Raw genomic sequence first — 57671 nt, 5'->3', positions numbered from 1 at the left:
TTAAGCGCTTGTTTTAACTCATATCCATATAGCAGCTCATAAATGCTTGCTTGCCTTACTTGCCTCATTGATTTACATAAAGTTGAGCACTTTCCTCTGCAAAACGGACACTTCAATTCGACAAGTCGCTGTGCAGCTACAGCCAATAAAGACTGTTCAATCTCTTGCCTCGTTATACCATAATCCATGAAACGAATGATTGCTCCTTTCGCATCATTCGTATGCAGCGTTGTCATGACTAAATGTCCTGTCAAACTTGCTCTTATAGCTATTTTTGCTGTTTCTTCATCACGGATTTCACCGACTAAAATAATATCTGGATCATGACGTAAAATAGCCTTTAATCCTGTTTCATATGTGAGACCCGCTTTTTCATTTATTTGAATTTGTAATACATCGTCACTTCTTTTTTCAACCGGATCTTCAAGTGTAATGATGCGACGTGTTTTCTTTTTTCTAATTACCTCTAATAATGCATACATTGTCGTTGTCTTCCCAGAACCAGTCGGTCCAGTAAACACGAGTAGCCCCTGTGAATAGCGTAAAAACGAGAGTAGTTTTGCTGCCGTACTTGGAAATAACGAAAGATGTGATAAGGGCTGAACAGATGCTTGTAAATGAAGGCGAATAACGAGACTTTCTTGATATACTGTTGGAAGTGTTGAAAGGCGTAAATACACTTCTTGTCCATCAATTTGCAAATACAACGAACCATTCTGTGGCTTCCGTTTCTCTCCTATGTCCATAGATGCTAAAAATTTAAAATGTGAGACAAGTTTTTCTCCAAACTCCTTTTCAATACAATGTCTCGTCATTAAATCTTTTCCTACACGTAGTTGCACCGCTACATCCTTCTGCCGGGGCACAATATGTAAATCTGACGCTTGTACCCTACACGCTTCTTTTAAAATTGTATTCGCAAAAATTTCAATCCCATTCATCACTTTTCCCTCCTCACTATGTATATAGCATGAAAACATGCACAATAAAAATTTGGAATTTTGTATTTTCACTAGAACGAAAAGGAAAAATATGTTTGTGAAATTATGAACAATTTCTGAATTATTGTCTGAAATTACCTATACTCATGTTTATCTGTATTATAATGTTATTATCTTGGATAAAGTGATAAAGGTGGAGATCCTCATGGAACAAGCTTTAAAAATTACAGGTGTTTTAGCTGACCCAACTCGTTATTACATTTATAAATATATTTCGCAAAAACATAGTTACGTAACTGTACAAGAAATTGCAGATGAATTCGATATTCATCCAAACGTAGCGCGTTTACATTTATCTAAATTAGAAGATGTTCATATGCTTAAATCGGAAACGAAGAAAACTGGAAAAGGCGGAAGACCAAGCAGATTATATGTCTTATCTGAAGATGTTATTCAATTGCAATTTCCATTCCGTGATTATCAATTGTTAGCAAGAATAGCATTTAATTCTTTACTTAGCCTTGGCGCTGCTGGTGAAAAAGCGCTATACGAAACAGGAAAACAATTCGGGGCCGAATTAATGCAACAACATATGCAACGTTTAAATGTGAGTGAAGATGCTTTAACAGTAGAGCAAAAAGTTCAAATTGCAAAAGAAGCTTTCTCAACAGCCGGCTTATCACCTGCATTTGAATTAAGTGCAGATGGAACAAAAATTTTCTATGATGTACACAATTGTCCATTTAAAGAAGTTGCTGTTCATCATCCAACTGAAATTTGTAACATGCACGGAGATATGATGAAAGGCATTTTTGAAATCCTATTCCCTAACATGGAATTAACTCGACATGATAGTCTATTAGATGGATGTAAATCTTGTAATTATAAACTAACAATTTAATTTATCATATAAAAAGAAGCCAATAATAATTGGCTTCTTTTTATATGAACGAATATTTACAATAGTAAGAAAAATAAACTATAATGAAAAGAGGTTTTACTTTTTCTAGAAAAGGAGGGAAATAGCATGGATCGCATGTTTCGCGTTCTCGGCTTTTGGACTGGAATTTTCTCGGTTATGTTTTACGTAGGAGATATGCAACAGGCTGCACTACTATTTTTAGGACAAACAGGTTTCTTCGTACTTTTAAGCTATTTAAAATTAACAGAGCGTATGTATATATACGTATTTGGGGCATATTTAACTGTTTTCTTCATAGGATTTACATACTACACGACATTTTTACTTGTCCCTGGGGCTGGACATTAAAAGATGGCATTTTGCCATCTTTTTTTTAATCCCGCAATTTCCTAGTTGACTTATAGGTTTTATTACCTTATATTCTATATAACAGATTGGAATTAGGGGGAATCAACATGAATACACTGCTTGTCGGAATTAACGTTGCAGTCATGCTCATCTTAGTTGGCGTATTATATTATATGCAACGTAAGCATGTATCTTTTAATAAACGTGTATTTACCGCTTTAGGAGTCGGAATTTTATTCGGTCTTATATTACAATTCATTTATGAGCCAACTTCTAAAGTAATTATTGAATCAAATACTTGGTTTGGCTTAATTGGTAACGGTTATGTGAAATTACTTCAAATGATCGTTATGCCACTTATTTTAGTATCTATTATTTCAGCATTTACAAAATTACAGTTAACGAAAAACCTTGGTAAAATTAGTGGTCTTATTATCGGAATTTTAATTCTTACTACAGGAATCGCTGCAGCTGTCGGTATCGCTGCAAGTGCAGGATTTGATGTATCTGCAACAGGCTTGCAACAAGGTGATGCAGAATCTGCTCGTCTGAAACTAGTTGAAGAAAGATTTACTTCTATTGAAAAGACAACAATTCCAGATAAATTATTAGAGCTATTGCCTACAAATCCGTTTCTTGATTTAACAGGCGCTCGTCCAACATCAACAATTTCTGTCGTAATATTTGCAGCCTTTATCGGCATTGCCTTTATAGGTGTAAAACGAAAATATCCAGAACAAGCAGAGCTATTTAAGAAAATGCTTGATGCTGTATATGCAATCGTAATGCGTATGGTAACATTAATTTTACGCCTTACTCCATACGGCGTATTAGCTCTTATGGCAAAAACAGTTGCTGGTAGCGATATAAATGCTATTTTAAAGCTTGGTAACTTCGTATTAGCCTCTTATGTAGCACTTATCGTAATGTTTATCATTCACTTATTATTAATTGCATTGTCTGGTTTAAATCCAATTCAATATTTGAAAAAAGTGTTCCCTGTACTAACTTTTGCATTCACATCTCGCTCTAGTGCTGGTGCGATGCCATTAAATATTGAAGCTCAAAAAGAAAAGCTTGGTATCTCCGAAGGAATTGCAAACTTCGCAGCTTCATTTGGGGTATCTATCGGACAAAACGGTTGCGCAGGTATTTATCCAGCAATGCTTGCAATGATGGTCGCTCCAACTGTAGGAATTGATCCATTACAACCACAATTTATTTTAACTTTAATCGCTGTTGTTGCTATTAGCTCATTCGGTGTTGCCGGAGTTGGTGGCGGTGCAACATTCGCAGCTTTAATCGTACTATCTACAATGAACTTACCAATCGGTATTGTTGCTCTAGTTATCTCGGTTGAGCCATTAATCGATATGGGTCGTACAGCTCTTAACGTAAGTGGTTCTATGACAGCAGGTCTTATTTCAAGTAAATGGCTTGGTGAATTAGATCAAGATACGTACAATCAAGATGATACAAAAACTGGTGAAATTGCTTCATAATGAAAAAAAGACGCTAACATACAATTGTTAGCGTCTTTTTTATTCCGTTCCCTCTTTATAGATCTTATCTTGAGAATTATCACTCCAAGTATTCTTCTAATTGCTCTTTTAACTCTTCCTCAATCTCATAACAAGATTCATCAGCGAGTTCTCCTACTTTCTTACTACCCAAAATGTTTGATTGAATTGGCATTCCTAAAAAGATTCTTTAACATCCTTAAATCGGAATATTGTGAAATTTAATCATCTCTTTTTCTTCATCTAATATAGCTATAGCAACTGTTGAATAATAACCCACCTCAAAGGGATTCTCTTTTTCTCTTGCAAATCCCATATCTAATTCCATGTTTTTTTCTATGTATAAATGCGAATACTCTTTATACAATTTAAGTGCCATTCGCTCTATTTCCTTCTCCATACATTGAATGTTCTCTTTTAACTCCAACGTAAACTCCTGTTCTTTATATTTCATTTTCGCCTCCTTAAACATAGAAAAAGAGAATACAATAATATATTCTCTTTCCTCAAATATATTTCATTATCTCACAGCCCGTCCTTTTCACAAATAACCATTTTGTTCGCACCATTTATGAAATTGTCCTACGTCTACTCCAACTAACACGATATCCTTTAGCTCTACATCAATAATTTGTTCTCCAATTACAATAGCAAACTGCGATGCTAATTTTGTCTCGTTTTTCTTTACAATTCCAATTCGGTTCCGATGCGGTCCATCTTTTATATATGCTTTTTGTCCTACAATATCAAAGTTCAAGATTCTCACCTCTTTTACTGCGCTCAAATTGGAAATACGATCTCCACCTCGGAAAATTTCCTTTCATTGCACTATTTCTCTATATATATGACGAAACAATAAAAGAGTCCTTCCTTCTTTACAATTATTTTTTCTTTGTTTCATTTTTGTGATTGAAACGTAAAGTTTATAATAAAATACACTTGGAAGCGCTTTCTATGTAATTTTTTATGTTATAATATAAAAGTAGAACTTCGTAAAGAGGGTTAAAAAAATGAATACAAAAATGATTAAAAAAGTAATTGAAGCATTAAAAGTATATGGCTTTCAGGATGTATCATTCTGTGACAAAACGAGGCAATTTTTATTTCATAACGAAACCGATATTATGAGCGGCTATGCAGAAATAACATATAGTAGTCAATTTGAAAAATTCAACGTACAAATTCATCCAATTGAAACACATCACCAAGCAGAGTTACAAGAGGTTGAAAGACATATACAAGCTTGTATAAGAAAAGTGGAATATTTAAACGCACTTCTTACCGGGCAGACAAAACTAGATGATAAAATTATTATTATGTAAAAAAAGAACGTGATTGAATCACGTTCTTTTTTCATTATATGTTCATCTTTTCCTTTAGTTGTAATCCTGTAACAGATTCTAATACATCCATCGATTCTCCAAATGTCATATCAAAAATTGTATTGTTCTCTATGTACGGAAACTGTCTGAAACGCTTTTCTAACACCTTTACAGCATCTGATGTAAAGTTTGCACTATCAATGCCAAATTCTGTTTCAAGAAGAACGATCCAATCTAACACATGAAAACCTAATCCATTGACGAATGCAATAAGTTTTTCTTCTGGGTTTGAAGATAAGAATACTTGGCGTTCCATCTCACTAAAAAGTTCTTCTCCTAAGATTTCAGCTAACTCATCATCATGTTCACGTTCAACAAGTTCTTCGTAGCCGTAATCATCCACAAGCTCTTCTACTTCTTCACTATCCTGACAAAGCAATTGACTAAGAAGTGCCTCTTTCTTAAATTCACTATTTTGTACGACTTCTAAAAAGCTCGTTTCCCATCCATTTTCTAATTTCATATTATGTACTCCTTTATATACGTTTCTTATCATCACTGTACCCAAAAGATCACTTTTATAACCTTTTAGGTAGTTACTATTATTTCACATGATTCATAACATAAGATGCAAACTCAGCTACATCTCCTTCAAAAATATTTATTTCTGGCAAGTGATAGAACGTTGTTTGGAGCGGGTTTCCTGCATGATATACATATATCGTTTTCTCTAGTGCAATCGCCATTCCAAACTCTGTATGGCTCCCGTTTCCGCCATCTAATATAAGTAAAAACACATCCGCTTCTTTTACAGCATTTTTTTCTGCCTGACCAATTTCTCTTAATTGTTCTTGATTCACTGCTCTTTCGTTTTTGGTCCAATCATATGTATGGTGCCATCCTGCATGTTTCAGTTCATTTGCTACGGAACATACAAGATGTTTATTTTGGAAACCTGAGGCGATATAAAAATTCATTTATATACACTCCTTCATTATGTATGGGGAAACTCCTTTTTAGCGTTAATTGTTATAGCTATAATAAAGAACAACTTCAAAAAAAATCCCCATCTTTAAAACTTATTTGCGTTTAAATGATGGGATGCTTCATGGTCTTCTTTTATTTTTTGTTTTTTATAACTTTCATCAGCTAACATTTCTAGTTCAGCTGTTATCTCTGATTTTTCAAGCTCTCTTTCTTGCGAAAATTTCCTTGAAATATAAACAATAACACTACCAACGTACAACACAAAGCATATAATAAGTGCAGTATTTTCATAGAGACTTAGCTCCAACACAGTCACTCCTAATCCATTCGTATTTTCACGCTTCATTAATTGGAATTTCCCTATTAACCCATTTGTTATCCCACTATTTGAGGGCAGTAAAACCCCCTCCTCAAATTCCAGTGAAAGCAAAGAAGTTAGATGGAGGATGCCCCCAACTGATTAAAGTTTCACTTTATTGTAACATAAAAATATCAATTCTTGGAATCTTTCACCCTACTAAAAGAGGCATGATTGTTTCATCATGCCTCTGAAATATTTTGAATGATTGTTTTAATTGCTTCTTTTCCATTATATTTTTTTAGTGCTGTTTTATACTTCTCATTATTTTGATTCAATTCTTCGACATACTTTATAAGAGATTTTACAGTTACATCTTCTTCATATAATACGGAGGCATACCCTTGCCTTTCAAAGGACTCTGCATTTAATATTTGATCTCCACGGCTTGCAAATTTCGATAATGGAATTAAAACCATCGGCTTTTGTAATGTTAAAAATTCAAAAATTGCGTTGGAGCCCGCGCGTGAAATAACAAAATCTGTTACCGCTAATATATCTGGCAGTTCTCCATGTACATATTCAAATTGTCTATATCCTTCTTTATTTTGTAAACTTTCATCAAGGTTACCTTTTCCGCAAAGGTGAACAATTTGATACTTTTTAAGAAGTTCTGGTAATGCTTCTCGAGCCGTATCATTAATTTTTTTCGCGCCCAAGCTACCTCCCATAATCGTAATAACTGGCTTTTTACGTGAAAAACCTAAAAATGCTAAACCTGTTTCACGATTTCCCTTCAGCACTTCTTCACGTACAGGAGATCCCGTATATATTACTTTTTCTCTCGGTAAATGTTTCGCCGCTTCTTCAAATGTAACAAATATTTTCGAAGCAAAACGAAGCGCAATTTTATTTGCTAGTCCTGGCGTCATATCAGATTCATGTAATAAAACTGGTACTCTATTTAGCCATCCTCCAATTACGACTGGTACGGATACGAAACCGCCTTTTGAAAAAATCACATCTGGTTTTAGTTTTCGAATTCTTACATACGCATCCATAACCCCCTTCATTACAAGAAAAGGATCTTTTATATTTTTTAAATCAAAATAACGACGTAGCTTTCCACTCGAAATACTATAGTAGGGAATGCCTTCCTTTTCTATAATCGTTTTCTCAATACCTTGGTGAGAACCAATATAAGAGATATCCCAGTTGTCTTCCTGTAAATATGGGATAATGGCTAAATTAGGTGTTACATGTCCTGCCGAACCGCCACCTGTAAAGACTATTTTCTTCATACGTCTCCCCCTTCTAGACTATAATACACTAAAATATCTTGCCTCAGGGTGAGAAAATACCATAGCCGTTACGGACGCTTCTGGCTCCATCATGAATCCTTCTGTTAATGAAATACCTATTTCCTCTGGATGAATTAAGCGAAATAGCTTTTCTTGATCTGAAAGTTCTGGACACGCCGGATAACCAAATGACACGCGTATTCCTCTATATTTCGTACGGAAACGTTCTTCCATCGTCAGTTCAGGTGAGTCTGGAATGCCCCAGCGGTCACGAATGAGCATATGTGTTTTTTCAGCAAGTCCTTCTGCTAATTCAAGCGCTAACGATTGAATGGCATGACTACGTAAGTAATCACCTTTCGCCTTCCACTCTTCAGCAATGTCCCGAACTCCTTCCCCAACCGTAACAGATAAGAAAGCAACATAGTCCATCTCATCTCCAATTGGGCGCAAATAATCGCCTAAAGTACGATAGGGAGCCTTTCCTTGTCTAGGGAATGTGAAACGCTCTATAACACGCGTATGATCTTCTGGATCATATATTACAATGTTTTGTCCGTCGCTTTGCGCTGGGAAAAATTGATACACTGCTTTCGGCTTTAACCAAGATTGTCCTTCCTGCAATAATTCATCTATTAAATCATTTAATTCATGTGCTCTCTTATCTCCCTCTTTCAAAAGCTTCTTCACATTTCCTTTTAATCCAAGGTGATGCCCAAGTAGCATTTGTCTATTTAAAAATGGAGCGAGATGAAGAGCCGGAATATCACGTAATACAATTCGTTTTGTTGAATCAGGCACCATAACCTCAGCCTTCGGTAATGGCTCAATTACTGCTGGAATTTCTACTTTCTTCTCCTCTTTTTTTACGATATGAAGATGACGTTCTTTTTTATCCTGTTTCATCTTCTCACGCTCTTCTTCTTTTTGAAGCTTATTAATAATATCGAGCCCCGTCATCGCATCACTCGCATAACAAACGAGCCCTTTATATGATGGTGAAATCCGATTATCTGTAAACTTTCTCGTTAACGCTGCACCACCTACAACAATGGGAACATCAATATTTGCTGCTTTTAAATCTTCAGCAGTCGTTACCATTTGTTGCGCTGATTTTACTAATAAACCTGAAAGGCCTATAATGTCCGGCTTCTTTTCTTGTACTTCTTGAACAATTCGATCCGAACGTACATTAATTCCTAAATTAATAATCTCATATCCGTTATTCGCTAAAATAATTTCAACGAGATTTTTCCCAATATCATGCACATCACCTTTTACAGTTGCTAATAATACTTTCCCTTTTTTTGCACTATCGCTAGATTCCATATGTGGCTCTAAATAACTTACAGCAGCTTTCATACTTTCGGCACTTTGCAATACTTCAGCAACAATAAGTTCATTATTATTAAATAGTCGTCCTACCTCATCCATCCCTGTCATAAGCGGACCGTTAATAATATCAAGAGGTTTTCTTCCTTCTTCAAGTGCAAGACTTAAATCCTCGTGTAATCCTTGTTTCGTACCTTCTACAATATAATTTGCTAGTCGTTCATCTAGCGTTAACGTTTCTTGCACAACGACATCTTTCTTTTTAGCGACTCGGTAAAAGTTTGTAAATTCTTCTAACGTCTCTTTCGTCGTTTCAAACAGTAATGCATCTGCAAGGTGTTTTTCTTCCTCTGGAATCGACGCATAGCGTTCTAATTTTTCCGTATTAACAATCGCGTAATCTAATCCAGCCTTCGTAGCATGATATAAAAAGACGGAATTCAATACTTCACGTCCAGCCGGTGGTAAACCAAATGATATGTTACTTACACCTAAAATCGTTAAACACTCTGGTAACGCTTCTTTAATAAGGCGAATGCCCTCTATAGTCGCTGCCGCTGAACCAATATATTCTTCATCACCTGTCCCTACTGGAAACACAAGTGCATCAAAAATAATATCTGACGGGCGTATCCCATATTTCGTCGTTAATAATTCGTAACTTCTTTTTGCAATTTCTAATTTTCTTTCAGCACTTACTGCCATACCATCTTCATCGATTGTACCAACTACAATTGCAGCACCATACTTACGAAGAAGCGGTGTTACCTTTTCAAAACGCTCTTCTCCATCTTCTAAATTAATAGAGTTGATAACAGCTTTTCCTTGAATATAAGTAAGTGCTCTTGCCATAACATTTTCATCCGTTGAATCAATCATAATCGGTACTTTTAACACTTTCGTAACTTCTGTCAAAAATTTCTCCATATCTTCTATTTCATCACGATCAGGATCTGCCATACAAATATCAATAATATGAGCATTTTTCTTCACTTGCGCTCTTGCCACTTCAGCAGCCTCTTCAAATTTCCCTTCTGCTACTAATCGTTTAAATTTACGTGATCCAATAACATTCGTTCTTTCACCTACAAATAACGGTCTCATAGACTCATCATATTGCAGTGCCTCTAATCCACTAATTCCATGTCCTTCTCTCTCATGATGGTCACGAGGCTTAAGAGATGCTAGTGCTTCTTTCATTGCTTTTATATGTTCTGGTGTCGTGCCACAACAACCACCGATAATATTAACCCATCCTTCTTCAGCAAATCGCTTCACCTTTTCAGCGAGAGAAGATGGAGACTCATGGTAATGTCCATCTTCATCAGGAAGACCTGCATTTGGATAACAAGAAATGTAACACTCCGATAAATCAGATAGTGAACGAATATGGTCCCTCATAAACTCCGGACCAGTCGCACAATTTAACCCAACAGATAATGGTTTCATATGTTCTACTGATAAATAAAAAGCTTCAATTGTTTGCCCAGCCAGAGTCGTTCCCATTGGCTCAATCGTTCCTGAAATCATAATAGGAACCGTTTTTTTCAGTTCTTCAAAAGCAGCTTGAATTCCAATATAAGCTGCTTTCACGTTACGCATATCTTGACTCGTCTCAACGAGTAATACATCAACTTCTCCTTTTAATAATCCTCGTGCCTGCCTTGTATAAGCCTCAATCAATTCTTCAAAAGTCACACCACCAGTAACACTAATTGCTTTCGTTGTTGGTCCCATCGCTCCCGCAACATATACTTCCTTACCGCTTTCTTTAACAGCTTGCTTCGCCAAAAGTGCTGCCTTTTCATTTAGTTCTTCATCTAAATGAGACAGCTCATAATCACTTAGTACAATATTCGTTGCCCCAAATGTATTTGTTTCAATAATATCCGCTCCAGCTTCAATATAAGCTTTATGAATCTTTAAAATAACGTCTGGTCTTGTTTCTACTAAATATTCATTACAGCCCTCGTACTCTTCTCCTCCGAAATCTTCAGCAGTTAAATCCTCTTGCTGAATCATTGTTCCCATTGCACCATCTAATATTAAAATGCTATTTTGTAATTTTTCTTCTATACACTTCATCAATTAATACCTTCTTTCACTTCTTGCTTTTCTCTTACATATTTAACAAGATGTTCTGTAATTTCATATTTTAAAAATGGTGTAATAAGATAAATACCATTAAAATATTTCATCGCTGCGTCGATCAATTCTTGCGAAATGCGAATCCCTTCCTCAATTGCCGCCTCTTTCGTTTCGTGTCCATCCATTCTCTCTCTTATTTCTTCTGGAAGAGTAATACCCGGTACCTCAAAATGAAGAAAATCTGCATTCCGCTTACTTACTAACGGCATAATTCCAATAAAAATAGGTTGTTCCAAATGCTTTGTCGCTTCATACACTTCTTCAATTAACGCGATATCGTAAATTGGCTGAGTTAAAAAATATTCCGCTCCAGCATCTATTTTTCGTTCCATTCGCTTAACCGCTGCTTTTAAGTGCCTCACGTGAGGATTAAATGCGCCGCCTACAGAAAACCTTGTCGCCGGTCCAATTGATTTCCCTAAAATTGAACGTCCATCGTTCATTTCTTTAATCATTTTAATGAGCTCAATAGAGGACAAATCGTATACAGAAGTTGCACCAGGAAAATCACCAACGCGCGCTGGATCACCAGTTAAAGCTAACACTTCTTCCATCCCTAACGCCGATAAACCTAACAAATGAGATTGTAGTCCAATGACGTTATGATCCCTACACGTTAAATGTGTCAATACCGGGATATCATGCTTCGTTAATAACGCACCCATTGCCATATTAGAAATACGAGGCGATGCTAATGAATTATCTGCTAGAGTAATAGCATCTGCTCCCGCTCTTTTTAAAGCTCTTGCTCCTTCAAAAAACCGCTGTGTATCTAACGTTTTCGGTGGATCTAATTCCACTACAACTGTCGTTTGTTTTTTCGCTTTCTCTGCTAGAGTGACGTGAGCCTTCGAACGTTTCTCATGCGTATGAACAACTTTCGGCCTTTGAATGGTGTCTTTTTCTATTACAGGTGTAACATTCGCAACAGCGTGCTTCATACTTTGAATATGTTCTGGAGTCGTACCACAACAACCACCTAATAACCGAATACCTTGCTCAATAAATCTCGGCGTCATCGCCTCAAAATAAGCTGGGCTTCCCTCATATACGTAACGTCCCTCCACATAATTCGGGAGACCTGCATTTGGGTATGCTGATAAATAGCCATTTTGCGGAATCGATATCATTTTGAAAGCCTCCGTCATATGAAGCGGCCCTAGTTGACAATTTAATCCAACAACATTTGCACCGTAATCTATAAGTTGCTTTAATATTTCATTGACATCATTTCCATTTTGAGTCGTACCTGCTTCATGTAACGCTAATTGAGCAACAATTGGAATGTTCGTTTGCTTACGCAATACTTTAACAGCATGAAGTAATTCAAATTCATCGTAAAAAGTTTCTAATAGTAATCCATCAACCTGTTCTTCTAGTAAAGCCCCTGCCTGTTCAAGTAGCATAAACTCCCTTTCCATATCAGTCGTTGTAACGGCTCCGATATGTTTCATACCACCAATTGTTCCTAAAATTGCATTTTTATCTGTCACAGATGCTTTCGCCAGTTTTACTGCCGCTCTATTAATTTCTGTAACTTGATTTTCTAAGCCGTACATACGTAATTTCGCCTCATTTGCTCCATACGTATTCGTTTGAATTACATCTGCTCCAGCAGCTACATATTGTTTATGAATCGATATAATTAAGTCTGGATCAGATACATTCAATTCTTCAAAGCTACTTTGCAAGCCATGTGAATGCAATAACGTCCCAACCGCACCATCACCTATTACAATTCCTTTTGATAATAAATCTAGTAATTTCACGAATCTCCCTCATTTCTATCAATATAAAAACCCCCTCTTCACTTTGAAGAGGGGGACATAATCGTTCCTCCTCTTATTATGCAAAACATTCGTTTTGCAGGTATTAGCACCGTTTCAAACATTTCGTTTGAAGGTTGCCGGGTTTCACAGGGCCTTTCCCTCCACCGCTCTCAATAAGAGTTGTCTTTATTATTTTATTTATGTAGCTAAAAGGAAATGCGTTCCCCTTTTAACAATGTTTGTTAATTTTTTAATAAATTTAGCATGCACAAAAGTAAAAGTCAATGACACTTGCGGAAAAATAAAAATTTTTCAAAATAAAGTTGCAATTCAATTATCTTTTGTTGTAAAGTTAAAAACATAATAAAAATTTCATACGAACATTCTTATCTAGAGAGGTAGAGGGACTGGCCCTGTGACGCCTCAGCAACCATTAACATTTTGTTAATAAGGTGCTAATTCCAGCAAATTGTGAAAGATTTGACAGATGAGAAGAAGACTCTATTCAAACCGAAAGCCTTCTTCTTAGAAGGCTTTTTTTTATTTTATATTCACTTAATGTTTCAATTTAAAAAGGAGGAATTTTCACATGTCAACAATCGAAACAAAACTAGCACAAATCGGCAATCGCAGTGAAACTACAACTGGAACGGTTAATCCACCAGTTTATTTCTCAACCGCTTATCGTCATGAAGGAATTGGTAAATCTACTGGCTTTGACTATTCACGAACTGGCAATCCAACTCGAGGTCTTTTAGAACAGGCAATCGCAGACTTAGAATATGGCGAACAAGGTTATGCCTGTAGTTCAGGGATGGCGGCTGTTCTCCTCGTCCTTTCTCTATTCCGCTCTGGAGACGAACTTATTGTATCTGAAGATTTATACGGTGGAACGTATCGATTATTTTCTGAACATGAAAAAAAGTGGAATGTTCGATGTAGATACGTAAATACACAGTCTATTAAACAAATTGAGCAAGCTATCACAACTGAAACGAAGGCTATTTTCATAGAAACTCCAACTAATCCATTAATGCAAGTTACTGATATTGCTGCTGTCGCAACTGTAGCGAAAAGGCACGGACTACTTCTTATTGTAGACAACACATTCTACACACCTTATATACAGCAACCATTAACAGAAGGTGCTGACATTGTACTTCACAGCGCAACGAAATATTTAGGGGGACATAACGATGTACTAAGCGGACTTGTCGTTGCAAAAGGAAAGGAACTTTGTGAAGAAATCGCTCATTATCATAATGCATCAGGTGCAGTTTTAAGCCCATTTGACTCATGGTTATTAATTCGCGGTATGAAAACGTTAGCGCTTCGCATGAGACAGCATGAAGAAAATGCGAAAGCAGTTGTTGCATATTTAAATGATGAAGACGGGGTGACAGATGTATTTTATCCTGGAAGAGGCGGCATGATTTCATTTCGCCTTAAAGATGAAGCTTGGATTAATCCATTCTTACAATCTTTATCCTTAATTACATTTGCCGAAAGTCTTGGTGGTGTAGAAAGTTTAATGACTTATCCAGCAACGCAAACACATGCTGATATTCCTGAAGAAATTAGAACAGCAAACGGTGTATGTAATCGTCTTCTTCGATTCTCCGTTGGCATTGAAAATAGTAACGATTTAATTCAAGACTTAAAGCAAGCCATTAAACTTGTAAAAGAAGGTGTAAGAATATGAGTTATTCTATAGATACACTCTTACTACACAACCAATATAAACATGACTCGCAAACAGGAGCTGTGAACGTTCCTATCTATAACACATCAACTTTTCACCAGTTTGATGTAGATACGTTCGGAAAATATGACTATAGCAGGTCAGGAAATCCAACTCGTGAAGCTCTTGAAGATATCATTGCTTTATTAGAAGGTGGAACAAAGGGATTCGCCTTTGCATCAGGCATTGCAGCGATTTCCACTGCATTCCTCCTTCTTTCACAAGGTGATCACGTACTCATTTCAGAAGATGTATACGGAGGAACTTACCGAGTGATAACTGAGGTACTCTCCCGTTACGGTGTTTCACATACATTTGTTGATATGACCAATTTAGAAGAAATAAAACAAAGCATTAAACCAAATACAAAGCTCTTTTATGTAGAAACACCTTCTAATCCACTTTTAAAGGTAACAGATATTCGCGAGGTTTCTAAACTTGCAAAATCTATTGGGGCTCTTACTTTTGTTGATAATACATTTTTGACACCACTATTCCAAAAACCACTTGAACTTGGAGCTGATGTTGTTCTTCATAGTGCCACAAAATTTATTGCTGGGCATAGTGATGTTACTGCCGGATTAGCAGTAGTAAAAGATGCAGAACTCGCTCAAAAGCTTGGATTTTTACAAAATGCATTCGGTGCTATTTTAGGACCTCAAGATTGTTCTCTCGTACTTCGCGGTCTAAAAACATTACATGTACGCCTCGAGCATTCAGCTAAAAATGCCAATAAAATTGCACATTATTTACAAGAGCACACTAAAGTACAAAATGTCTATTATCCGGGATTACAAACACATCTCGGATTTGATATTCAACAATCTCAAGCAACATCAGCTGGAGCAGTCTTATCATTTACTTTGCAGTCAGAAGATGCACTCCGCCAATTTTTATCAAAAGTAAAATTACCTGTTTTTGCAGTTAGTTTAGGAGCTGTAGAGTCAATTCTTTCTTATCCAGCAAAAATGTCACATGCAGCACTGTCGCAAGAAGCTCGTGATGAAAGAGGAATCTCTAATTCATTACTTCGGTTATCAGTCGGTCTTGAAAATGTTAACGATTTAATATCCGATTTTGAAAATGCCCTTTCTTATGTAGAAGAACCTGTAAATGCATAGAGAAAAAAGAAGATATGAGAATAGGTTTTCATATCTTCTTTTTATGCGATTTAGTTATAGTCATTTGAAATTTTTCTTATAGTCCATAAAAAATAAAAGTATATCATCTATTTCTAAATAATTGATTAATTGATATATTAAAAAATAAAAAAGGGGTAAAAATAATGGATACTTGTGCAGATATTTTAATCGTTATCGATTTACAAAATGGCGTATGTTATGGCGGAGAGCATTTATTTGATTTACAGAACTTACTAACAAAAGTAAATAAAAGAATTTCTTCATACAGAAAATTAAATAAACCAATCCTTTTTGTTCAACATTGTGATGATGATTTAGTACCCGAGAAAGAACTTTGGGCTATTCATACCGATCTTGATGTTCAAGAACAAGATTTTTTTGTAAGAAAAACACATGCTAATTCATTTTATAAAACAAACTTAAAAGAAATTTTAGATCAATTATCTGTAAATCGCATTGAATTTTGCGGTGCCCAAACAGAGTACTGTATGGATGCTACGATTAAGTTTGCCCACGGACTGGGATACGAAAACTTTATGATACAGAAAACAACCTCTACGTTGAATAATCCTTTTATGTCCGCAAAAGAGACAATTGATTTTTACGAGAACATATGGAATCACAGATTTTTAACGTTGCTAAAAGATGAATTTTAGAATAAATGACTAATGACTTGATTATCCTAAGATTTATCAGCCGTAATCAAATATTTCATTATCACCATAAAGAAGCGAATTACATTCAGCTTCTTTTCTTTTAACCTGTTTTATATTCTATATATATCATTATAATTCCTTTGTCATATTATTTTAAAAATTTCGTATATTCATTTGAAAGAATAAGAAAATCATGATAAAATTGTGTTACAAATATATCTATATCTTTCAATTTTTAAAACGCATCGAAATTTTCACCCAAAAATGTCATTTTACAAAAACGTGCTAATTTACCTATTTTATTTACATCATGGTCTCTTTTCTTACAATTTCTTTACTTTAGGACTTTTTTTCTGCAACAACTATTTTCTTTTCTTTAAATTTTTGGTATGTATAGTATGGTATAATAGCTCACACGGAGGTGGAAAAGAACATGTTAGAAACCTTTCAAAAAGAATTAGAACTATATGAAAGTAATGCAGAATTATTAAAAGTGCTGGCTCATCCTGTTCGTTTATGTATCGTAAAAGGATTAATTGAGCGCGGTCCAAGCAACGTTTCTACAATGTACACTGGCTTAAACATGCCACAATCTACAATTTCACAGCATTTAGCAAAATTAAAAAGCGCTAAAATCGTTTCTAGTGAAAGAAAAGGATTGGAAATTTATTACAAAGTAGAGAACGAAACAATAATTCAACTCGTTCGCGTATTATTAGGTTAGGGACTAATAATCGAAGAAAAAGAACGTATTCTATATTTTTTATCTCATATCTTTAATATAAATATATATCATGAGAGGAAATATATAATACTACATAAGTCGTATTAAAAAACAAGACACAGTATATACTGTGTCTTGTTTTTTATATTGTTACATACCGCTCCAAATGTAAATGTTGCATATCTTTTGTATGTATAACAACATCAAACGCACTCCCTACTCCTCCATTCAAAATCATAGAACGAACTGCTCGATTTTGTTTTTGTGTTTCAGAAAAAGGATTCATATCTTGATGGCTCGTAAGCTGTTCTAATATCCCTGCAGCTAACAAGAACTCAGATTGTTTCTTATGCCATACTGCACTCATTCCTTGCATACTAAACATCTCCTTTAGCTCGTCCCAATGAATATGAGTAGTAAGATCCATTTCACCTGGATGCGCTAGTGGGTTACGTATTAGCTTATGCTGATAATAACCTCGCAAACTTCCTTCACGGTGTGCTGGATGCATCCATTCTTCTTTTGTGTATCCGTAATCAACTGTAATACATATACCTTTTTGAAACCATTTCGCGATTTCTTTTATATACTCCTCCATCACAATTGGTACTTCAAAACGTTGCCCTTCAGCAATATGAATATTATATTTCAATAAATATCGACCAATTCTTTTATCTAACGGCCTACATACTTCTGAAAGGTTTCCTTCCTCTGTATATGTAATACGCACTTCATACAACATACCATTTCTTTTCTCAATTATTTCAACAGGAAATGCATCAAACAACTCATTCGAAAAGAGAATTCCCTCGAAAGAATCTCCCATTTCACTATAGGAGGTATAGTACGATACATTAGAAAATGAGCCAAGCTGCTCCTGCTGTAATTTCCTATGAAAAGGGCTCACTTCAATCATTGAATAGTTTAAATCAATAAAGGTTTTTGGAGATAATTGCTTCCATTCTTGTAAAACATCATAGGCAAACTTTCCAGTTCCCCCACCAACCTCACAAATATTCGAAGCAACTTCACCATTTTCAACAAGACGAATAAAAAGTTTAGCAAAAGTTTTTGCAAAAACAGAGGATACATTGCTACTTGTAAAAAAATCCCCTTGTCTTCCAATCTTTTCACGTTCTTTCATATAATATCCATGACCTTCTGTATACAATACAAGGTTCATATACGTACTATATGAAATTGAATAATCCTTTTCTTTCCCCATCCATTCTCTTAAAATGAGCTCCATTCCCATAATGACTCCTTATTGTAAAAACGGATTATTTTCTTTTTCAAAACCAATGCTTGTTTCTGGACCATGTCCACATAACACCGCTGTCTCATCTGGTAATACAAATAATTTCTCTTCAATACTTCCAATTAATTCAGCAAAACTTCCACCAGGCAAATCTGTTCTTCCAATGCTCATTTGGAACAATACATCTCCTGAGAATACAGCATTTGCCTCTTTACTATAATAAGAAATACTTCCTGGAGAATGTCCTGGCGTCTCAAAAATTTCAAAATTAAATGATCCAATTGTTAATGTACCTTCTGCATCAATAATATGATCCGCTGGTTTTGCTGTAATACTGCGGTTCATCATAAAAATTTGAGAGCCGTTTACAGTTGCATCTCCTAACCAATCTGCTTCTTCTTTATGTACGTATACAGGAATATGAAAAGCGTCTCTTACCGCATCAACAGCACCGATATGATCAAAGTGAGCATGCGTTAATAAAACAGCCAATGGTTTTAATTGTTCTTCTTGTAAATATGTAACGAGCTTTTCACCTTCGTGCCCAGGGTCAAAGATAATGCACTCTTTTTGATCGTTCATTAAAATATAAGCATTTGTTTGTAATGGGCCTAACGGCATTTGTATCCATTTCATATGAAAATCTCCTCCAGTTATTAAACTTACTTTTAATGATACAACATTTCTTTCTCTTAGGAAAAGAAAGGATGCTATCTCGACAATCATTTTTAAAACATGTACAATATAAAAGAGTAAATATTCCAAAAACTCATAATAAGAAATGGGTAGACAGAGGAGGATATTGCATGGGCCTTGTTATTATTTTTACACTTGTCACTCTGTTAGCTGTATTTGCTACGCTTAGAACACTTCGTGAAAAAAACTTTTTCGCGAGCGGCTTTGCAATTGCAACTGTACTCGTTTTCGGATGGTTTACGATCATGACTGTTCTATATAACGGGTATCCACCAGCAGCTTAATTCGTTTACACTTTATTCTTCATCGAGATTTCACACAAAAAGAGGAAGGGTTCCCCCTTCCTCTTTTCATATTTCAAAACTTATATCATCTTCGCTTCGTATTTGTGCTTTTTTACAAGCCAAGCTCCTCCGATAACACCTGCATCATTACCAAGTGTTGCAATAGCTAACTTCGTGCTCTTTACAGCACGTGAGAAAGCGTATTGCTCGAAATAGCGTTGAATTGGTTCTAATAGCGCATCTCCAGCTTTAGACACGCCTCCACCAATAACAATTTTCTCTGGGTTCAACGTACTAGATAGGTTCGCTACAGCTAACCCTAAATAAGAAGCTACCTTTTCTACTACTTCGCCTGCTAATTCATCACCTTGTCCAAGTGCTTCAAAGACATCTTTTGATGTAATACGTCCTTCTTCAGCTAACATAGAACGCAACATGCTTTCTTTATTAGTCTCTTGTATTTTTTGCATAGCAACACGTACAATACCTGTCGCAGATGCTACTGTTTCTAAGCAACCAGACTTCCCGCAATTACATGGGAAAGCATTTTCTGTAACTACTGTAATATGTCCAATCTCACCAGCAGCACCACTCACGCCGTGTACAATCTCACCATTGGCGATTACACCACCACCAACGCCCGTACCAAGTGTCATGCAGATTAAATCTTTTGCACCTTCACCAGCACCTTTCCACATTTCACCAAGCGCTGCTAAGTTTGCATCATTATCAATAACAACAGGTAATCCTGTTTCTACTTCTAATAAATCTTTTAGCGGATAGTTTTTCCACCCTAAATTAACCGCTTCATAAATCATTCCAGATGCCACATGTACAGGGCCAGGAGCTCCCATACCAATACCAATTAACTTGCTCTTCAATTCGCCTAATTCTTCTAGCTTTTTATCAATTGCTTTCGCAACATCAAGTGTAATATGTTTTCCTTGCTCACCTGTATTTGTAGGGATTTCCCACTTATGTAAAATTTCGCCGTATACATTAATAAATGCTAATTTAATCGTTGTACCACCAAGGTCAACACCAACTAACCATTTCTCTTCCATGTTGCTTACCTACCTTTATCTAATTCTTATTTAGCTCTTTTTGAATTTCTTGCTTCAATAAAAATAAAGCTGTTTGATAGTCTTGTGGATCGATTAGCTGTGATTGATTTAATTCACGCAATTCATCTCGCATTAATTGTAAATCTGCAATTCGATCTCCCGTATAAATAATCGTACCAAATTTCTTTAGCAATTGCTGAATATCATAAATAGATACCATTTCATCACCCTCTATGCTCACTTACTATAAAAATTATAATAAGAAAACGTTCACATATTTTATTATAATCAAGAAGAAAAAGTCTCGTCAATTTTTATTTGTCTATACAAGCTCATTTATAAGCATTGTTCCTTTTTCTGTAATAATTTTTTCTATATTTTTATCAAATGGCTCTACCGGAATGTGTTTTACCATTTGAAAATCATATGCTAATGATAGCGTTTTCCCTTTATAATGCACGAGATAACGATCATAATAGCCCCCGCCGTATCCAATCCGTTCTCCTCGCTCTGTATAAGCTACGCCTGGCACAATTTGAAGATCAATGTCATCCGCACTGACTTCTTCCGTAAGTCCCGGAATCGGTTCACGTAAATTCATATACACCGTTTCTAATTGATCAAAATCACTAATTTTCCGGAAGGACATCGTTCTTGTTCCTTTATTACACTTAGGAACTACAACTTTCTTTCCTTCTTCCCAAGCTTTTTCGATAATAGGATATGTATTCACTTCATTTTCCATTGAAAGAGTAATTCCAATTGTTTTAGCTTCAACCCACTCTTTTTGCGCATACAACGAAAATGCAATCTGTTCTGATAAAGTTGTATACTGTTCTTCTGATAAAGAATTCATGTGTTCTATTATTTGTTTACGCAAACGCACTTTCTCTTCTTTCACACATTCTCCTCCTTACAGTGACACTTTACTCTATGATGATAGTGTATCACTTTTAACATAGGAATCGAATAAAAAAAGAAACAGTAGGAAAATATTCCTACTGCTTACTTTGTTTCACGGTGTAACGTAGACTTCTTGTCACGCTTGCAATACTTTTTAAGCTCGATACGCTCAGCGTTGTTACGTTTATTTTTCTTTGAGATATAGTTACGATCTCCGCATTCTGTACATGCTAGAGTAATATTCACACGCATTCTTATTTCCCTCCAGTACTAATAACTTAAATCAGACTATACTATAATACCACTTTTAAAATAAAAATTCTACACCTTTTGATATTGTCTAATTTTTTCTATAATATTTTTCATGTTTTCCCTTGCTATTACTGGGTTTCTAGCATGTGAATACACTAAAAATTTTGGTTGTTTTGTGTCAGAAACGATATAAGACCACTCTTTTTCAGTATATTTGAACTGTACTCCTTCAAATATGCCTTCTCCCTTCCTTTCAATATCATCCAATAATTTCCTCATAATTTTCCCTTTTTCATTCCATGAACATACCACTTCATCATAAAGTAAATAGAGCGGAGGTGATTGCTCTACTATGCTGAGAAACGTTTTTCCTTGCAATGCTATTAGCTCAAATAATTTTCCAATTCGATATAAAATATCTCGCTTCCACCTTACTTGAAACGACTTCCTTTCATCCTGCGTATAAAACAGAAGATAACATTCTCCTAATTTCAAAGACATTGGGTAAATATTTCCTGTAGATTCGAGTAAGAAATCTGGAATATCTACCTCTTCTAAATCTGTACCCTGGTAAATATTACTATGTTTATCGTATAACTCGAAATGATTTCCTTGCTCAGAAAACATAAGAGCCATATTCGCTTTACTTGATTTCATCAAAGCTTTCACATGATCTTTTTGTTCACTTGCATAAATCCATGTAACTGTACAACCAAGTCTTTGTAGAAAGAGCATAAGTAAATGTTGCAACGTATCATTTCTCTTATTAATAAGAAGATGAAACTTCTGCATCTGTATTTTCTCGATATCAATATGCCCCAATATAACTTCTATATACTCATTCATAGAAACATGAACCAGCTTATTTCGCCCCATCTCTTTCTCATGCACGTAATAAAACAATTCGGACATATATACTTGTTCTATCTCTTTTTGCTGCTTATACGTTAACGGCATGCCAGCTTGACCATACAACTTTATAACAATCTCATTCTCATTCTCATTCTCCACTTGAATGAAAACCCCACCTGCACATTGCAAATGATGAACACTATATTGAAAAAGTGACTCGTTCATTTCTTTGCATTCCATCGTATGAATCCCTATACCATGAATAGCATGTAAAAATAAATTTTTATAAGAGGTTGTTTCTATATTTTCTTGACTTCCAATTAATATACTTTCTCCTTTTGTAAAAAGAGAGCCATACGCCATCGCAATCTTCACGATAAACGGGGGAGTAATTTCAACATTCCCTCTTCCTACAATGCGGCTTTTTTGTAACCACCCTGCACTCATTTCACTCTCTTGAATACCAGCCGCTCCTACTATCGAATGACTATCAATCGCCTTATAAGGCCATAGTTTTCCTTTTTGCTTAATTATCGTACTTCTCCCGATATGACAGTGATCCGCTACAATGCTTTTTTGAAACAGTGTAACGTCATCTTCAACTATTGTACGCTCTCCTATTGTCGTTTCTAATAGTTCACAATACTTTCCAATATGGGCATTTGCAAAAACAATACTTTTTTGAAGATGAGAATAATTTGAAATGATACTATTTTTTCCAATAATAGAATATGGCTCAATTACAGCTCCTGTACCAATCTTTGCTCCTTCTCCAATGAAAGAGGGGCCATGAATTTTTGTCCCTTTCCCAATCGTCACCCCTTCTCCCATCCATACCATCGGTAATACTTCCGTATAAGGAATAGGTACTTGTAACTTTTTCGTTAACAAATCAAATTGTGCTTGTCGATATTGATTAAATGTGCCGATATCTAACCAATAACCTTCTGACAAATATGCGAATAACACATTTTTGTTTGCCAATAAAGGAAACACATCATGACTGAAATCAAAAAATTGTCTAGGCGGTATGTAAGAAAAGATTTCTGGCTCCATAATATATATGCCTGTATTCACAACATTAGATACTACCTCATTCCAACCCGGCTTTTCTATATATCGTGTAACCTCCTGGTCTTTATTCATTACAACCAATCCAAATGAGAGTGGATTTTCTACTTCTTTCACAAACATTGTTACCATTCTTTTCTTTTGTTCATGAAACCTAATTCCTTCTGATAATTGAAAGTCAGTTAATGCATCCCCGCTTATTACAACAAATGTTTCATCTAAAAATTGTTCTGCTTGTTTAATACTCCCTGCTGTACCAAGTGGAGGAGAGTCTTCAAAATAATACAAGTTAACTCCCCATTTACTACCATCACCAAAATATCGCTTAATCGTAGTACTCATATATTGAACAGTAATTGCAATTTCACGAATACCATGCTGGCGTAATAACTCAATATTGTATTCTAAAACTGGTTTTTCTAATAATGGTAACATCGGCTTTGGAGTATTACATGTTAATGGTCTAAGGCGTCTTCCTTTTCCTCCAGCTAAAATAACCCCCTTCATATACTTCAGCCTCCACTTATATAATGTTCAGTAGCTCCATATACCATATGTATATTCTCTATCCCACATGAACTAGCAGCATAAACTTGATTAGTTAAACGAATCCTCATTTAAAAGACCCTATAATTAAATTTCCCACCTATAAAAACGTACGTTTCAAACGACAAGAAAGCGCTTACTATTAATTGATAAATAATACTTATTAACGAACAACATATATACTAATTTTCCCATTACATTATGATACATCTTATCATCATAAACTAAAGGAAACAACGAGCTTTTTTTGTCATGTTTTGACTAAAAAAAGCAGGTGATTTCTCATCACCTACTTTTATTCCTACTCATTCAATAAATAATGCTTTCCTTTTACTAAATAAAATACATTTTCAGCAATATTTGTAATATGGTCTGCTACACGCTCAATATATCTCGCCACAAATGATAATTGTGTAATTTGCGTAATTGCTTCTGGTTGTTCCGGAACTGAAGATATAAACTCACGAATTGCTTTTCCATATATTTCATCAACGGAATCATCCATTTCAGCAATTTGTTTCGCGAAAGTTAAATTTTCTTGTTCATATGCTTCTAACGCTAAATGCAACATCTTATTTGCAACCGCAAACATTTCATCCAGGTTGTGCAAACTAACAGCCACTTCTTTTTCCCCAAGACGAATTGTAGCCTTTGCAATATTAACAGCATGATCTGCAATACGCTCTAAATCTGTCGCTGTTTTAATTGAAATAAAGATTCTTCTTAAGTCACTTGCTACAGGTTGCTGCTTCGTAATGAGCATAAGCGCAAGATCGTTTATTTCCTCTTCTAAATTATCCATACGGTAATCACCATCAATGACCTCTAACGCTTTCTCTACATCCCTTGTATGCAGACCTTCCATAGCAATCAATAAAGCCGCATTTGCTAATTCGCCAAGCTCAATCACCTTTTGCTGTAACACTTTTAAATCACCTTGAAACTGTTCTCTTACCATTTTTTCTTCCCCCTCAATATTATGTGCCATTATATACAAAGTGAAACTTTAATCACCCCTCATCAATCGGGCTTTTACAGGCCGCCCGCCCACCTAACTTCTTTACTTTTGCTGAATTTTGAGGTGGGGTCTTACTGCCCGCAAATAGCGGGATAAATCTCCTACATAACCTCTTACGCTTGTAATAAACCTTAAGATAAAGAGAAGGTATTACTTCCCTATTAAAGTGAGATAAAAATAAGAAATGCCCTCTGTTAAGAGGGCATTTTCTCTTAGCTTTGCAACGATATCAACCAAAGCGACCTGTAATATAATCTTCTGTACGCTTATCTGAAGGCGTCGTAAATAATTTGTTTGTATCTGTATACTCCACAACTTCCCCGCTTAAGAAGAAAGCGGTTTTGTCTGAAATACGCGCTGCTTGTTGCATATTATGCGTTACGATAACAATACTAAAGTCTTTCTTTAACTCTTGAATTAATTCTTCTACTTTTAATGTTGAAATTGGATCTAGTGCCGATGTTGGCTCATCCATTAAAATAACGTCTGGCTCAATAGCTAAGCAACGTGCGATGCATAGACGCTGTTGCTGTCCACCAGATAAACCGTATGCATTATCGTGCAAACGATCTTTTAACTCATCCCAAATCGCTGCTCCGCGTAAACTTTTCTCAACAATTTCATCTAATGTCTTTTTGTCACGGATACCATGGATTTTTGGACCGTATGCTACATTCTCATAAATAGATTTTGGAAATGGATTTGGCTTTTGGAACACCATTCCTACGTGCGTTCTTAATTCTTCAACTGGATATGATTTATCAAATATATTGCGTTCTCTATATTCAATTACACCTGTAGTTCGAACGATCGGTACTAACTCTACCATGCGATTTAACGTTTTTAAGTACGTTGATTTACCACAGCCACTTGGACCGATAATTGCTGTAACTTCATTCTCATGAATACTTAAATTAATATCTTTTAAAGCATGGTCTTCCCCATACCATAAATTTAAGTTTTTCGTATCAAATACTACTTTCTTTGGCGCAGTCTCGATTTTCTCTTCGTTTTTCACCTGTACATTTACTACTGTTGCTACCATTTGAATTCCCCTTTCATCCACTTCCAACTTATTTTCGATTTCGTAACCATAAAACAAATATATTGATAAATAGCAACAAACCTAACAAAACAATCATCCCAGCTGCTGCTACATACTGAAATTCTTCTTGTGGCCTACTCATCCAATTAAAAATTTGAATTGGTAAAACTGTAAATCTATCAAACATACTAAATGGAACATAATTTGCAAACGCAAGTGCCCCAATAACTAATAGTGGTGCTGCTTCTCCAATTGCTCTTGATATCGCTAACGTACAGCCCGTTATAATCCCCGGGAAAGCATATGGCAATACAATTTGATACATCGTTTGCCACTTCGTAGCACCTAATCCGTAAGAACCCTCTAATAATGCACTTGGTACTGATCGGATTGCTTCTTGACTCGCCACAACAACTGTTGGTAAGACGAGTAAACTCATCGTCAGTGCTGCTGCAACTATACTCTCTCCTAAATGAAGAGCATATACAAAAATAGTTAAACCAAGCAATCCAAATACAACGGATGGTACTCCTGCTAACGTTTGATTATTAATCTCTATTATTTTTTTAAATAGAGATTCCTTCGCATATTGCTCTAAATAAAGTGCTGTTCCAACTCCAAATATAAAAGAAACAGGTATAACAATACTCATAAATAATATTGTCCCTGACAAAGCTGCAGCAATACCAGCTTCTTTCGGATTACGTGAAGCGAAATTTGTAAAGAAATCTATTGAAAGATAACTTATACCTTTTTCAACAATTTGAAACAGTAACAAAAACAAAATTACGATTGAAAATAAAATTGCTATATAAAATAACAATTTGTAAATTCGATCTTTTAAAAAGCGTGATGCCATATTTTTTTGTATTTTTTTATGATTCAACATTCGCATATTATGTCATCCTCCTAAAACGGCGCATAATTGACTGCGAAATGATGTTCATAATAAAGGTAAACAAAAATAATGTTGCGCCTACAGCATACATGCTGTAATACGTAATCGTTCCATGCGGAGCATCACCTAAACTTACTTGCACAATATAGGCTGTTAACGTTTGAATAGAATGTGTCGGATCAAGCGATACATTTGGTGTGGATCCTGCCGCAATTACAACAATCATCGTTTCACCAATTGCACGCGAAGCCGCTAATATAATTGCTGCCATAATCCCTGTAAAAGCGGACGGAAACACCACTTGTTTTACCATTTCAAACCGCGTCGCTCCGAGTGCTAATGAAGCTTCTTTAGTCCCTTTCACCACAGCTCTCATCGCGTCTTCAGATAGAGATGCAACTGTAGGCATCATCATAAATCCGATAACGATTCCTGGGCTAATCGCATTAAAAAACTGTAAATCTGGTATAATCCTTTGTAAAAGCGGCGTAACAATTGTTAATGCAAAAAAACCATATACAATTGTCGGGATACCTGCTAATAGCTCTAACATCGGCTTTAATATTTTCCGTGCACTATTTGAAGCATATTCGCTTAAAAATACGGCACACGCTAAACCGATAGGAATTGCTACAAACATAGCGATTGCTGTTACAAGGAACGTTCCACATATAAGTGGTAATATACCGAATTTAGGATTTTCAAAAAACGGTAACCATTCTTTCTCCGTCAAAAAGGAGTACAATGATATTTTTTGAAAAAACATGATTGTTTCATTAGAGAGCGTAAAAACAATTCCAAGTGTCGTAACAATAGAAACGCTAGCAATTATCTTTAGTAACAAAGGCATTATTCGATTGATTCGCTGCGTTTTTTTTCTTTGTTTTGTATTTCTTTCAATCAAATATTGTACAGAAAATGTAATTTGACTTTTGTCATTATGAGCCAAAGATGAAAACCCCTTTCCACCCTGACATTACCTTTTTATTTCTGTTAACATACGCAGCTGTTCATTGTATTTTTCTTTTCTTAATTTTACATACCCGACCTCTTCAGCGAGGTTACCAACATGCTGAATCATAAACTCAACATAGTTTGCTACATTCATTTTATTTCGGATAGATGCATTATTCACATAAGTAAGTAGCGGCCTAGATAACGGCTTATACTTACCTGACTGAATGGTCTCTTTCGTCGGAAATACACCATTCACTTTTATTGCTTTCACCTTATCTCGATTAGCCATATAATAAGCATATCCTACAAAAGCAATGGCATGTTTATCATTCATTACCCCTTGCATAATAACTTGATCATCTTCAGACAAAGAGATTTTTTTTACAATGCGATGATTTTGTAAGATGACATTTTGAAAATAATCATAAGTACCAGAGTCTACGCCTGGTGCATAAAACTTCACTTGTTCACGTGGCCATGTTGAATGAATTTGTGACCATCGCTTCTCTCTTCCATCTTCACTCCACAGTAAACGTAACTCGTCTACTGACATATCGTCTACCCATGTATTGTGCCGATTCACAACGATTGTAAGACCATCGTTAGCGACCTCAAAAGGTGTGAACTGAATAGAGTTTTTCTTCATCTCATTTTTCTCGACTTGTTTCATTACTCTCGAAGCATTATTTATATCTACTTCTCCTTTACTGAAACGATTAAATCCTCCTCCAGTTCCAGAAACACTGATGGAAATTTTCACGTCTGGATGCACCTTTGTATATTCCTCCGCTACTGCTTCTATAATAGGAAAAACCGTTGAGGATCCATCAACTCTCACTTCTCCCATATCATTTAAAGCAAATGCAGTAGACATTTCAAAACAGAGGAACCATATCGATAGTACGAAAATTATAATCGGTGTACGCATCCATTTCACGTGTTCTTCCTCCTAGAAGTAACCGGAAATAACAGGATTACAGATATAAGAATACTGCTAAACTATTAATTCGGTTTTAATTGTTTGTAAAAGTTTTGTAAAGTTCCACAAAAATCAACATACGATAAAGTGAAACTTTAATCAGCCCTCACCAATCGGGCTTTTACGGACAGCCCGACCCCCACCTAACTTCTTTGCTTTCACTGAATTTTGAGATGGGGGTCTTACTGCCCGTTAATAGCGGGATACAATTTTAATCGGTAGTAGTTATTCATTTTCTCTGATAATTTCCCTATAAAACAGTTATCCCCTATCTCATCATATACAAGTATTATTTATAAGGCCGCGTGTTTCCCAATATTGTATACTTGTCCACATTTATTACACGATATGCATAAACCATAAAAAAAAGCACACTATCTTTTCAGATAGTGTGCTTTTTTAAAATTTTTTTATTCATCATCTTGATCTTTATTTTTATTGTTTTTATCATCTTTTGGAGCTTCACCATTTACTTCTTGGTTTTTTAAATCAAAGTAGGCGTCCATAATTTCACGACCAATATATCCATTAATACCAGTCTTATCATCATGTACCCATGGAACGACAACAGAGAATGCTACTTCTGGATCTTCAAGTGGCGCATAACCTACTAATGTTAAGTTATATGTTTCCACACGTTCACCATTTGCCTTTCTACCAATCTCTTTATCTCCGCCATACACAGTTTGCGCGGTACCTGTCTTCCCTGCCGCTTTATATTTTGCACCTGTAAAGTATTTGGTAGCTGTACCACCTGAATCATTATACACTTGTCTAAATCCTTCTTGAACACGTTTAATTTGCGATTCTGGCATATCAACACGATTTAATACTTTCGGTTCCATAGATTGAACAACTTTCCCAACTTCATCTGGTTTCACTGCCGGTTGACGAATTTCTTTTACAACTTGTGGTTGCATACGATATCCACCATTGGCAATCGTCGAAATATATTGCGCTAATTGAAGCGGTGTATACGTATCATACTGTCCAATTGATAAATCTAGTAAGAAACCTGGTTGACTACCTCTCCCCATCTGACCAGCAGATTCATTCGGTAAATCAATTCCTGTTTTTACACCAAGTCCAAACTGTCCGAAATAATAACGCATCGTATCAAATGCTTTTTGAGGTATATCTAACGTACCACCTCTCACATATGGAACACCAGCGATATTCATCGCTGTTTTAAACATATAAACGTTAGAAGACATTTTTAAAGCTGTAAGGTCATTAATATATCCCATCGTTTTCCAAGATGACTTCGTAGGTGTACCTTTTAATTTAATTGGTTCATCCAATTGTACTGAACCTGGTTGAATCGCACCAGTTTGATATCCAGTAAGTACTGTTGCACCTTTTACAGTTGACCCCATCGGATAAGAACTTGTCATGGTACCTAATGCAAAGTCATTTACTTTCGTTTGACCATCTTCGTTAACTAATTGTTTCCCAGCCATAGATAAAACTTCACCATTTTTTGGGTTCATCATTACAACGAATGCGCGATCTAAAAGAGGTTCGCTTCCTTTAAATCTCATTAAATTCTTCGTAAGAATATCCTCCACGCGCTTTTGTAATTCCATATCAATCGTTAAATTCAGGTCATTACCACTTTGTCCTTTTGATACATTAATCGTTTCTAAAATATTACCGTTTTTATCTGTAACATTTCTAACTTCTGCTTTCGTACCGTGCAGACTATCTTCATACTGTTGTTCAAGATAACTTTTTCCTACTCGGTCATTTCGATTATAATCACGAACAAGATAGTAATCTAGTCTTTCTCTTGGTAAACCTTCGTCAGAAGTTGTTACACCACCAAGTACACTTCGGAACAAATCACCATCATATGCATATTTTCGTTCCCAATCAACACTTGTATCTACTCCCGGCAATTGCGCTAAATTTTCACTAATAATCGCATATTCTTCATCTGTTGCATTTTTCTTAAGAACTTGAGGTGTCATTGCATATCCGCCATCCATCTTACTCTTAATCGCTAGTATTTCTAGATCTTTTGCGGATAATTGATTAATCTCTTCTTCTGTTACACGACTGCGCTGACGCTCGTCTAATTCTTTATCATCAATTTTTTTATCTTTAAACTCTTGACGATCTTTATTCGTAATTTTTTCTTTAGCTTCCTCTTTATGCATAGCAAGCCAATAATCTTTTTTATCGCGATCTGTTAATTTATCTGTCGGTACTTCAATCAAATCTGCTAGCTTTTTCGCTGTTTCTAAGCGATCCTCTGCAGTTGATCCTTTCATTTTTGTAAATGTAATAGTACGAATGGCTGCATTATCTACTACAGGTCGCCCATAACGGTCAAATATTTTCCCACGCGGTACAGGATTACTTATCGTTGAATTTTCTTTCTTCTCCACTTCATTCTTATATTCTTCACCGCGAACAATTTGTACATATCCGAGCCTTACAATAACCGCGGAGAACATTAAAAACACGCAGAAAAACAGCACGTTTAACCGAAAAGGAACGTGGGTCTTTTTCTTATTTTGCTTCTGCTTCTTGCTCATACAAACCCCCTCTACCAACAGCTATGTAATGTGAAAGGGACACCTTCATACAGGTGTCCTCACTGCTGTCTTACATCTTTTTCTATTCTAGCATAAAACAAACGAGAAGTTAACCTTCTGGTTCAGTTTGGTTTTGCGCGTTTCCTTGCGTTACAACACTTGTTTTACTCGCATTTCCCTCATCATATTTGACATTTTTAACTGCAAAATAAATAAGAAAATGTCCAGCACCTAAAATACATAATAAGTAAGGTAAACTTTTTTCAGGTGGAAAGAATAGTACAGCACATAAAAAACTTAAAATGGAACAGATTCTTCCGGCGTTTAACCACAGCTCCCGAACAACGACATATTCCACACGCCATTCTCTCGCATTTTTCGCTCTACCAATTACGTCATATGTCATTGATCCATACGGAACAAGTAAAATAGGATATGCAATCGCAATACATGCCGCATAAATAAGTAATTTCGTGTATGTAACATTGAAAATAACTAAAAAGACGACAGCATATAAAATAATGCCTCCAAGTAAAATTGCTTTTTTTCGCCACTCCTTCTTTAACATACGAGCAACTAAGTAATAACATACAAAGGATACAGCAGAGTTCACTAAACTATATTTCCCTAATGCGAACTCACTATTAGTTGCTAAATAAACATATACTGAAATGACAAAAATAAACGTTCCTTCTCTCAATCCTTGGAAAAAATGAGCTCGTGTAATCTTTCCCCAGTTTTTATCAATCCGTCGTTCTTTCAATACTTGCACGATTTCATAACGCCCTTCACATTCTCTTTTAGATAAAAAGAAGCTTAAGACGACAGCAATTGCAAATAGAACTAATGAAAGAAAGAATATAACAGTATAACCACTCCATTTCTCCATACGTGAAATTGTGTATCCTGCTGCTATTGGTCCGATCATCCCAGAGAAGGATGTAAGAAGTCCAAGAAACCCATTAAAGAAATCTCTTGTTTCTGGTTCTGTAATTTCAAATGTCAATAAGTTAAAAGCCAACCAGTAAAAACCGTATCCTACTCCTAAAAGAGCCCCCATTAATAAAATATACTGAGAAGCACTTTTCCCCGCTACTAAGACAACAATAAAAAAAATTGCGAGCGTTCCTACTCCTATTCGTAATAAAATCGAGCGATCGATACGTTTCGCTAATTTTCCCCCTACAAGAAATGTGAGAGGCTGTAATATAACGCTGGCCAAATTATACAAGCCAAGATTCACATAATTTTGTGTTTGTTTCCATAAATAAATATTTACAAACGTATTCGATAAAGAAATTGCGAGCGTGTATAAACCTCCTATAAGGAGCAATAACACTAAATCCCGATTCACTTCAACGTCACCAATTATATGTTTCCACTTCATACACAACTCTCCTTTACTTCATGTTCTAGTCTTCCAAAGACAAGCCCAATTATGTAAAAGGAAAGCATAGAAAAAAGCTAGGGGTTCTCCCCTAGCTTTTTTCTATATTTATTACAATTATTTTGCTTCTTGGTAACGTTTTTCAGCAGCGTTCCAATCTACAACGTTCCAGAATGCACCGATGTAGTCTGGACGACGGTTTTGGTAGTTTAAGTAGTAAGCATGCTCCCAAACATCTAAACCGATAACTGGCGTTTTACCTTCAGTTAAAGGAGAATCTTGGTTTGGAGTGCTTGTTACTTCTAGCTCACCATTGTTTACTACTAACCAAGCCCAACCAGAACCGAAGCGAGTTGCGCCAGCTTTTGCGAATTCTTCTTTGAATGCATCGAAGCTACCGAATTTTGCTTCAATTGCAGTTGCAAGTTCACCTACAGGTTGTCCTCCGCCGTTTGGAGATAGGATTGTCCAGAAGAATGTATGGTTAGCATGTCCGCCACCATTGTTACGTACTGCTGTACGGATTGCTTCTGGTACTTCGTTTAAGTTTGCAACTAATTCTTCTACGCTTTTGTCAGCTAATTCTGCATGACCTTCTAAAGCAGCGTTTAAGTTTGTAATGTACGTGTTGTGATGTTTTGTATGATGGATGTTCATTGTTTCTTTGTCAAAGTGAGGCTCTAAAGCATCATACGCATAAGGTAAATTTGGTAATTCGTGTTTTGCCATTGTTATATTCCTCCCAGTTTATGTATTGCCACTTAAGTGACATACAACTTCATTCTACCCTAATTGCCATAGGGTGCAAACAAATAAATCACATTGTCTTGCTATCATTAAAGTAGCAAAATTCCCACTTCTTTTCAATTAAAATGCTCATATATTCCGTAAAAAAAGCTTCCTTCTACAAGGAAGCTTCCTGCTAACATAATAAACATGCGAAATGGATATGGACCCTGTAGGACTCGAACCTACGACCGGACGGTTATGAGCCGTCTGCTCTAACCAGCTGAGCTAAGGGTCCACAATTATGTATGTAACAACATATCAAATAAAGGAATTCCTATCGGATATGCCCTTTAAGAAATGTAAGATAAATTTACCATATAGAAAAGAAAAGTGTCAATTGTATTTTTCTTATTTAAAAGAAGAAAGTTAATAAAAAGAAATTTAGTTATCTCCACTATATGTAAATATAATATATCTTGAGATTCTCTAGATTCCTACGTTACAATGATTTTATACATACATAAAGGAAGTGAATCTATGTCCATATTTACCCAATTCGTAAAAAGCATATACTCGCCTAAAGATATGGCGCTATTCCGTTTTCAAAAAATCGGTAAAACCATTTTGTATATTATGCTACTTTGCTTAATTACTACTATTCCAAGAACTTTTTTGTACGGTAGTTTTATCCAAGATGGTGTAGGCATGGTAAATCAAGTCATCGATAAAGATTTACCTGATTTTAAAATTGAAAATGGCGAACTAAAAGCCGATATTGATCAGCCTATTGAAAAAGAAGAAGGAAATGCACTTTTCGTATTTGATCCAAATTCAACAGACCTAGAAAAATATCAAAATAAAACAGGTTTATTTGTTTTAAAAGATAAAGTAGTCTCTATGGGAAATGGTCAAACACAAACGTATTCTTATAACGATTTGTTAGGTGCATCTCTTGAGAAAAAAGATCTACAGGAATTTATTTCTTTATTCGATAATATTTATCCAATTTTATTATTTGTTATTGGATTCTTAGTGTACCTATTCCAATTATTCATCACTTTTGTAGGCGTGACTTTACTTGCGTTCATCGGTTCTGCTATGAGCGGTCAACGTAAACTATCCTATAAACAAGTTTGGACACTAACTGCATACAGCTACACAATCCCAACCATTTTCTTCATGATTATGGATTTATTCAAAATCGTCGTACCTGGCGCAACATTCATTTATATCGCTGTTGTTTTAATCGTTCTATACTTAACGATTAAAGAGGTACCCCAACCGAAAGAAAAATAAAAAAATGCCTAAATAGGCATTTTTTTTTTGGACAAGCATATATTCCTAGCAAAGGAGTGAAGAATATGAAGAGGTTAGGTATATTTCTATTCGTGCTTGTTCTCGGTTATATATTTTATTACGATATAAAAATCGGTACTTTACCGATGTTAAGTTCATATAAAAAAACAACTGCTGCCCAAACGATTAAAAAAGAAAACACAGACAGCCAACAAAATAAAGAGAATAAAACAGAAAAAGAAACGGATACATCTTATAAAACAATTGAAGTAAAAACTGGCGAGACAGTTCTTTCTATTACAGAACAAATTAACAAGAAAAAAATTCCTTCCATAGAAAAAGTCATTGACGACTTTAAACAATTAAACAAAAGTACATCTGCTACAAAAATACAAATTGGAAAGTCTTATAAATTCCCGTTATATCAATAAGCCATCACTTAATCCTTGTCAATTACATAAAGGCGCTGATACAATAGTAAAAGTGAAACCGAGCACTTCGGTTTCTATAGCCCTATATCACGTATACTATCATTGATATGAGGGACTAAATAAGAAACTTCTTTTATAAGGAGAGCGATCTATTCGTGAATGAAATGACTCATCGTACAAAAACACGTCCAGTTAAAGTCGGTAATTTAACAATTGGCGGTAATAATGAATTAATTATACAAAGTATGACAACAACAAAAACACATGATGTTGAAGCAACAGTTGCTGAAATCAAGCGTTTAGAAGAAGCTGGCTGTCAAGTCGTCCGCGTTGCCGTTCCAGATGAACGCGCAGCTAATGCTATTGCTGATATAAAAAAACAAATCAACATTCCACTTGTTGCTGATATTCATTTTGATTATCGCCTTGCTTTAAAAGCAATTGAAGGTGGCATTGATAAAGTACGTATCAATCCAGGTAATATTGGTCGTCGCCATAAAGTAGAAGCTGTTGTAAATGCAGCAAAAGAGCGCGGTATTCCAATCCGTATTGGTGTAAACGCTGGTTCATTAGAGCGCCACATTTTAGAAAAGTACGGATACCCAACTGCTGATGGTATGGTTGAGAGCGCGCTACATCATATTAAAATTTTAGAGGACTTAGATTTCCACGATATTATCGTATCTATGAAAGCCTCTGATGTTAACTTAGCAATCGAAGCATACGAGAAAGCTGCTCGCGCTTTTGATTACCCATTACATTTAGGTATTACAGAATCTGGAACATTGTTTACTGGAACTGTAAAAAGTGCCGCTGGTCTTGGAGCAATCTTAAGTAAAGGCATCGGAAATACACTACGTATTTCATTAAGTGCTGATCCAGTTGAAGAAGTAAAAGTTGCTCGTGAATTATTAAAATCATTCGGTCTTGCGTCTAACGCAGCGACACTTATCTCTTGTCCAACTTGTGGTCGTATTGAAATCGATTTAATTAGCATCGCTAACGAAGTGGAAGAATACATCTCTACACTTCAAGTACCAATTAAAGTTGCAGTACTTGGTTGCGCTGTAAATGGTCCTGGTGAAGCTCGTGAAGCTGATATCGGTATTGCTGGTGCACGTGGAGAGGGATTATTATTCCGTAAAGGGCAAGTCGTTCGTAAAGTACCAGAAGAAACAATGGTAGAAGAACTGAAAAAAGAAATCGACGTAATTGCTGCTGAAATGGCTGCTGAACGAGAAAAAGAAAAAGAGACACAAGAACAATAAAAAGAAGGTTGCCACAATATTTGTGAGCAACCTTCTTTTCTACGTAAAAAAGCTCGTCAGTTATATAACCGACGAGCTTTTACTTTGCACATTTTGGACAACGACCATATATTTCAAACTTATGACCCGTTACTTCATAACCAGTAAAATCTTTATTCATAAAATCCATTGGGCAGGAAGTAATCTCTTTCGTCCCACCACAATCCAAACAAATAAAATGATGATGATGTTCCATAATAGAACAAGTGAAACGAAAATGTTTTTCACCATTTAATTCCGTTTGTTCTAAAACACCAATCTCAGCAAAAACTGTTAAGTTACGATAAATCGTATCAAAACTAAGCCCTGGATAATCGTCTTTCATATGCTCTAAAACGTCTTTCGCAGTTAAATAACGATTATGTGCTGCAAATAATCTGAGCATCTCTTCTCTTTTTCCAGTATGTTTGTATCCTTTTTCCTTCATTAGGCGTAAAGCTTCTGTTAGATTCATACCTATCCCTACTTTATGCAGTTTTTTTCTTCTTCCATAAAATCGCACCGATTAAAATAAGAACTGCTATCATAACAATTGTACCACCTGGTGCTAGATCAAGTTGATACGAAGCAAACATTCCACCAATTACTGCAATTTCACCAAATAAAATGGAAAAGAAAATTGTTTGTTTAAATCCTTTAGCAATACGAATACTTGCTGCAACTGGTAACGTCATTAATGATGATACGAGAAGAACCCCTACTACACGCATTGATACTGCAATGACAAGAGCAACTAATATAATGAAAATAAAGTGAATCCATTTCGCTCTTAAACCAGTTGATACTGCGTATTCCTCATCAAATGATAGTAGAAACAGCTCTTTATATAATAAAATAATTGTCGCAACAACAACAATTGCTACAATCCCAATAATAATTAAATCCGTACTTGTTACAGCACTGACACTACCAAATAAATAACTAAATAAGTCTGTGTTAAATCCATTTGCAAGTGAAATGAAAATAACTCCAACTCCCATCCCTGCCGAAAGGATAATCGGAATTGCTAATTCTTGATAGTGCTTATATACAGTTCTTAACTTTTCGATTAATAGCGCTCCACCAATTGAAAAAACCATCCCCATATATAAGGGGTTTAAAAAACCACCTGTAAAAATGGTTTTTTCAAGTAATAAACTTGCTGCAATACCTGATAACGTCACGTGACTTAATGCATCCGCAATAAGAGATAAACGACGAATAACAACAAACACACCTATTAGTGGTGCAACAAGTCCAATTAAAATACCTGCGTATAAAGAATTACGTAAAAAGTCATATTGTAAAAAATCTTGTATCATTATATCCTCCCGTGATGCTCATGTTCGTGTTCTAAACGATGAACATGATGTCCATATAAGACGGACATTTCTGCATCTTCTAACTCTCGGAACTTCTCTACATTTCCATGGAAATGTAGATGTTGGTTTAGGCATGCAACATGTGTTACTTTTTCGGTAACAGCTCCCATATCATGAGTAACAAGAATTAATGTGATCCCGAGCCTTTTGTTTAAATCCTCTAATATTTCGTAAAAACTTTCCACATTTTTTACATCGATTCCAACAGTAGGCTCGTCTAAAATAAGCAATTCAGGATCACTAACGAGCGCACGAGCAATAAATACACGCTGTTGCTGTCCACCAGAAAGCTCTCCAATATTACGACCTTGAAACTCACTCATCCCTACATCAGCAATTGCTTTTTCTACCTTTTTCTTATCCTCTTTTGTGAAAAAGCGAAAAAGCCCTTTTTTCGAAACAAGTCCCATTGACACAACTTCAGAAACAGTTGCTGGAAAACCAGAATTGAAACTATTTGCTTTTTGGGATACATAACCAACTTTATTCCATTCCTTAAACTTCTTACTATCAACGCCAAACACACGAATGCTTCCTTCTTTTGGCTTTAAAACGCCTAATAAACACTTAAGTAAAGTTGATTTACCTGAACCATTCGGTCCCACTAAACCTAAAAAAGCTCCCTTCGGAACTTGCAAATTAATATTTTCTAACACATTCCGATCTTCGTATCGGAATGTTAAACCTTCAATCTCTAATATATTATTCATAGCATCTCACCTATTTTAATTCAGAATGATTCCGATTTATATCTATTTGAATTATAGTACAGCTTATTATAGTTGTAAACCAATCTGCCTAAAATATATCTATTTTTTCAAGAAACCTTACTATTATAACAAAAAGCAGAGAAAAATTCTCTGCTTTCGAAAAATATTCCTATATACGTTTAGTGAATAGCCGATTTAAACTTACCACCATTTGTCTCTTGCGTGCTCATAATCGTAACAAACGCATTTTCATCAATTTCATGCACAATTGACTTTAACTTCGTCACTTCTAGACGCGTTACAACTGCATAAATAACTTCTTTTTCTTTATCTGTATAACCACCTTTTGCTACAAGCTTTGTAGTTCCACGGCCGAGTCGATGTAAAATCGCATTTGATACTTCCTCATATTGATCAGATACAATTAAAACTGCTTTCGTTTCATCTAGCCCTTGAATTACTGTATCGATCGTTTTAAATGCAATATAGTACGTCATAACAGAATACATCGCTTGTTCCACACCAAACACAAATGCTGCCCATGCAAAAATAAATAAGTTCACAAACATTACGAATTCACCAACAGAGAACGGTAATTTCTTCGTTAATAAAATCCCCATAATTTCAGTTCCATCTAACGATCCACCATGACGAATTACAAGTCCTACACCAAGACCTAAAATAAGACCACCAAACACAGTCGCTAAAATAGGCTCTGTTGTAAACGGTGGCACCGCATGTAACGTTGACTCAATGAATGCTAACGCTACAATACCAAATGCCGAAGATAACATGAATGTTTTTCCAATTTGCTTATAACCCGAATACATAAATGGGATATTGAGAACAACGACTAAAGTAGAAAAACTTAACCACCAAATATTAGGAGTAAGGTAATCTAATATAAGAGAAATACCAATAATTCCACCATCAATAATTTTATTTGGCATTAAAAATAGTTCAATCGCTACCGCTGCGCATGCTGCCCCAAAAATAATCATAACTAAACGATAAATGAGATGAATAACACTTTCTTTTCGATGTTGCTTTTGCTCCATAGGTCCTCCCTTTACTCTTTTTCTGTAGTTTTGTCCTTATATTATAACATACGCTTCTTTTCCTCATGAAAAAAGAAACTCTATACGAATATGTACAAGCTATATGCTCATATATTTCGATAGAAGAACGCCTGAAGGAGGATAACAAGATGAACCTCATTAAACAAATTGTTAATAAAAAATTAAATCATATTTCTACAAAAGAGTTATTAAAATATAGCAAAGAATATGAAGTTTCTATTACGACTGCACAAGCTGACCAAATCGTTTTACTTATGAAAGGTAAAAATATTAATATTTACGATAACAACGAGCGACTAGAGCTCTTAAAACAGATTGCAAAAGTAACTTCCCCTGCCACTGCCCAACAAGTAAATACATTATTTCAGCAATTACTAAAATAAGGAGGGGAAATCCCCTCCTTATTGCGCTTTAATTTTTTCAAGAAGCCCTTCATCAAAAGTACCGTTTTTCAGCATTTCGATTTCCAATTTGTATGGTGGCTTCTTATCTTTTTTATCTTCCCCTACATACGGTGTTTCAAGAATTTTTGGTACATGCATTAACTGTGGATGATGTACAATGTGATGCAATGCTTTATACCCAATGTGACCAAATCCGATGTTTTCATGACGGTCTTTTCCTGCTCCGCGTACATTTTTACTATCATTAATATGAAGTACTTGTAAACGATCTATACCAACGATCTTATCAAATTCGTTTAATACACCGTCAAAGTCATTTACAATATCATATCCTGCATCGTGCGTATGACACGTATCAAAGCATACAGATAGCTTTTCATTATATTTTACGCCATCAATGATCTTTGCAATTTCTTCAAAGCTACGACCACATTCTGTTCCTTTTCCTGCCATCGTCTCTAACGCAATGTTAACCGTCTGTTCTGGCGTTAGTACTTCATTAAGCCCTTTAATAATTTGTTGAATACCAGCATCTGCTCCAGCACCAACGTGCGCTCCTGGGTGAAGAACAATTTGTTTCGCTACACCTAATGCCGATGTTCTTTCAATTTCCATACGAAGGAAGTCTACACCTAATTGGAATGTTTCTGGCTTCGTCGTATTCCCAACATTAATAATATACGGCGCATGGACGATAATTTCCTCAATACCATTCAGCTCCATATGTTTTCTTCCTGCTTCTATGTTCAATTCTTCAATTGGTTTTCTTCGTGTATTTTGCGGTGCACCTGTATAAATCATAAACGTTGTTGCACCGTATGAAACAGCCTCTTCACTTGCTGCTAATAACATGTTCTTACCACTCATGGAAACATGAGATCCAATCTTTAACATACAATCACCTCTTCAATATACAATAGATATAATGATAGCATAATTTGTAGAAATATGTAGTGAATTGTTTGTTCATAAAAGACGCACTACACAAATTTATATGAGTATTTAAACAGACTATACTCTTCATTTAAATTAGCGGGATTAAAAAAAGATAAGGGAAACCCCTTATCTTTTTTTATTGCTATATTTTCTCTTCACTTTGTCACGTTCTGTTGCAAGTTTACGTTTATAGTTTGGTTTTACTTTTTTCGGTTTTTTAATAACTTTCGTTGCCATAACATCAAGTTCGTCATTTGGTTTTTTACGGCTCTTACGACGACGACGCTCACCTAAATCTGCCCACTCATCTCCGCGTAAATCTACATGTTTAAACTCGATATGACGTTGTTTTTCTAAGCTATCTAATGCTTCTTCGTTTGCTGGATCATAAATCGTCACTGCAATACCAGAATGCCCCGCACGTGCTGTTCTTCCAACGCGGTGAACGAAGAAATCTAAATCTGATGGTAGCTCATAGTTAATAACATGGCTAATTCCTTCAATATCAATACCACGTGCTGCTAAATCAGTCGCAACAATATATTGGAATTCAAGGTCACGAATTTGTTTCATCATTTTTTTACGATCACGTGGTGATAAATCCCCGTGAATTCGTCCAACTTTTAAGCCGCGTTCCATTAATCCATCAGCAACTTGATCTGCCATTTTTTTCGTATTCGTGAAAACAACTGCTAAATACGGTTTAAATTGAAGTAGCATTTTATTCACTAAATCAATTTTATTACGATGTTTAGAAGGCACTAAATAGTGTTCAATGTTTCCAGCTGCAACTTGTTTTGGATTGATATGAATATGCTCTGGATTCTCCATATATTTCTTCAGAAACGGTTTTAGTTTTTGAGGAATTGTTGCAGAGAAAACTAGCATTTGCAAGTTTTTAGGCATGCGTGCTGCAATTTTATCTACATCGTGAATGAATCCCATATCAAGCATTAAGTCAGCTTCATCGACAATAATCGTATTTGCTTTATGAACAAATAATGCTTGTTCTTCTACTAAGTCTTTAATACGTCCTGGTGTCCCGACTACGATATGAGGTTGTTTTTTCAACTTTTCAATTGAACGTTGTTTATCAGTTCCACCAATTAAACAACGCGCTGTAATCATTTGATCTTCCGCACAGAATTTTGTTAATTTCACAATCTCTTCGTAAATTTGTTGTGCTAACTCACGAGTAGGTGCTGTAATAACAAGTTGTACTTCTTCACGGCTTGCATTAATTCTGTTCAATGTAGGAAGTAAGTATGCATGTGTTTTCCCAGAACCTGTTTGGGATTGTCCAATTACACTTACACCTTTTTTCACGACCGGGAAAATTTTCTGCTGAATTCCTGTCGGCTCTGTAAAGCGTAGTTCACGAACTGCATCTATTAAAAATGGTTTAAAATCATACTGTGTAAAAGTTTGTTGTGTCATAAGTTACACCTTCTTTCTAAATTTCTACTGCGCGCACAAATCAGTCAAGTCTACATTATATCGAAATCTACAAGTAAAATCCATCTTTAGTTTAGGTTTTCCCTTCAAAAACTAACCTTCTTCCCCCTTATTGCATATTGTATGTGTATATACCTAACTGAAGAAAGGAGGATTTCTCACATGTTTCCAAAATCCCCTACAAGACAAATGTATCCAAATCAAGGGCAGCAACCTTATACACCATATCCAATTCCACAACTACCACCAATGGCACAAAAAAAGAAAGGGTTCCTTGCTAAACTCTTTAAAAAACACGATCCAACCGAACCTTACATGCAAATGGTTCCGCCTTATCGACAAATGGAAGGACCGCCACCAATGATGCACCAGCACCAGCAACCGCCACCTCAATATCGGCAACAATATCAACCCCAATATCAACAGCAATACCCACAGCAGTACTCACAGCAATATCAACCATACATGCAGCAGCATCCAGAGCAAATGATTCCCCCTCAAATGTACGAATCAAACGAAACGCGCGGCGGTGCAACAACTACAGCAGCATCCAGTAGCGGCATCGGCAGTTTTTTTGCGAATTTAATTTCGAATCCAACTAATATGATAAACAATATAGAAAAAGTATCCCAAGTCGTTCAATCTGTAAGCCCTGTCGTCGAACAGTACGGCCCTATTATGCGTAACCTACCAAGCATTGTTAAAATCCTCACCTCTGGAAAAAGTACGGAAGAAGATTCAACTAAAAATCAGGCTGAAGACATAACAGAAAAGGTTGAGGTAGCAACTCCACCTCCTCCACAAAAAAAAAGAAAAAGAAAAAAAATAGTGATTGAGCCAGTCATAGAAAAAGAATTACGAGAGGAGCCTGTTCAAAAAACAGCAACAAAACCAAAACTATATGTGTAACAATCCTTTGTTTTCTATCCACTCCTCCTTTATAATGTAAAAGACTATGCACAAAAGTATCCCTTGTTTAGAAGGAGAGGATTACTCATATGAAAATTGTTAAAATTTCCCCTCGTGGTTATTGCTACGGTGTTGTCGATGCAATGGTAATTGCACGTAACGCCGCATTAGATAAATCATTGCCGAGACCCATTTATATTTTAGGTATGATTGTTCACAATAAACATGTTACAGACGCTTTTGAAGAAGATGGAATCATCACATTAGACGGTCCAAGTCGCTTAGAAATTTTAGATAAAATTGATTCTGGTACTGTTATTTTCACTGCACACGGTGTTTCTCCAGAAGTTAAACAACGCGCAAAAGAAAAAGGTTTAACAACAATCGATGCCACTTGTCCAGATGTTACCAAGACACATGACCTTATCGAAGCTAAGAAAGCGGAAGGGTATCATGTCATTTATATCGGTAAAAAAAATCATCCAGAGCCAGAAGGCGCAGTTGGTATTGCACCTGACATCGTTCACCTTATCGAAAAAGCCGATGATTTAAAAACATTAGAAATCCCAACAGATAAAATTTTAGTAACGAATCAAACAACGATGAGTCAATGGGATGTTCAACATTTAATGGAGGACATTCAAAAAAAATTCCCAACAGCAGAATTCCATAAAGAAATTTGTTTAGCAACTCAAGTTCGCCAAGAAGCTGTCGCTAAACAAGCTGATGTTGCAGACTTAACAATTGTTGTCGGTGATCCGAAAAGTAACAACTCAAACCGTTTAGCACAAGTGTCACAAGAAATTGCTGGTACGAAAGCATACCGCGTTGCAGACGTAAGTGAGATTAAATTAGAGTGGCTACAAGGTGTAGAAAACGTAGCTGTTACAGCAGGTGCTTCTACTCCAACTCCAATTACAAAAGAAGTTATCGCTTTCTTAGATCAATATGACCCAATGAATCCCGCTACATGGGAGAGAGTTCGAAAAGTACCGTTACAAAAAATATTACCCCGTGTAAAAGTGAAAAAAGAACAATAATAAAAACCGTTGCCTATATGAGCAACGGTTTTTATTTTTCTTATACAAATGTAAATGGATCTGTATGTAATTGCGAAGCATGAATGTGTACATTGAGTTTCTTTGCATCCACTTTTTCTTGTAATTGCTTTTGTACACCTTGCTTCATTACTTTTTCAACGTTATGTCCTGGGTCAACTATATTTAAACCGAGCATCATCGCATCATGAGCAACATGATAATACATGTCACCTGTTACATATACATCTGCTCCTTTAAATTTAGCTTGATTGATGTATTTGTTACCATCACCACCAAGTACAGCTACTTTGCGCACTTTATCATCTAATTTCCCAACAACTCGTGCACCCTTTACATCTAATGATTGCTTTACATGTTCTGCAAACTGTCCAAGTGTCATTTCTTCTTTTAAGTATCCTATTTTCCCAAGCCCTAATGTTTCGCCTTTGTTATCAAGTGGATACACATCATACGCTACTTCTTCATATGGATGTGCCGTTACCATTGCTTTAATCACTTTTCGTTGTAGTGAAACTGGAATAACCGTTTCGATCCGCACTTCTTCTACGCGCTCTAACTGTCCAGTTTCCCCTACATAAGGATTTGTCCCCTCTTGAGGTACAAACGTACCTGTACCCTCGCTACTAAACGTACAGTGGCTATAATTGCCGATATGACCAGCACCTGCGTCTCCTAATGCTTTTCGTACTTCCTCTGCATGAGTTACTGGCACAAACACAACAACTTTTTTCATTTCTTCTGCATATGTCGGTGCCAAAACTTCTGTATTTTGCAACCCTAACGCCTCAGCAAGTAAATCATTTACCCCGCCCTTGGCAACATCCACATTTGTATGCGCTGCATAAATGGCAATATCATTTTTAATACACGTTTCAATAATTCTTCCGTACGCTTTATCTGTATGAATCGCTTTTAACGGATTAAAAATTAAAGGATGATGCGCGATAATGACATTCGCCCCTAATTGAATCGCTTCCTCCACAACTTCCTCCGTTACATCTAATGCAATTAATACGTGTTGTACAGATTTATTAAGCGCTCCAATCTGCAGACCAATTTTATCTCCTTCCATCGCCAGATGCTTCGGATACATACTTTCAAATAAAGAAATAATTTCATGGCCGTTTGGAATTTTACTCATGATAAAATCTCCCCTATCATTTTCATTTTCGCTTCTACTTCTGCACGTTTCGCTTTTGTTTCTTCAGAATTAGCCGCACGTTCTAACTGTTTTAAAATATTTTGGAAATTTTTCAATTCCCCTTCCCATTTTTCAACGAAAGCTTCACTTTTTTCTTTTATTAAAAATGGCCCCATAAACAATCCCGCTTGTTTATTTTCCGAGTAAGGTGCTTCGACATTTCCTCGCTCTCCTACTAAAATCTCATAAATTTTCCCATCTTCTTTTACGATTTTTTCATGGATAAGCTCCCAACCATTTTCAACAAACCATTCACGAATATGATGTGCTGCAATATTCGGCTGTAAAATTAAACGTGTTACACCTTCTAATTTTTCTTTACCACTTTCTAAAATGTCACGAATTAACGCTCCGCCCATTCCAGCAACCGTAATTACATCTACTTCTCCTGGCGCTATAACAGCTAATCCATTCCCTTTACGCACATCTACTTTATCTTGCAAGCCACTTTCAGCTACAGTTGCTTGTGCAGAGCGAAACGGTCCATCTACAACCTCTCCAGCAACTGCTTTTGTAGCAATATTATTTATAATTGTATAACACGGTAAATACGCATGATCCGATCCAATATCAGCAACTGTAGATCCTACCGGTATTTCACGCACAACTTCTTCTAATCGTTTTGAAAGCTTTACTTCATTCATGTATTTCCATTACTCCTTCTCTTGTCAGTCTGTCTCCATGATAATGAATTTATAGTAGTTGTTGCAAGCCTATAACAACAATTCACTTCTCTATCATTCATCGTATTTTAGAAAATATAGAAAAACAAGCCCTTTGCATAAGCAAAAGACTTGTCATACGGAACTTTATTTTTTCTTCGATAACCAATCAGCTACTTTAGTGGCTTGATCAGCTGGAACTATATTAGCAGGCATATTGCCCTTTCCTTTCGAAAGAATTTCTTTAATTTCATCCTTTGAAAGTTTCCCACCAATTTTTTGTAAGTTAGGTCCTACTGCCCCTTGTAACTGATCACCGTGGCAGCTCGTACAGCTTTGCTTCACAATATCCTCTGGTTTTGATGCTGTTTGTGCTGGCTTCCCGCCATTTTTTGCATCAGCTAACTCTTTAGATTTATTTAGCCCCTGAAATGAAAATACAAACATAACGATAATACCCAATGCTGCAATAAGAGCGAACGGAATCAGCGGATTACGTTTCATATCTCTTCTCCCCCCTCTATACCCCTAAATAGTTAGATGATTCAGTCATTTCCATTGTACTTGAAAACGCTCTATCAGAAAAGAGAAAACTACTACTCGTTAAAAATATTCCATAAATTCAGTTTATTGTTTTTTATTGTCATATAGCTTATTATTTCGATAATTATTAACGTTTCTCATCATATTTTTCGCTTTTCTACATATATTTTTGTATAGAATAAACAAAATTAATCGAAAAATCGAAAAATGAGCATTTGCAAATCAAAAGACAATTCTGTAAAATAAATTACAAGAAATTGTAATCGTTGCCGATAGCTAAATTTTAACAAAAATTAACAAAATAAAAAAGTTTACTTCACAAAGGTGAAGTAAACTTAAAAAATAACCTATTCTAAGAAATCCTTAAGACGCTTACTACGACTTGGATGTCTTAATTTGCGAAGTGCTTTTGCTTCAATTTGACGGATACGCTCTCTCGTTACGCCGAATACTTTCCCAACTTCTTCAAGCGTACGAGTTCGTCCATCATCTAAACCGAAACGAAGACGCAGAACATTTTCTTCACGATCTGTTAGTGTATCTAACACATCTTCTAATTGTTCTTTTAGCAATTCATAGGCTGCATGGTCCGCAGGCGATGTTGCTTCTTGGTCTTCAATAAAGTCACCTAAATGGGAGTCATCTTCTTCACCAATTGGTGTTTCAAGAGAAACTGGCTCCTGTGCAATTTTTAAGATTTCACGTACTTTTTCTGGAGCAAGATCCATTTCTTCACCAATCTCTTCAGGAGACGGTTCGCGACCTAAATCTTGTAATAATTGACGTTGTACACGAATTAACTTATTAATCGTTTCAACCATATGAACTGGAATACGAATTGTTCGCGCTTGGTCCGCAATCGCACGTGTAATAGCTTGGCGAATCCACCAAGTTGCATACGTACTAAATTTGAAACCTTTACGATAATCGAACTTTTCAACAGCTTTAATTAGACCCATATTACCTTCTTGAATTAAGTCTAAGAAAAGCATACCACGGCCTACGTAGCGCTTTGCAATACTTACTACAAGACGTAAGTTTGCTTCTGCAAGACGACGTTTCGCTTCTTCATCGCCTTCTTCAATACGCGTTGCAAGTCGAATTTCTTCTTCTGCAGATAGTAAGTCTACACGACCAATTTCTTTTAAATACATACGAACAGGATCGTTGATTTTAACCCCAGGTGGTACACTTAAATCATTGAGGTCAAACTCTTCTTCTGTTTTTGTAATTTGGCGATTATTAGGGCCTTCTTCGTTGTCATTATCACCAACTAAGTCAATGCCTTGTTCACCTAAATATTCATAGTATTCATCCATTTGATCGGATTCAATTTCAAATCCATTCATGCGTTCTGCAATCTCTTCATATGTAAGAACGCCACGTTTTTTTCCGAGCTCAGTGAGTTGTTCTTTCACTTGCTCAAGGGTCATTTCAGTTTCAATTTGTTTAGAACGAGCTGGTTTGTCAGCCATCTGTTCCCCTCCTTACGCGAGATACAAACATTCATTATACTAAAACTTTATCAAAAAAGCTATTTTCTCGCTTTTTGATTTTGTAAATATGCTACATAATATTTAGCAGCCTCTACAGGATCTGTTTTTTCCATTTGTTTCACTTTAAAGATGATCTCCATCTTTTCAAGTTTTTCCTGATGCCGTCTAAGCGTCTCCAAATGGCCTTGCAACACTTCTTCTGTGTATTCTGGATTAATAAATTCATCCGTCGAAATATCAGTGATAATATTTTTCAACTTTTCATCAGAGAGCCAACTTAAAAATGTTCCGACTGAAGGTTCATTTCCCTTTTCATAATATGCGTATAGTTCATATAAAATCCCTTTATGTTCTTCTGTATGAAAATCTTCTATATGGGATTCCATACGAACAGCTACTTCTGCACTTTGCAACATATGGTAAATAATTTCTCTTTCCGCTCTTTCAAAACCTGTTAACTTCGGTTTTGTTTGAACGACTTGAGACGGTTTAGCAACCTGCTTTATTTGTTTTTGCTGTACCTTTTGTTCTTTGCGATATTGGTGCAATTGATTCAAAAGTGTTTCCATTGAATACGAAAATTCTTGCGATAATGACTTCAAATATGACTCTGCCTGCATCGCATCTTGTAACAACGATAACTCTTTTAAAACACTTTTCACATATTCTTCTTTGCCAGACTCATCTTGCAAATTTTTCCCTAAACGCAAATAATTTATTTTAAAACCAACAAAACTCACACTTGATTTCACAAGATTTTCAAAAGCGGTAGTCCCATATTGTTGCACATATTCATCAGGATCAAGCTTATCTGGCAAGGATGTGACTTTCACTTGGCAACCAACTTTAAGCAATAATTGCCCTGCTTTCATCGTCGCTTCTCGCCCTGCTTTATCACCATCATAGCAAAGAACAACAGTTTCAACGTTACGTCGCAGAAGTTTTGCTTGTTCTTCAGTTAAAGCTGTTCCCATTGTCGCAACAGCTTCTTCCACACCACTTTTTACCGCAGCTAGTACATCGGCATATCCTTCAAAAAGAACCACTTGCCCACGCTTTCTAATAAACGGTCTTGCTTGGTGGAAGTTATACAACAATTTACTTTTGTGAAAAATCGGTGTTTCAGGGCTATTTAAATATTTCGGAGTGTCATCCCCTAACGCCCTTCCACTAAACGCTATCACCTTACCTTGTAACGTATAGATCGGGAACATAACTCTTCCACGGAAGCGATCGTAATGACTACCATCCTTCTCACTTCTTATTAGAAGGCCAGCTTGTTCCATACTAGACAGCGATAAACCTCTTTTTTGTAAAATTTTCGTCGCTGCATCCCAAGCAGGTGATGCATAACCAATTTCAAACTTCTCAATCATCTCTTTCGTAATACCACGGTTTAATAAATATGAAAGTGCTTCATTTCCCTCTTCCGTATTTACTAATAAATGATGATAATACTTTTTCAATAATTCATGAGCTTGTTGCATGATGACAGTGTCATCAGATATGTCTTCTTGTTGTCCTTGCCCTGATGTATACTCTGCAACCGCAATTCCATTTCTTTCGCCTAGCTTTTGAACAGCCTCGGTAAAAGCCAGTCCTTCCATTTTCATTAGAAAGGAAAATACATTTCCACCTTCTCCACATCCGAAGCAATGAAAAATTTGCTTATCAGATGAAACAGAGAATGAAGGAGAATTCTCACCATGAAATGGACAAAGGCCGAAATAGTTACGCCCCTGTTTTCTAAGTTGAACGTATTCACCAATCACTTCTACAATATCGGATGATGTCCGAATCTGTTCAACAACTTCTTCGGGAATTCTGTTCCCCATAACTCCATCTCCGTGTCGTATTTTGTATTCGATATAAATTAAAAAATTCCTTTATAATTCGACAATATTTTTCTAAACTTGTTAGAAAGTGTTGCCGATTACATTGTATAAACGATTTTGAACCTTTCCTATAGGTCCTTTATCTGCATAAATCGCATATACATACTTGCTATATAAAATTGTATACATTTGTTCATCTGTTACAAATGTATCTCTTAGAAACAATACATATACACCTTTTTACAAGAAGAGTAGCAAGCCACATATACTGTTTGATTTTGAGATCTGTAACATTTGCATGTTGATCCATGTAACAATCAACTCCATTTTGTTCAGTATCTACAAAGATCCAATTGCCTTGCTATTTCCTTAAAGGATGAGCATATGATGCGACAAACAAAATTCCGACATGAAATTCCGCTCCAACTTGCACAATTTCAGCCTTCACGGGATATACATCTACACCAACTAATATGTTGTTGATGTTTTGCATATTTCTGTATTCTACATCCCTTCTGTGAATCCTTCCATAATGTGCGTTTTCTTGTATAGATTTTGTCGATTTAACGTAATTACATGTCTTTTTCGTAAATCCTATCCCTAGTTTATTCTGAAAAATTAAAGTCTAAACGTAAAATATAGGTTTTTATCACAATTTTTTATTATAATATATTTTCTTCAACTACGCTACATATCCCTTTATTTTTTCAGCTTACATTTCAGGATGACAAACTCACACCTTGAATATACTAAAAGACAAATGAGTATAAGTATAACCATTACACTACGATCTATTACAAAATCCATAGGTATCATATTTCACACGAGCGAAAAAAGCACATTCACCTTTGGTAAATGTGCTAAAACATTTTTTGGTTTTGCACTGCATTCACAATAATATTTGCTGTTTCTTCAATCGCTTTATTCGATACATCGATTACTTGGCAATTTATTTTACTAATTACTTCCTCAAAGTGATCAATTTCTTCTTGAATACGATTAATATTTGCATATGTTGCTCCATCACTTAATCCAAGTGATTTTAATCGTTCTTTTCGAATATGATTTAACTTATCTGGCGTAATTTTCAAACCGAAACATTTTTCTTTTGCCACTTGATATAGTTCTTCAGGTGGGTCAACTTCTGGCACGAGTGGTACATTCGCAACTTTCAAGCGTTTGTTATGAGCTAAATATTGGGAAAGTGGTGTTTTTGATGTACGCGAAACACCAATCAACACGATATCTGCTTTTAAAATACCTCGTGCATCTCTGCCGTCATCATACTTCACAGCAAACTCAATCGCTTCAATCTTTTTAAAGTATTCTTCATCTAACCTACGGACAACACCTGGCTCATATCTCGGCACTTGCCCCGTAATTTCTTCAATTTGATCAATAAGAGGGCCGATAATATCGTATGCCTCTACCCCTTCTTTTGCAGCCTCTGTTACTAAATACTGGCGCATATCAGGCTTAACTAACGTAAAACATATAAGTGCTTGATTACTCTTAGCAATCGAAATCACTTCTTTTAATGTCCCTGTATCTTCTACATACGGTACACGTCTAATATCAGGAGCAAACGGGAATTGCCCCATTGCTGCTCGAACAACCAAATCAGCCGTTTCCCCTACAGAGTCAGATACGACATATACGATTTTATTATCCATTACATTACCTCACTTTAAACAAATTACACTTATTCGTTATTTACTAAATTTACAAACGCACGTGTAATATTTGTTTTTGTAATTCGCCCAATCACTTCTAAACCTTGTTTCGTATCTTTTACAACTGGCATTGCATCAATCTGTCTTTCTATTAATTCCATCGCAATATCATATAAAGAATCCTCTCTACGACACATCGCAATGTTTGGCATCCTTGTCATGATAATATTAACCGGAAGAGAGGTTAAATCCTGCTTTCCTAAGCTCGCTCTTAATAAATCTTTACGAGACACAACACCAACTAATAGAGTCATCTGATCTACAACGAACAATGTACCAACGTCCTCTAAAAACATCGTACAAATTGCATCGTATACGGAAACATTTTTATCAATTACAACCGGTCTAGATTGATAATCTTGTACTTTAATTTTCTTAACAGCTTCAGATAATAGCTGCCCCCCAGTTTTACCCGTATAAAAATAACCTACGCGTGGACGTGCTTCTAAATAACCAGCCATCGTTAAAATTGCTAAGTCTGGTCTTAGCGTCGCACGTGTTAGACCCAATTGCGCTGCAATTGATTCCCCTGTAATAGGACCGTGATCTTTTACAATCTGAATGATATGTTCTTGCCGTTTATTCAGCTCTATGATAATCACCACCTTTAATGCACAACGAAAAAAGTTATACTATCTCTTAAATATTATATACTAAATATGCTATTCGAAAAAGAAAGTATGTAAAAAGGACCGTATACGGCCCAAAATTATATTTGAAACTTATCAAGTTGTTCTAAAAAACGTCTTGATTTCAAATAAATTCCGCAATATTCATCATAATATGTATTCAATACTAAACGCATTTGTTTTTTTGTGCTATCCTTTACCGATACATTTCCGAGCCTATGTAAATCGAAATGGAAGAAAAGACGTAATAATTTATGAACAGCTTCTCCTACCGGTATACGATATGGGTCTTGCTCTGCATGACGTGAGCACAGAAAACCGCCTTCCCTTACGGAGAAGGCGACAAAGTCTGTTTCTTGATGACAAATCGCACATGTATCAAAGTACGGGCGCATCCCTAATACCGGAAGCATTTTCGTTTGATAAATTAATGATAATACTTCTGGATCAACACCCTCACACATATAATGCAACGTTTGATATAACATTTCAAATAAATACGGATTATGTTTTTTATCTTCTGTTGCTTTATCAGTTAACTCAACAATAAATGATGCATAAGCAGTTAAAAATATATCCTCGCGAATTTCTTTCATAGTTGAAATAATCTCGCCTTGTTGCAATGTTCCAAGCCCAGATCCCATTTGAATAAGAAAATGGCCATGTGTCATTAATTGCGACACAGATGCTAATCGGCTTTTCGGTTTTTTTGCCCCTCTTGCCATTGCACTTACCTTACCAAGTTCTCTTGAGAATATTGTAACAATCTTGTTCGTTTCTCCGTAATCTGTCGTACGGATAACGATGCCCTCAACTTTTTGAAACATGTTCGTCACCATCCAAGGTTTGAACAAAACGGGTCAAGAAATTGGAGAGTCTAGATGCGCTAGCTCCTCTTCATGTTGATCCATCTCATCGTTTACGTCTTTTTCCATTTCTTTCAAAAGCAAGTACGTTTCAATGCTTCCTGTTTTGGAGAAAAACTTCCAGGTAAAATCTAGCATAAGAATCCACCTTTCTCAATAAGCGTAGCCTATAAACCAATTTCCTTTGTTGTTATTAAATTGACCCATTTTGTCCATTTTCATGTGAGAAAAATTTTTCCTAATTTATCAAAGTTCATAAAAACCAATAATCAGTGGATGAACCAACCATCCACTGATTACAACTTTACTCTATTTTAGTACTCATCCTCGCGGAAACCTAGGTCACGAAGCTGAGACATTTTATTACGCCAATCTTTTTGCACTTTTACCCATACTTCTAAAAATACTTTAGAACCAAGTAGCGCTTCAATATCAAAACGAGCTCGCTTACCAACTTCTTTTAACATTTTTCCTTGTTTTCCAATGATGATTCCTTTTTGTGATGCACGTTCAACAACAATCGTTGCATTTATATAAACTGCCCCGCCCTCACGCTTTTGAATCGCATCGATAACAACAGCCACAGAATGCGGCACTTCTTCACGTGTTAAATGTAGTACTTTCTCACGAATAAGCTCTGCAATAATAAATCTCTCCGGATGATCCGTTACTTGATTCTCTGGATAGTATTGTGGTCCTTCTGGTAAATACTTTTTAATTGTTCCAATTAAAGCGTCCACATTATTACCGTCTAACGCAGAAATTGGTACAATCTCTGCAAACTCATGTAGTTTACGATATTGATCAATTAACTCTAGTAATTGCTCTGGATGAAGTTGGTCAATTTTATTAATGACTAAAAATACTGGTTGTTTCGTTTCTTTTAATTTCTCAATGATGAATTCCTCACCACGACCAAATCCTTCAACTGCATTAACCATAAACAGAACAATATCAACTTCTTTTAATGTCGTTTGCGCCATCTTTACCATGAAGTCGCCTAATTTATGTTTAGGTTTATGTATTCCTGGTGTATCAATGAAAATAACTTGTGCATCATTTTCTGTATATACACCTTGAATTTTATTACGAGTCGTTTGTGGCTTATCACTCATAATAGCAATTTTCTGGCCGATAATACGGTTTAAAAATGTAGATTTTCCAACATTCGGTCTGCCAATAATAGAGACAAAACCTGATTTATAACCTTTTCTATTCATGTAAATCCTCCGCTAAAAATGCTCCTGGTAACAATTCTCCGACTGTCGTCTCTTGAACGTCACCATGTAAGTTTGATAAGTATACTTTCGTATCCTGTTTACATAATTCTACCATAACTTGTCGACATGCTCCACAAGGAGGTACTGGGCGCTTTGTATCTGCTACAACCGCAATGGCTACAAATTCTTTATCTCCTTCAGAAACCGCCTTAAATAAAGCTGTTCTTTCAGCACAATTACATAAGCCATATGATGCATTCTCAACATTACATCCACGATATACTTTTCCACCGCGCGTTAATAATGCTGCACCTACTTGAAATTTAGAATATGGTACGTACGCTTGTTTACGCGCTTCGATTGCTTCTAGAATTAATTGTTTACTATTCATATTCCCGCATCCTTCCTGTTCACAGCTATGAAGAGATACACTCTCTCATTAAAGGCCCTTACAGCACTTCCAAAGCTTAATAAAAGCTTCGGAATGCAACTATACCATATACGGTAAAAAGATAATAGCACCAATTATAACAGCTATAATTGCAAACAATAAAACCGCTCCTGCCGCAACATCCTTTGCAATTTTTGCAAACGGATGAATATCGGCAGTCGCTAAATCTACCGTTTTTTCCACAGCCGTATTTACCATCTCTAAACTCATTACACTCCCTATTACAATAAGTAATATCATCCACTCTATTTTCGTAATATGGAAATAAAAGCCGCAGCATATAACAATGACTGCGGCTAAATAATGGATTTTCATATTTCGTTCATGACGAAAACAAAAGAATATACCAGCTATAGCATATCCAAAACTATCTATAAGTTTTCCTTTTTTCATCGTCCTAATCCAAAAGCTTCTAAAATTTCTTTTTGTCTTCCGAACATTTCTTTTTCATCTTCTTCTGTCATGTGATCATAACCAAGTAAATGTAAAAAGCCATGTAACGCCAAAAATCCAAGTTCACGATCGAAAGAATGTCCGTACTCTTCAGCTTGCTCTTTCGCTCTTGGAATAGAGATAATAAGATCCCCTAACATGCGCGGCATCTCTGCACCAACAATCTCCATTTCTCCTTCTCCCATCTCTTCCATGGCAAAGGATATTACATCTGTAGGTTGATCTTTATCTCGGTAATCACGATTAATTTCTCTAATGCGTTCATTATCTACAAATGTCACCGATACCTCCGCACCATCCTCGATATTTTCCATTTGAGCTGCTTTTTCTAACACTTCACGAATTAAACTCATATACTCTTCTTTTACTTCTTCTGTTTCATCAATAAAATCAATTAACAAACTCATTCTTTCTCCTTTTCTTCCGGAGGTTCCGGATATGTAATACGCGAATGGAAAATACCATTTAACGTTTCACACAACGTTTTTCCAACGATTTGTAGTTCCTTAAACGTCAAATCACATTCACTAAATTGACCGTCTTGCAGTCGATCTTTAATAATACTTTGCACCAAATTATTAATTTGTTCTGGCGTTGGGTGATTCATAGAACGTACCGCAGCTTCTACACTATCAGCAATACCAACAATTGCCGATTCTTTCGAAGTTGCTTTTGAACCTGGATAACGGAACATCTCTTCTGTATATTTTTCTTTATCTTCTTTAATAGCTTTATAATAAAAATATTTCAGTAACGTTGTACCGTGATGTTGCCCAGCGATATCAATAATTTCTTGTGGAATATGATATTCTTCGAGCATTCTTACTCCATCCGTTACGTGAGCAATTATAATATCTTTACTCGTTACAGGATCTAATTTATCATGCGGGTTTTTAATTCCCATTTGGTTTTCAATAAAGAATTGCGGTTGTACTGTTTTTCCTACATCATGATAATATGCCCCTACACGCGCTAATACACCATTTGCCCCAACTGCTTCACAAGCAGCCTCAGAAAGATTCGCTACCATTACACTATGATGATATGTCCCTGGCGCTTCTAACAAAATTCTGCGTAAAAGCGGATGATTTGGACTTGATAGTTCCATAAGCTTCATACTTGATACGATTCCAAGTCCACTTTCTAAATATGGTAAAATCCCCATAGCCAAAACGGATGATATAATCCCTGAAAGTGAAGCCATTAATAATTGCGTACCAATTTCAAGAGGCGAAAAATTCCCATTACGTAATAATAAGAGCGCCGCTAATACGACTACATTTAATACAGAAACGAGTATACCAGCTTGTAAAATCATTGTACGACGATTTTTTTCTCGCAAGAAAATACTAACCGATAATGAACTTAACAATACGTAAATCCCTACACTATAATTTAATGTACTCGTTACTCCTTCATTAAACATAATACTTCCGCATACAGAAAAAATCATACTCGTTAAAAAGACAAATCGATCACCAATCATTAGTTTTACAAGTATTGTTCCCATCGCAACTGGGACAACATATGCAATCCCTGCGTATTCAAGTTTTTGAAACAAACTAATGATTTTCATTAAGACGATTGTGATAGACAAAATTGTAATATACGCTAAAACATACGGTCTATCTTCTCTTTTTCTCTTTAAAAATAATTCAAATTGTTTATGCATAAAGTATAGTAATACACCAATGAGTACCGCTAATCCAACATAAGGTTGAAAGCCGTTCCCTTTTTCTAACAAACCAACTAATTTCAACTGATTATACACATCACTTGAAATCGTTTCACCTTCTCTAACAAGAACTTGTCCTTGAAGAATATAAACAGGTGGAACTAAATCTTCCTCTGCTTTTCTCTTCTCTTTCGTTAAGATCGGGTCATAAAAATAGTTCGCTGAAATTGCATATCTTCCTAGCGCCTTAATTGACTCTTTTAAACCATTATCAACATTAACACTATTCATCTCACTTACATATCGTTCTTTCGCATCTTTCAATTCG

Annotated in this window: 59 protein-coding genes, 1 tRNA gene, 1 pseudogene and 2 riboswitches (2 of these 63 only partly in view); of the genes and pseudogenes, 15 read left to right on the top strand and 46 right to left on the bottom strand. The window is 35.8% G+C overall.

Features of this window, described 5'->3' with window-relative positions; translation table 11 throughout:
* A protein-coding gene (comGA, locus tag BM089_RS12410) for a competence type IV pilus ATPase ComGA (RefSeq protein WP_001013187.1) crosses the window boundary here: on the bottom strand, nucleotides 1-941 show its 5' portion. It extends 103 nt beyond the left edge of the window; 941 of the gene's 1044 nt are visible here — the first part of the coding sequence; its start codon is at nucleotides 939-941; the stop codon falls past the left edge of the window.
* 205 nt (nucleotides 942-1146) lie between these two features.
* Between comGA and BM089_RS12405 the strand changes: the two genes are divergently transcribed.
* From BM089_RS12405 to BM089_RS12395, 3 genes are all read left to right on the top strand, one after another.
* Nucleotides 1147-1842 carry a helix-turn-helix transcriptional regulator gene (locus tag BM089_RS12405; protein ID WP_000434107.1) on the top strand — a complete coding sequence of 232 codons (696 nt, stop codon included), beginning with the start codon at nucleotides 1147-1149 and terminating at the stop codon, nucleotides 1840-1842.
* A 126-nt stretch (nucleotides 1843-1968) separates the two neighbouring features.
* Nucleotides 1969-2211, top strand: a complete 243-nt coding sequence (locus tag BM089_RS12400; RefSeq protein ID WP_000375619.1) for a DUF2626 domain-containing protein — start codon at nucleotides 1969-1971, stop codon at nucleotides 2209-2211.
* 107 nt (nucleotides 2212-2318) lie between these two features.
* The gene (locus BM089_RS12395; RefSeq protein ID WP_001094344.1) at nucleotides 2319-3713 is read left to right on the top strand and encodes an L-cystine transporter; all 1395 of its coding nucleotides are present in this window, start codon (nucleotides 2319-2321) and stop codon (nucleotides 3711-3713) included.
* A gap of 79 nt (nucleotides 3714-3792) precedes the next feature.
* On the opposite strand, the pseudogene BM089_RS31510 reads toward BM089_RS12395, so the two are convergent.
* Together BM089_RS31510 and BM089_RS12385 are read right to left on the bottom strand one after the other, a co-directional pair.
* Nucleotides 3793-4185, bottom strand: a pseudogene (locus BM089_RS31510) (hypothetical protein).
* 87 nt (nucleotides 4186-4272) lie between these two features.
* Nucleotides 4273-4488, bottom strand: coding sequence for a DUF3912 family protein (locus tag BM089_RS12385; protein ID WP_001008326.1), 216 nt, complete (start codon nucleotides 4486-4488; stop codon nucleotides 4273-4275).
* A 253-nt stretch (nucleotides 4489-4741) separates the two neighbouring features.
* Between BM089_RS12385 and BM089_RS12380 the strand changes: the two genes are divergently transcribed.
* Nucleotides 4742-5053, top strand: a complete 312-nt coding sequence (locus BM089_RS12380) for a hypothetical protein (RefSeq protein WP_001093240.1) — start codon at nucleotides 4742-4744, stop codon at nucleotides 5051-5053.
* 34 nt (nucleotides 5054-5087) lie between these two features.
* On the opposite strand, the gene BM089_RS12375 is transcribed toward BM089_RS12380, so the two are convergent.
* The 6 genes from BM089_RS12375 to BM089_RS12350 form a co-directional block, all read right to left on the bottom strand.
* Entirely contained in the window at nucleotides 5088-5576 is a 489-nt protein-coding gene (locus tag BM089_RS12375) for a hypothetical protein (protein WP_139213257.1), read from the bottom strand.
* Nucleotides 5577-5655: 79 nt separating this feature from the next.
* Nucleotides 5656-6030, bottom strand: a complete 375-nt coding sequence (locus tag BM089_RS12370) for a nucleoside 2-deoxyribosyltransferase (RefSeq protein ID WP_001012331.1) — start codon at nucleotides 6028-6030, stop codon at nucleotides 5656-5658.
* A 95-nt stretch (nucleotides 6031-6125) separates the two neighbouring features.
* Nucleotides 6126-6386, bottom strand: coding sequence for a DUF3966 domain-containing protein (locus tag BM089_RS12365; RefSeq protein WP_000817964.1), 261 nt, complete (start codon nucleotides 6384-6386; stop codon nucleotides 6126-6128).
* Between the two features lie 194 nt (nucleotides 6387-6580).
* A complete protein-coding gene (gene murG, locus BM089_RS12360; protein WP_089171761.1) occupies nucleotides 6581-7639 on the bottom strand; it encodes an undecaprenyldiphospho-muramoylpentapeptide beta-N-acetylglucosaminyltransferase in 1059 nt (352 codons plus the stop codon).
* 18 nt (nucleotides 7640-7657) lie between these two features.
* Nucleotides 7658-11056, bottom strand: a complete 3399-nt coding sequence (gene metH / locus BM089_RS12355; protein WP_090977065.1) for a methionine synthase — start codon at nucleotides 11054-11056, stop codon at nucleotides 7658-7660.
* Nucleotides 11056-12888: a bifunctional homocysteine S-methyltransferase/methylenetetrahydrofolate reductase gene (locus BM089_RS12350; protein ID WP_000770353.1), complete on the bottom strand. Its 1833-nt coding sequence runs from the start codon at nucleotides 12886-12888 to the stop codon at nucleotides 11056-11058. Before BM089_RS12350 ends, metH begins: the two co-directional genes overlap by 1 nt.
* Before the next feature lie 70 nt (nucleotides 12889-12958).
* Nucleotides 12959-13068: riboswitch (SAM riboswitch) on the bottom strand.
* A 203-nt stretch (nucleotides 13069-13271) separates the two neighbouring features.
* Nucleotides 13272-13382, top strand: a riboswitch (SAM riboswitch).
* Nucleotides 13383-13477: 95 nt separating this feature from the next.
* On the opposite strand from BM089_RS12350, the gene metI reads away from it, so the two are divergent.
* From metI to BM089_RS12330, 4 genes are all read left to right on the top strand, one after another.
* On the top strand, nucleotides 13478-14590 hold the full coding sequence (gene metI / locus BM089_RS12345; RefSeq protein ID WP_000103889.1) for a cystathionine gamma-synthase/O-acetylhomoserine thiolyase: 1113 nt from the start codon (nucleotides 13478-13480) through the stop codon (nucleotides 14588-14590).
* Nucleotides 14587-15750, top strand: a complete 1164-nt coding sequence (gene metC / locus BM089_RS12340; protein ID WP_090977063.1) for a cystathionine beta-lyase — start codon at nucleotides 14587-14589, stop codon at nucleotides 15748-15750. The genes metI and metC overlap by 4 nt, the downstream gene beginning before the upstream one ends.
* Nucleotides 15751-15914: 164 nt before the next feature.
* Entirely contained in the window at nucleotides 15915-16427 is a 513-nt protein-coding gene (locus tag BM089_RS12335) for a cysteine hydrolase family protein (RefSeq protein ID WP_069356200.1), read from the top strand.
* 433 nt (nucleotides 16428-16860) lie between these two features.
* Nucleotides 16861-17151: an ArsR/SmtB family transcription factor gene (locus tag BM089_RS12330; RefSeq protein ID WP_000894377.1), complete on the top strand. Its 291-nt coding sequence runs from the start codon at nucleotides 16861-16863 to the stop codon at nucleotides 17149-17151.
* Between the two features lie 142 nt (nucleotides 17152-17293).
* On the opposite strand, the gene BM089_RS12325 is transcribed toward BM089_RS12330, so the two are convergent.
* Together BM089_RS12325 and BM089_RS12320 are read right to left on the bottom strand one after the other, a co-directional pair.
* Nucleotides 17294-18406, bottom strand: a complete 1113-nt coding sequence (locus tag BM089_RS12325; protein WP_065229363.1) for a class I SAM-dependent methyltransferase — start codon at nucleotides 18404-18406, stop codon at nucleotides 17294-17296.
* A 9-nt stretch (nucleotides 18407-18415) separates the two neighbouring features.
* A complete protein-coding gene (locus BM089_RS12320) occupies nucleotides 18416-19045 on the bottom strand; it encodes an MBL fold metallo-hydrolase (protein WP_000871225.1) in 630 nt (209 codons plus the stop codon).
* Between the two features lie 170 nt (nucleotides 19046-19215).
* Between BM089_RS12320 and BM089_RS12315 the strand changes: the two genes are divergently transcribed.
* On the top strand, nucleotides 19216-19389 hold the full coding sequence (locus BM089_RS12315; protein WP_000524852.1) for a DUF2759 domain-containing protein: 174 nt from the start codon (nucleotides 19216-19218) through the stop codon (nucleotides 19387-19389).
* A gap of 80 nt (nucleotides 19390-19469) precedes the next feature.
* On the opposite strand, the gene glcK is transcribed toward BM089_RS12315, so the two are convergent.
* The 14 genes from glcK to BM089_RS12245 all read right to left on the bottom strand — a co-directional run bounded on the left by glcK (nucleotide 19470) and on the right by BM089_RS12245 (nucleotide 33925).
* Complete coding sequence (gene glcK / locus BM089_RS12310) at nucleotides 19470-20453, bottom strand: glucokinase (protein ID WP_000391701.1); 984 nt, start codon at nucleotides 20451-20453, stop codon at nucleotides 19470-19472.
* A gap of 19 nt (nucleotides 20454-20472) precedes the next feature.
* Complete coding sequence (locus tag BM089_RS12305; RefSeq protein WP_090977061.1) at nucleotides 20473-20673, bottom strand: YqgQ family protein; 201 nt, start codon at nucleotides 20671-20673, stop codon at nucleotides 20473-20475.
* 102 nt (nucleotides 20674-20775) lie between these two features.
* Complete coding sequence (locus BM089_RS12300) at nucleotides 20776-21354, bottom strand: 5-formyltetrahydrofolate cyclo-ligase (protein ID WP_000656861.1); 579 nt, start codon at nucleotides 21352-21354, stop codon at nucleotides 20776-20778.
* A 104-nt stretch (nucleotides 21355-21458) separates the two neighbouring features.
* Nucleotides 21459-21608, bottom strand: coding sequence for a 50S ribosomal protein L33 (gene rpmG / locus BM089_RS12295; RefSeq protein ID WP_001265616.1), 150 nt, complete (start codon nucleotides 21606-21608; stop codon nucleotides 21459-21461).
* A 69-nt stretch (nucleotides 21609-21677) separates the two neighbouring features.
* Nucleotides 21678-24038 carry a sugar phosphate nucleotidyltransferase gene (locus tag BM089_RS12290; protein WP_090977059.1) on the bottom strand — a complete coding sequence of 787 codons (2361 nt, stop codon included), beginning with the start codon at nucleotides 24036-24038 and terminating at the stop codon, nucleotides 21678-21680.
* A gap of 340 nt (nucleotides 24039-24378) precedes the next feature.
* Nucleotides 24379-25035: a phosphate signaling complex protein PhoU gene (gene phoU, locus BM089_RS12285; protein WP_000251246.1), complete on the bottom strand. Its 657-nt coding sequence runs from the start codon at nucleotides 25033-25035 to the stop codon at nucleotides 24379-24381.
* Between the two features lie 289 nt (nucleotides 25036-25324).
* Nucleotides 25325-26140: a phosphate ABC transporter ATP-binding protein gene (gene pstB / locus BM089_RS12280; protein ID WP_000226681.1), complete on the bottom strand. Its 816-nt coding sequence runs from the start codon at nucleotides 26138-26140 to the stop codon at nucleotides 25325-25327.
* A gap of 28 nt (nucleotides 26141-26168) precedes the next feature.
* Nucleotides 26169-27035 (bottom strand): phosphate ABC transporter permease PstA, encoded by an 867-nt coding sequence (gene pstA, locus BM089_RS12275; protein ID WP_053563645.1) that lies wholly within the window; start codon nucleotides 27033-27035, stop codon nucleotides 26169-26171.
* A 1-nt stretch (nucleotide 27036) separates the two neighbouring features.
* Nucleotides 27037-27987, bottom strand: a complete 951-nt coding sequence (pstC, locus tag BM089_RS12270; protein WP_053563644.1) for a phosphate ABC transporter permease subunit PstC — start codon at nucleotides 27985-27987, stop codon at nucleotides 27037-27039.
* Nucleotides 27988-28014: 27 nt separating this feature from the next.
* Entirely contained in the window at nucleotides 28015-28932 is a 918-nt protein-coding gene (locus BM089_RS12265) for a PstS family phosphate ABC transporter substrate-binding protein (protein ID WP_090977057.1), read from the bottom strand.
* 452 nt (nucleotides 28933-29384) lie between these two features.
* A complete protein-coding gene (locus tag BM089_RS12260) occupies nucleotides 29385-31514 on the bottom strand; it encodes a peptidoglycan D,D-transpeptidase FtsI family protein (RefSeq protein ID WP_053563643.1) in 2130 nt (709 codons plus the stop codon).
* A gap of 109 nt (nucleotides 31515-31623) precedes the next feature.
* Nucleotides 31624-32901: an MFS transporter gene (locus BM089_RS12255; protein ID WP_023523062.1), complete on the bottom strand. Its 1278-nt coding sequence runs from the start codon at nucleotides 32899-32901 to the stop codon at nucleotides 31624-31626.
* A 117-nt stretch (nucleotides 32902-33018) separates the two neighbouring features.
* The gene (gene sodA / locus BM089_RS12250; protein WP_001052031.1) at nucleotides 33019-33630 is read right to left on the bottom strand and encodes a superoxide dismutase [Mn]; all 612 of its coding nucleotides are present in this window, start codon (nucleotides 33628-33630) and stop codon (nucleotides 33019-33021) included.
* 221 nt (nucleotides 33631-33851) lie between these two features.
* Nucleotides 33852-33925: transfer RNA gene (locus BM089_RS12245), tRNA-Ile, on the bottom strand.
* A 242-nt stretch (nucleotides 33926-34167) separates the two neighbouring features.
* Here BM089_RS12245 and yqgB point away from each other — a divergent pair.
* From yqgB to ispG, 3 genes are all read left to right on the top strand, one after another.
* The gene (gene yqgB / locus BM089_RS12240) at nucleotides 34168-34926 is read left to right on the top strand and encodes a protein YqgB (protein WP_000021895.1); all 759 of its coding nucleotides are present in this window, start codon (nucleotides 34168-34170) and stop codon (nucleotides 34924-34926) included.
* A 65-nt stretch (nucleotides 34927-34991) separates the two neighbouring features.
* Nucleotides 34992-35357 carry a protein YqfZ gene (gene yqfZ / locus BM089_RS12235; protein ID WP_000825415.1) on the top strand — a complete coding sequence of 122 codons (366 nt, stop codon included), beginning with the start codon at nucleotides 34992-34994 and terminating at the stop codon, nucleotides 35355-35357.
* A gap of 164 nt (nucleotides 35358-35521) precedes the next feature.
* Entirely contained in the window at nucleotides 35522-36625 is a 1104-nt protein-coding gene (gene ispG, locus BM089_RS12230; RefSeq protein WP_175495692.1) for a flavodoxin-dependent (E)-4-hydroxy-3-methylbut-2-enyl-diphosphate synthase, read from the top strand.
* A 79-nt stretch (nucleotides 36626-36704) separates the two neighbouring features.
* Here ispG and BM089_RS12225 read toward each other — a convergent pair whose 3' ends face one another.
* From BM089_RS12225 to BM089_RS12210, 4 genes are all read right to left on the bottom strand, one after another.
* Nucleotides 36705-37118, bottom strand: a complete 414-nt coding sequence (locus tag BM089_RS12225; protein WP_001054516.1) for a Fur family transcriptional regulator — start codon at nucleotides 37116-37118, stop codon at nucleotides 36705-36707.
* Nucleotides 37119-37131: 13 nt separating this feature from the next.
* The gene (locus BM089_RS12220; protein ID WP_000613817.1) at nucleotides 37132-37965 is read right to left on the bottom strand and encodes a metal ABC transporter permease; all 834 of its coding nucleotides are present in this window, start codon (nucleotides 37963-37965) and stop codon (nucleotides 37132-37134) included.
* On the bottom strand, nucleotides 37965-38735 hold the full coding sequence (locus BM089_RS12215) for a metal ABC transporter ATP-binding protein (RefSeq protein WP_001059662.1): 771 nt from the start codon (nucleotides 38733-38735) through the stop codon (nucleotides 37965-37967). Before BM089_RS12215 ends, BM089_RS12220 begins: the two co-directional genes overlap by 1 nt.
* A 179-nt stretch (nucleotides 38736-38914) precedes the next feature.
* A complete protein-coding gene (locus tag BM089_RS12210) occupies nucleotides 38915-39793 on the bottom strand; it encodes a YitT family protein (protein WP_000435960.1) in 879 nt (292 codons plus the stop codon).
* 149 nt (nucleotides 39794-39942) lie between these two features.
* On the opposite strand from BM089_RS12210, the gene BM089_RS12205 reads away from it, so the two are divergent.
* The gene (locus tag BM089_RS12205) at nucleotides 39943-40197 is read left to right on the top strand and encodes a DUF2624 domain-containing protein (protein WP_001048958.1); all 255 of its coding nucleotides are present in this window, start codon (nucleotides 39943-39945) and stop codon (nucleotides 40195-40197) included.
* Nucleotides 40198-40215: 18 nt separating this feature from the next.
* Here BM089_RS12205 and BM089_RS12200 read toward each other — a convergent pair whose 3' ends face one another.
* Both BM089_RS12200 and BM089_RS12195 read right to left on the bottom strand, forming a co-directional pair.
* A complete protein-coding gene (locus tag BM089_RS12200) occupies nucleotides 40216-41112 on the bottom strand; it encodes a deoxyribonuclease IV (protein WP_000912471.1) in 897 nt (298 codons plus the stop codon).
* Nucleotides 41113-41280: 168 nt separating this feature from the next.
* Nucleotides 41281-42591 carry a DEAD/DEAH box helicase gene (locus BM089_RS12195; protein ID WP_000194023.1) on the bottom strand — a complete coding sequence of 437 codons (1311 nt, stop codon included), beginning with the start codon at nucleotides 42589-42591 and terminating at the stop codon, nucleotides 41281-41283.
* A gap of 180 nt (nucleotides 42592-42771) precedes the next feature.
* Between BM089_RS12195 and vrrA the strand changes: the two genes are divergently transcribed.
* Together vrrA and BM089_RS12185 are read left to right on the top strand one after the other, a co-directional pair.
* Nucleotides 42772-43518 (top strand): VrrA/YqfQ family protein, encoded by a 747-nt coding sequence (vrrA, locus tag BM089_RS12190; protein ID WP_000484179.1) that lies wholly within the window; start codon nucleotides 42772-42774, stop codon nucleotides 43516-43518.
* 89 nt (nucleotides 43519-43607) lie between these two features.
* Nucleotides 43608-44558: a 4-hydroxy-3-methylbut-2-enyl diphosphate reductase gene (locus tag BM089_RS12185; protein WP_000706657.1), complete on the top strand. Its 951-nt coding sequence runs from the start codon at nucleotides 43608-43610 to the stop codon at nucleotides 44556-44558.
* Between the two features lie 40 nt (nucleotides 44559-44598).
* Here the strand turns inward: BM089_RS12185 and BM089_RS12180 are convergent, their stop codons facing one another.
* The 15 genes from BM089_RS12180 to BM089_RS12105 all read right to left on the bottom strand — a co-directional run.
* A complete protein-coding gene (locus BM089_RS12180) occupies nucleotides 44599-45720 on the bottom strand; it encodes a Nif3-like dinuclear metal center hexameric protein (RefSeq protein WP_090977054.1) in 1122 nt (373 codons plus the stop codon).
* On the bottom strand, nucleotides 45717-46424 hold the full coding sequence (locus BM089_RS12175; protein ID WP_001006547.1) for a tRNA (adenine(22)-N(1))-methyltransferase: 708 nt from the start codon (nucleotides 46422-46424) through the stop codon (nucleotides 45717-45719). Before BM089_RS12175 ends, BM089_RS12180 begins: the two co-directional genes overlap by 4 nt.
* A gap of 165 nt (nucleotides 46425-46589) precedes the next feature.
* Nucleotides 46590-46946 (bottom strand): cytochrome c550, encoded by a 357-nt coding sequence (gene cccA, locus BM089_RS12170; RefSeq protein ID WP_000828142.1) that lies wholly within the window; start codon nucleotides 46944-46946, stop codon nucleotides 46590-46592.
* A 386-nt stretch (nucleotides 46947-47332) separates the two neighbouring features.
* A complete protein-coding gene (gene rpoD, locus BM089_RS12165) occupies nucleotides 47333-48460 on the bottom strand; it encodes an RNA polymerase sigma factor RpoD (protein WP_000764066.1) in 1128 nt (375 codons plus the stop codon).
* 59 nt (nucleotides 48461-48519) lie between these two features.
* Nucleotides 48520-50316, bottom strand: coding sequence for a DNA primase (dnaG, locus tag BM089_RS12160; protein WP_000528221.1), 1797 nt, complete (start codon nucleotides 50314-50316; stop codon nucleotides 48520-48522).
* 81 nt (nucleotides 50317-50397) lie between these two features.
* Nucleotides 50398-50541, bottom strand: a complete 144-nt coding sequence (locus BM089_RS31075; RefSeq protein ID WP_000479733.1) for a hypothetical protein — start codon at nucleotides 50539-50541, stop codon at nucleotides 50398-50400.
* 635 nt (nucleotides 50542-51176) lie between these two features.
* Nucleotides 51177-51989 (bottom strand): pyruvate, water dikinase regulatory protein, encoded by an 813-nt coding sequence (locus tag BM089_RS12145; RefSeq protein WP_000368944.1) that lies wholly within the window; start codon nucleotides 51987-51989, stop codon nucleotides 51177-51179.
* A 29-nt stretch (nucleotides 51990-52018) separates the two neighbouring features.
* Nucleotides 52019-52651: a transcriptional regulator CcpN gene (locus tag BM089_RS12140; protein ID WP_000583756.1), complete on the bottom strand. Its 633-nt coding sequence runs from the start codon at nucleotides 52649-52651 to the stop codon at nucleotides 52019-52021.
* Nucleotides 52652-52758: 107 nt separating this feature from the next.
* Entirely contained in the window at nucleotides 52759-53505 is a 747-nt protein-coding gene (gene recO, locus BM089_RS12135) for a DNA repair protein RecO (protein ID WP_000487009.1), read from the bottom strand.
* A gap of 33 nt (nucleotides 53506-53538) precedes the next feature.
* Complete coding sequence (locus BM089_RS12130; RefSeq protein ID WP_000883924.1) at nucleotides 53539-53682, bottom strand: YqzL family protein; 144 nt, start codon at nucleotides 53680-53682, stop codon at nucleotides 53539-53541.
* A gap of 176 nt (nucleotides 53683-53858) precedes the next feature.
* Nucleotides 53859-54764, bottom strand: coding sequence for a GTPase Era (gene era / locus BM089_RS12125; protein ID WP_001080230.1), 906 nt, complete (start codon nucleotides 54762-54764; stop codon nucleotides 53859-53861).
* Entirely contained in the window at nucleotides 54757-55155 is a 399-nt protein-coding gene (locus BM089_RS12120) for a cytidine deaminase (protein WP_001086285.1), read from the bottom strand. The genes era and BM089_RS12120 overlap by 8 nt, the downstream gene beginning before the upstream one ends.
* A 99-nt stretch (nucleotides 55156-55254) precedes the next feature.
* The gene (locus BM089_RS12115) at nucleotides 55255-55608 is read right to left on the bottom strand and encodes a diacylglycerol kinase family protein (protein WP_000715464.1); all 354 of its coding nucleotides are present in this window, start codon (nucleotides 55606-55608) and stop codon (nucleotides 55255-55257) included.
* Nucleotides 55605-56075, bottom strand: coding sequence for an rRNA maturation RNase YbeY (ybeY, locus tag BM089_RS12110; RefSeq protein WP_000054684.1), 471 nt, complete (start codon nucleotides 56073-56075; stop codon nucleotides 55605-55607). The genes BM089_RS12115 and ybeY overlap by 4 nt, the downstream gene beginning before the upstream one ends.
* Nucleotides 56072-57671 carry the 3' portion of an HD family phosphohydrolase gene (locus BM089_RS12105; protein WP_000091513.1) on the bottom strand. Its footprint extends 545 nt past the window's final position, so 1600 of the gene's 2145 nt are visible here — the last part of the coding sequence; the start codon falls outside the window, past its right edge; its stop codon occupies nucleotides 56072-56074. Before BM089_RS12105 ends, ybeY begins: the two co-directional genes overlap by 4 nt.

It is taken from the genome of Bacillus sp. 5mfcol3.1 (assembly GCF_900114335.1).
GTDB classification, from domain to species: domain Bacteria; phylum Bacillota; class Bacilli; order Bacillales; family Bacillaceae_G; genus Bacillus_A; species Bacillus_A thuringiensis_S.
Note: the sequence above shows the minus strand (reverse complement) of the source record. Positions and strands in the feature narration are given on the sequence as shown.

Excerpts from the sequence above, each read along its gene's own strand:
- BM089_RS12120 (WP_001086285.1), bottom strand. The coding sequence starts at position 55,155 with ATGAATAGTAAACAATTAATTCTAGAAGCAATCGAAGCGCGTAAACAA.
- BM089_RS12220 (WP_000613817.1), bottom strand. The coding sequence starts at position 37,965 with ATGATACAAGATTTTTTACAATATGACTTTTTACGTAATTCTTTATAC.
- BM089_RS12210 (WP_000435960.1), bottom strand. The coding sequence starts at position 39,793 with ATGGAGCAAAAGCAACATCGAAAAGAAAGTGTTATTCATCTCATTTAT.
- BM089_RS12175 (WP_001006547.1), bottom strand. The coding sequence starts at position 46,424 with ATGAATGAAGTAAAGCTTTCAAAACGATTAGAAGAAGTTGTGCGTGAA.
- BM089_RS12400 (WP_000375619.1), top strand. The coding sequence starts at position 1,969 with ATGGATCGCATGTTTCGCGTTCTCGGCTTTTGGACTGGAATTTTCTCG.
- BM089_RS12205 (WP_001048958.1), top strand. The coding sequence starts at position 39,943 with ATGAACCTCATTAAACAAATTGTTAATAAAAAATTAAATCATATTTCT.
- ispG (WP_175495692.1), top strand. The coding sequence starts at position 35,522 with ATGACTCATCGTACAAAAACACGTCCAGTTAAAGTCGGTAATTTAACA.
- BM089_RS12335 (WP_069356200.1), top strand. The coding sequence starts at position 15,915 with ATGGATACTTGTGCAGATATTTTAATCGTTATCGATTTACAAAATGGC.
- phoU (WP_000251246.1), bottom strand. The coding sequence starts at position 25,035 with ATGGTAAGAGAACAGTTTCAAGGTGATTTAAAAGTGTTACAGCAAAAG.
- BM089_RS12290 (WP_090977059.1), bottom strand. The coding sequence starts at position 24,038 with ATGAAGGGGGTTATTTTAGCTGGAGGAAAAGGAAGACGCCTTAGACCA.
- dnaG (WP_000528221.1), bottom strand. The coding sequence starts at position 50,316 with ATGGGGAACAGAATTCCCGAAGAAGTTGTTGAACAGATTCGGACATCA.
- BM089_RS12200 (WP_000912471.1), bottom strand. The coding sequence starts at position 41,112 with ATGTTAAAGATTGGATCTCATGTTTCCATGAGTGGTAAGAACATGTTA.
- BM089_RS12215 (WP_001059662.1), bottom strand. The coding sequence starts at position 38,735 with ATGAATAATATATTAGAGATTGAAGGTTTAACATTCCGATACGAAGAT.
- sodA (WP_001052031.1), bottom strand. The coding sequence starts at position 33,630 with ATGGCAAAACACGAATTACCAAATTTACCTTATGCGTATGATGCTTTA.
- BM089_RS12225 (WP_001054516.1), bottom strand. The coding sequence starts at position 37,118 with ATGAATCTAACAGAAGCTTTACGCCTAATGAAGGAAAAAGGATACAAA.
- BM089_RS12180 (WP_090977054.1), bottom strand. The coding sequence starts at position 45,720 with ATGAGTAAAATTCCAAACGGCCATGAAATTATTTCTTTATTTGAAAGT.
- pstB (WP_000226681.1), bottom strand. The coding sequence starts at position 26,140 with ATGGTAGCAACAGTAGTAAATGTACAGGTGAAAAACGAAGAGAAAATC.
- yqfZ (WP_000825415.1), top strand. The coding sequence starts at position 34,992 with ATGAAGAGGTTAGGTATATTTCTATTCGTGCTTGTTCTCGGTTATATA.
- metC (WP_090977063.1), top strand. The coding sequence starts at position 14,587 with ATGAGTTATTCTATAGATACACTCTTACTACACAACCAATATAAACAT.
- metH (WP_090977065.1), bottom strand. The coding sequence starts at position 11,056 with ATGAAGTGTATAGAAGAAAAATTACAAAATAGCATTTTAATATTAGAT.
- cccA (WP_000828142.1), bottom strand. The coding sequence starts at position 46,946 with ATGAAACGTAATCCGCTGATTCCGTTCGCTCTTATTGCAGCATTGGGT.
- BM089_RS12255 (WP_023523062.1), bottom strand. The coding sequence starts at position 32,901 with ATGAAGTGGAAACATATAATTGGTGACGTTGAAGTGAATCGGGATTTA.
- vrrA (WP_000484179.1), top strand. The coding sequence starts at position 42,772 with ATGTTTCCAAAATCCCCTACAAGACAAATGTATCCAAATCAAGGGCAG.
- BM089_RS12395 (WP_001094344.1), top strand. The coding sequence starts at position 2,319 with ATGAATACACTGCTTGTCGGAATTAACGTTGCAGTCATGCTCATCTTA.
- BM089_RS12320 (WP_000871225.1), bottom strand. The coding sequence starts at position 19,045 with ATGAAATGGATACAAATGCCGTTAGGCCCATTACAAACAAATGCTTAT.
- BM089_RS12315 (WP_000524852.1), top strand. The coding sequence starts at position 19,216 with ATGGGCCTTGTTATTATTTTTACACTTGTCACTCTGTTAGCTGTATTT.
- BM089_RS12185 (WP_000706657.1), top strand. The coding sequence starts at position 43,608 with ATGAAAATTGTTAAAATTTCCCCTCGTGGTTATTGCTACGGTGTTGTC.
- BM089_RS12375 (WP_139213257.1), bottom strand. The coding sequence starts at position 5,576 with ATGAAATTAGAAAATGGATGGGAAACGAGCTTTTTAGAAGTCGTACAA.
- BM089_RS12260 (WP_053563643.1), bottom strand. The coding sequence starts at position 31,514 with ATGAGCAAGAAGCAGAAGCAAAATAAGAAAAAGACCCACGTTCCTTTT.
- BM089_RS12325 (WP_065229363.1), bottom strand. The coding sequence starts at position 18,406 with ATGGGAATGGAGCTCATTTTAAGAGAATGGATGGGGAAAGAAAAGGAT.
- BM089_RS12330 (WP_000894377.1), top strand. The coding sequence starts at position 16,861 with ATGTTAGAAACCTTTCAAAAAGAATTAGAACTATATGAAAGTAATGCA.
- BM089_RS12370 (WP_001012331.1), bottom strand. The coding sequence starts at position 6,030 with ATGAATTTTTATATCGCCTCAGGTTTCCAAAATAAACATCTTGTATGT.
- pstA (WP_053563645.1), bottom strand. The coding sequence starts at position 27,035 with ATGCGAATGTTGAATCATAAAAAAATACAAAAAAATATGGCATCACGC.
- BM089_RS12365 (WP_000817964.1), bottom strand. The coding sequence starts at position 6,386 with ATGAAGCGTGAAAATACGAATGGATTAGGAGTGACTGTGTTGGAGCTA.
- BM089_RS12145 (WP_000368944.1), bottom strand. The coding sequence starts at position 51,989 with ATGGATAATAAAATCGTATATGTCGTATCTGACTCTGTAGGGGAAACG.
- BM089_RS12405 (WP_000434107.1), top strand. The coding sequence starts at position 1,147 with ATGGAACAAGCTTTAAAAATTACAGGTGTTTTAGCTGACCCAACTCGT.
- rpmG (WP_001265616.1), bottom strand. The coding sequence starts at position 21,608 with ATGCGTGTGAATATTACTCTAGCATGTACAGAATGCGGAGATCGTAAC.
- rpoD (WP_000764066.1), bottom strand. The coding sequence starts at position 48,460 with ATGGCTGACAAACCAGCTCGTTCTAAACAAATTGAAACTGAAATGACC.
- era (WP_001080230.1), bottom strand. The coding sequence starts at position 54,764 with ATGAATAGAAAAGGTTATAAATCAGGTTTTGTCTCTATTATTGGCAGA.
- yqgB (WP_000021895.1), top strand. The coding sequence starts at position 34,168 with ATGTCCATATTTACCCAATTCGTAAAAAGCATATACTCGCCTAAAGAT.
- BM089_RS12130 (WP_000883924.1), bottom strand. The coding sequence starts at position 53,682 with ATGCTAGATTTTACCTGGAAGTTTTTCTCCAAAACAGGAAGCATTGAA.
- ybeY (WP_000054684.1), bottom strand. The coding sequence starts at position 56,075 with ATGAGTTTGTTAATTGATTTTATTGATGAAACAGAAGAAGTAAAAGAA.
- glcK (WP_000391701.1), bottom strand. The coding sequence starts at position 20,453 with ATGGAAGAGAAATGGTTAGTTGGTGTTGACCTTGGTGGTACAACGATT.
- BM089_RS12115 (WP_000715464.1), bottom strand. The coding sequence starts at position 55,608 with ATGAAAAAAGGAAAACTTATAGATAGTTTTGGATATGCTATAGCTGGT.
- BM089_RS12195 (WP_000194023.1), bottom strand. The coding sequence starts at position 42,591 with ATGACACAACAAACTTTTACACAGTATGATTTTAAACCATTTTTAATA.
- recO (WP_000487009.1), bottom strand. The coding sequence starts at position 53,505 with ATGTTTCAAAAAGTTGAGGGCATCGTTATCCGTACGACAGATTACGGA.
- metI (WP_000103889.1), top strand. The coding sequence starts at position 13,478 with ATGTCAACAATCGAAACAAAACTAGCACAAATCGGCAATCGCAGTGAA.
- BM089_RS12305 (WP_090977061.1), bottom strand. The coding sequence starts at position 20,673 with ATGGTATCTATTTATGATATTCAGCAATTGCTAAAGAAATTTGGTACG.
- murG (WP_089171761.1), bottom strand. The coding sequence starts at position 7,639 with ATGAAGAAAATAGTCTTTACAGGTGGCGGTTCGGCAGGACATGTAACA.
- BM089_RS12380 (WP_001093240.1), top strand. The coding sequence starts at position 4,742 with ATGAATACAAAAATGATTAAAAAAGTAATTGAAGCATTAAAAGTATAT.